Raw genomic sequence first — 56,503 nt, forward strand, 5'->3', positions numbered from 1 at the left:
CGGCTCGTCGTGCTCCGAGGAGACGACCAGCTGCTTGATGTTGAGGATGAGGTCGGTGACGTCCTCCTTGACACCCGGCACGGTGGTGAACTCGTGCAGGACACCGTCGATACGGATGGACGTGACCGCCGCACCCGGGATCGAGGAGAGGAGCGTACGACGCAGCGAGTTGCCGAGGGTGTAGCCGAAGCCCGGCTCCAACGGCTCGATCACGAACCGGGACCGGAACTCGTCCACGACCTCTTCGGTCAACGAGGGACGCTGAGCAATCAACATGGGATGACGCCTCCATAATTCGGCGCCCACCTTGCGACACCTTAGACACCGCAGAGTATCGGCCAGTATTCGCGCAAACCAACACAGAACCGCAGTGCACCCTTGTGCGACATAGGGCCACGGCACCTGCTTCCTACCGGCCGCAGCTGCCGAGTCACCTTCGCCGACCGGACACTGCGCCGCGCCTCGTCGACCGGTCGCCGATGGCGGCGTCGCCAACACGCTTCCGACCGCGCTCGTCACGCAGCATCGCTCCGCCGGTACTCACCAGCAGGTGAAGAGCGCACTGAGCGATCTGCTCTCCTAAAACAGGTGCATCGCCTCGCGCCACGAGGCCCCAGCACCCGGCCACACTCAAGCGGTCAGCAGACGATCTGGCCGGCGAAACAGCATGCCTGACACCCCATCAGATCGAGCGTCAAACGAGCGTCACGAGCGTCATTTCAGCGTCAAGATATCGCCCGTAACACCCACACCGCACATAATGCGCATGGGTAAACCTGCAGGTCAGGAGACCTTAGCGACCGGTTCAAGGATCGCCACACACTCCACATGATGCGTCATAGGAAACAGATCGAACGCCCGCAGCGTCCGCACCCGGTACCCCTGCTCCGCGAAGTACGCCACGTCGCGGGCCAGGGCCGCCGGGTCGCAGGCGACGTAGGCGATGCGGCGGGCGGCGAGGCTCGCGAGGTGCTTGACCGTCTGCTTGCCGGCGCCGGCGCGGGGCGGGTCGAGGACGATGAGGTCGGCCTCGGTGATGCCGGTGCGCGGGAGGGCGGCTTCGACCTTGCCCTGTTCGATGCGGACGCGGTCGAACTCGCGGACGTTGTGTCGGGCGTCCTCGACCGCGCGCTTGCCGGACTCGATGCCGAGGACCGCGCCCTCGTCGCCGACCCGGTCGGCGATCGCGGCGGCGAACAGGCCGACGCCGCAGTACAGATCGAGGGCGGTGTCGCCCTTGCGCGGCAGCAGGCCCTGCATCACCGCGGTGACCAGGGTGTCGGCCGCCTTCGGGTGGACCTGCCAGAAGCCGCCGTTGCCGACGCGGTACGTACGGCCGTCGGCGCGCTCGCGGACGAACGGGCGGCCGTGCACGCGGTGGATGCCACCGTCCTGTTCGGCGACGCGGAGGACGGAGGCCGGGCGGTCGAGTTCGACGAGGGGCAGGCGGGCTCCGGGCCGGGGCTCGAGGATGACCTGGCGGTCCTGGGAACCGGTGGCGGCGATCGCGTCGACGGACGCCATGCCCGACCAGTCGCGCTCCTCGATGCCGAGTTCGCTGACGCCGGGTGCGGCGATGAGGCAGTGCTCGACCGGCTCGACCTCGTGCGAACGGTGGCGGCGCAGCCCCGCGTTGCCGTCCTCGTCGACCGCGTACTGGACACGGGTGCGCCAGGCCGGGACCTCGCCGGCGGGCAGCTTGTCGCCCTCGGCGGGCATCACCGTGCCGTCCCAGCCGACCTGTTCGGGGGTGAGGCCGGCGAGACGCTCGAGCTGTTCGGTGAGGACCTCGCCCTTGAGGCGGCGCTGGGCGCCGGGCTTCGCGTGCTGCCAGTCGCAGCCGCCGCAGCGGCCGGGGCCCGCGTACGGGCAGGGGGCCGCGATGCGGTCCTTGGACGCGTCCAGGATCTCGACCGCGTCGGCCCGCAGGAAGCGGGCGCCCTCCTCGCCGTCCGTGACCCGGGCGACCACGCGCTCGCCGGGCAGGGTGTGCCGTACGAAGAGGACCTGGCCCTCGTCGGTACGCGCGATGCAGTGGCCGCCGTGGGCGACGGGCCCGATCTCCACCTCGTACTCACGGCCGACGAGCGACACCTTCCCGGCGTCCTCCTGCCCCTGCTCCCCCACCGGTGCGTTCTTCTGTTCTGCCTGCATGGCGGGGTGACTCCAGAGCTCAGGGGAAGGGCGTTGCGACAACAGCATTCGAGTCTACGCGTCCGGCGGGCCTGTCCTACGCGTCGTTGCCCGAGCCACCGCCGTCCGCGGCACGGCCCCCTCCCCGGCCGGCCGACTGCTTCGTCTTCTTCTCCACCGGCCCCCGCCGCACCATGCCCGGCGCGCTCCAGTCCGCCCGCCTGCGGGCCCGCTTCCTGGCCGCCTCGGAGGACTCCAGCTGGTACGGCACCGAGGTGACCATCACGCCCGGGGTGAAGAGCAGGCGGCCCTTGAGGCGCAGGGCACTCTGGTTGTGCAGCAGGTGCTCGTACCAGTGGCCGACCACGTACTCGGGGATGATCACGCTGACCGCGTCGCGCGGGCTCTCCCGGCGCAGGCCCTTCACGTACTCGATGATCGGGCGGGTGATCTCGCGGTACGGGGAGTCGAGGACCTTGAGGGGGACGGTGATGCCGCGGCGTTCCCACTCCTCGCGCAGGGCGCGGGTCTCGTCCGGGTCGACGTTGATGCTGACGGCCTCGAGGGTGTCGGACCGCATCAGCTTGGCGTAAGCGAGCGCGCGCAGGGTCGGCTTGTGGACCTTCGAGACCAGGACGATGGAGTGCATCCGGGAGGGGCGCACGGTGTCGTCGGTGGGGCCCTCGGGGGCGGCGATCTCCTCGGCGACCCGGTCGTAGTGGCGGCGGATCGCCGACATCGTCGCGTAGAAGATGACCATGCCGAGCAGGGCCACCCAGGCGCCGTGGGTGAACTTGGTGGCCAGCACTACGACGAGCACCAGGCCGGTGAAGAACGCGCCGAAGGTGTTGATGGCACGGGAGCGGACCATGTGCCGCCGCTTGGCCTGGTCGCGCTCGGTCCGCAGCAGCCGGTTCCAGTGCCGGACCATGCCGGTCTGACTGAGCGTGAAGGAGACGAAGACGCCGACGATGTACAGCTGGATCAGGCGGGTCGAGTCGGCGTCGTAGATCCAGACGAGCAGCGCGGCCGCTCCCGCCAGCAGCACGATGCCGTTGGAGAACGTGAGCCGGTCGCCGCGGGTGTGCAGCTGGCGGGGCAGATACCGGTCCTGGGCCAGAATCGAGCCGAGCAGCGGGAAGCCGTTGTACGCGGTGTTGGCGGCCAGGAAGAGGACCAGCGCGGTGGCCACCGCGAGAATCACGAAGAGGAACGTGCCGTCGCCGAAGACCGCGGCCGCGATCTGTGAGATCACCGGGTGCTGTACGTAGTCGGCACCGACCGGCGAGCCGTCCAGGTACAGATCGTGGGCGGGGCGCTCGGCCATCTTGACGTTCGTCGCCATGGCGAGCGCGATGATGCCGCAGAACATGGTGACGGCGAGCAGGCCCATCATCGCGAGCGTGGTCGCGGCGTTCTTCGACTTGGGGCGGCGGAAGGCCGGTACGCCGTTGCTGATCGCCTCGACGCCGGTGAGTGCCGCGCAGCCGGAGGAGAAGGCGCGCAGGAGCAGGAAGACCAGGGCGAAGCCGGCCAGGCCGCCGTGCTCGGGCTTGATCTCGAAGTCGGCCGTGGGGGCCTTCATGTCGTCGCCCAGGACGAGTCCGCGGAAGGCGCCCCACAGGAGCATCAGGAAGACGCCGCCGACGAAGACGTAGGTGGGGATCGCGAAGAGCTTTCCCGATTCCTTGACGCCCCGCAGGTTCATCAGGGTGAGCAGCACGATGGCGGCGACGGCGCAGAGGAGCTTGTGCTCGACGACGAAAGGGACGGCCGAGCCGAGGTTCTCGATGCCGGCGGAGATCGACACGGCGACGGTGAGGACGTAGTCGACGAGCAGGGCGCTGGCGACGGTGAGGCCCGCGCGGCGTCCGAGGTTGGTGTTGGCCACCTCGTAGTCGCCGCCGCCGCTCGGGTACGCGCGCACGTTCTGCCGGTACGAGGCGACGACGGTGAACATCAGCACGACGACCGCGACCGCGATCCAGGGGCTGAAGTGGTACGCCGAGACCCCGGCGATGGAGAGCACGAGGAGCACTTCGCCGGGTGCGTACGCCACCGAGGAGAGCGGGTCGGAGGCGAAGACAGGTAGTGCGATGCGCTTCGGCAGGAGCGTTTCGCCAAGCCTGTCGCTGCGCAGTGCGCGCCCGATGAGAATGCGTTTGGGCACGTCGGTCAGTTTGGACACGGTCGCGATCGTAAGCGTTCGAATGGGCCTCTCCCAGCCACCACCCCCGGTGGCGGAGGAATCTGAACGATCCCTTGATGCCCGGCGGTCCGTCGGGGGTGTTCGGCGGTCCCCGGCCGGGTGCCCGCGGCCCACCGCGCGTGTGTAGCCTCGGCCGCGGTCTGCCACTCTGTGTGGGGACCGGAACCGCACAGGGCCACGACAACGGCCGACGGAGCGCCGAGCGCGCCGGCCGGGTGTCGTGGACCGACGCGGACAGAGGGAGCGCATGGGCGCTCCACGGGATGAATGCCGGAAGGACGGTCGTGCACATCGTCATCATGGGCTGCGGACGAGTGGGAGCCGCACTTGCCCAGACCTTGGAGCAGCAGGGCCATACGGTCGCGGTGATCGATCAGGACCCCACGGCGTTCCGCCGTCTGGGGGCCGGGTTCGGCGGCCGCCGGGTCACCGGGGTCGGCTTCGACCAGGACACCCTCAGGGACGCCGGCATCGAGGAGGCGGGGGCGTTCGCCGCCGTCAGCAGCGGCGACAACTCGAACATCATCGCGGCCCGGGTGGCCCGGGAGATGTTCGGCATCGACAACGTGGCGGCGCGCATCTACGACCCGCGCCGGGCCGAGGTCTACCAGCGGCTCGGCATCCCCACGGTCGCGACGGTCCGCTGGACCGCGGACCAGATGCTGCGCCGGCTGCTGCCGTCCGGCGCGGAACCGCTGTGGCGGGATCCGACGGGCGGCGTCCAGCTGGCCGAGGTGCACACCTCCACGGACTGGGTGGGGCACCGGATCAGCCGGATGCAGGAGGAGACGGGAGTGCGGGTGGCGTTCCTGACCCGGCTCGGCGAGGCGGTCCTGCCGACCTCGGCGACGGTTCTGCAGGAGGGCGATCTGGTGCACGTGATGATGCGTACGGACGAGATCGCGAAGGTCGAGGCGGCCTTCGCGGAGGGCCCCGAGGAGGGCGGTCACCGATGAGGGTCGCCATTGCCGGAGCGGGTGCGGTGGGACGTTCCATCGCCGGTGAGCTCCTGGAGAACGGGCACGAGGTCCTGCTGGTCGACAAGGCACCGACCGCCATCTCGGTGGAGCGGGTGCCGCAGGCGGAGTGGCTGCTCGCCGACGCCTGCGAGATCACCTCGCTCGACGAGGCGGCGCTGCAGCGGTGCAACGTCGTCATCGCGGCGACCGGCGACGACAAGGTCAACCTGGTCGTCTCGCTGCTGGCGAAGACGGAGTACGGGGTGCCGCGGGTCGTCGCCCGGGTCAACAACCCGAAGAACGAGTGGCTGTTCAACGAGTCCTGGGGCGTCGATGTCGCGGTCTCCACACCGCGCCTGATGTCGGCCCTGGTCGAGGAGGCGGTGAGCGTCGGTGACCTGGTCCGCCTGCTGCGCTTCAGCCACGGCGACGCGAATCTGGTGGAGCTGACGCTGCCCCCGGAGTCCGCCCTGGCCGGCACCCGGATCTCGGACATCCAGTGGCCGCAGGACACGTCCCTGGTGACGATCATCCGCGGTACGCGGGTGATGTCGCCGACCATCGACGACCTGCTCGAGGCGGGCGACGAGCTGCTGTTCGTGGCCGCGCAGGCCCGCGAGGAGCAGCTGGAGGACCTGCTGTCGGTCCGGCGCGAGGACGCGACGGGCTGATCCTTCGCACGGGTACACACGAGGGGCGGTCCCGGAACGTGGTGTTCCGGGACCGCCCCTCGTTCACGGTAGGAGCCCGTTCGTTCACGAGCCCGTTCCTTCACGAGCCCGTTCGTTCACGGTACGAGCCCGTGCGATCCGCGCGGCGGCCGCTACGGCTTACGGTGCCGCGCCCGCCCCGACTCCCGCTCCCCCGCGGTGTCCTGGCCGTCGGCGAGGTCCTGCAGCGCCTCCTCGACCATCGGCTCCACGGTGCGGGCGAAGGGGTCGTCGGTGGCACCGGCCTCGGCGCGCTTCTTCCGCTCCTCCTCGGCCTTCTCCTCCGCCTCCATCTCCGCGAACACATCGATGGGCGGCGGCGCCTTGGCCAGGAAGACCCAGGTCAGCCAGACGGCGAGCAGGAACGGCGGGATCTTCAGAGCGATGGTCACCCAGCCGAACTGGGTGGTGTCCGCCCACCAGTAGAGCGGGAAGAGGATCGCGACCTTGGCCAGCAGGATCAGGCCCCAGGCCCAACTCGCCTTGGTGTACGCCTTCTTGCGGCCGGGATTGCGCGTACGCCAGGAGAGGTTCTCCTTGAAGACCGGGCCGAGGATCAGGCCGATCAGCGGCACACCCGCGGCGGCCGTGATGATGTACGCGAGGGCCAGGCCGAGGGTGTAGAGCATGCCCGGCAGGTAGAAATCCTTGGCGTTCCCGGTCATCATCGCGAAGACCACGCCGAAGCCGACGCCGAAGACGCCGCTGAAGGCGTGCTTGACGGTGTCCTTCATGGCGAGCCGGACGACCACGAGCACGACGGCGACCGCGACGGCCGCGATGGCGGCGGACTTCAGGTCCTTGTTGATCGTGTACATCGTCACGAAGAGCAGGCCCGGAAGGACCGTCTCGATCAGACCCCGCAGACCGCCGAAGGCCTCGAAGAGGGCGGCCTCGGTGACGGCCCTCGTGTCGCCGTCCTCCTCGTCCCCCTGCCGTGTGGTGTGGTCGGTCGGCTTGTCGACTGACGTCACCGGCTACTCCCGTCCGAGCGGTCTGAGTTCGTACTTCGGATTGAACAGCACTCTGCGGCCCCGGCTCATCGAGATCCGGCCGGAGGCGATCAGCTTGCGACCGGGTTCTATCCCGACGATGGCTCGCCTGCCCAGCCACACCACGTCGAGCGCGGCGCTGCCGTCGAAGAGTTCGGCCTCGAGGGCGGGCACTCCGGCGCGTGGCCGCTGAGTGACCGTCCGCAAGGTACCAGTAACGGTCACGACCTCGCGGTCCTGGCAGTCGCCGATACGCAGACAGCCCGCCGTCGCGGAGTCCTCACGGAGCTCCTCCGACTCCAGCTCCTCCTGCGAGGAGGAGAGCCGGTCCAGGATCCGGCGGAACCTGCCGGCCGGCTTGTCGGAACCAGAAACAGCACTCATGAACAAAGCGTACCGGGGGCGGGCCACCCCGGTCCCATGCCGTCGGTCACCGTGCGCGCGCGGGCACGCTCACAGCCCGGATCGCCGCCCTGTTCACGGCTCGAACCGGTACCCCATGCCGGGCTCGGTGATGAAGTGCCGCGGATGCGAGGGATCGGACTCCAGCTTGCGGCGCAACTGGGCCATGTAGACCCGCAGATAGTTCGTCTCGGTGCCGTACGAGGGCCCCCAGACCTCCTGGAGGAGCTGCTTCTGGCTGACCAGGCGCCCGGTGTTGTGGACGAGCACCTCGAGGAGGTGCCACTCGGTGGGGGTCAGGCGTACGTCGCGGCCGTCGCGGTGGACCTTCTTGGCGGCCATGTCGACGGTGAAGTCGGTGGTGTCGACGAGGGCACCCTCCTCCTCGCCGCCGGTCGGCTCCGCCCTGCGTACGGCGGCGCGCAGCCGGGCCAGCAGCTCGTCCATGCCGAACGGCTTGGTGACGTAGTCGTCCGCTCCGGCGTCCAGCGCCTCGACCTTCTCGTCGGAGCTGTGCCGGGCGGACAGGACCAGGATCGGCACCCGGGTCCAGGCGCGCAGGCCCTTGATGACGTCCACGCCGTCCATGTCGGGAAGCCCGAGGTCGAGCACGACGACGTCGGGGTGGCGGTCCGTCGCGGCCCGCAGGGCGGAGGCGCCGTCGGACGCGGAGTCGACGTCGTACTTGCGTGCCTTCAGGTTGATCACGAGGGCGCGCACGATCTGCGGCTCGTCGTCGACCACGAGCACCCGGGTCATGGGGCCTGCCTTTCCGGTGGTGCGCCCACGGTCATGAGATGACCGGGGCGGGGAGGTGGGGCACGGGAGCAGGGCGGTCCACGGCCTGCAGGGTGAGCACCATGGTGAGGCCGCCGCCGGGGGTGTCCTCGGCGTTGAGCGTGCCGCCCATGGACTCGACGAAGCCGCGGGCCACCGCGAGACCGAGCCCCACGCCGGCCCCGCGCGGGGCGTCGCCGTAGCGCTGGAAGGGTTCGAAGATGCGGTCCTTGGCGTCGTCGGGAACGCCGACGCCGCGGTCCACGACGCGGAGTTCCACGCGGTCGCCGAGCGCGCTGGCGGCGACGGTGACGCGGTGCGCGTCGGGACCGTACTTGACGGCGTTCTCGACGATGTTGGCGACGGCCCGCTCGAGGAGGCCCTTGTCGACGCCGACCATCGGCAGCGTCTCGGGTATGTCCAGATCGACGCTGCCGTCGGGGACTCCGCCGAGCGCCATCGGCACCACCTCGTCGAGGTCGATCTCGCGGATCAGCGGGGTGACGGTGCCGGTCTGCAGGCGGGACATGTCGAGCAGGTTGCCGACCAGGTGGTCGAGCCGGTCGGCGCCGTCCTCGATCCCTTCGAGCAGCTCGGCCCGGTCCTCCTCGGACCAGTCGACGTCGTCGGAGCGCAGCGAGCTGACCGCCGCCTTGATCGCCGCGAGCGGGGTACGCAGATCGTGGCTGACGGCGGCGAGGAGGGCGGTCCTGATGCGGTTGCCCTCGGCGAGGGTGCGGGCCTGCTGCGCCTCATCCTGGAGGCGTCTGCGGTCGAGTACGACGGCGGCCTGCGCGGCGAAGGCGGCGAGCACGCGGCGGTCCTCCGCCGGAAGTACGCGCCCGGACAGGGCCAGGGCCATGTGGTCGCCGACCGGCATGTCGACATCGGCGTCCTCGGGCCGGCTCGGCGAGCCCGGTCCGACACTGCCCGCGCACGTCCAGGGATCCACGTCGCCGGCCCGCTCCAGCAACGCCACGGACTCCATTCCGAAGGTCTCGCGCACCCGCTCGAGGAGCGAGTCGAGCGTCATCTCACCGCGCAGCACACTGCCCGCGAGGAACGACAGGATCTCCGACTCGGCACGCAGCCGGGCGGCCTGGTGGGTGCGCCGGGCGGCCAGGTCGACGACCGAGGCGACGGACAGCGCGACGCCGACGAAGACGACGATCGCGACCATGTTCTTCGGGTCGGAGACCGTCATCCGGTGCGTCGGCGACGAGAAGAAGTAGTTGAGGAGCAGCGAGCCGAAGGCGGCCGAGGCGAGCGCGGGCAGCAGCCCGCCGATCAGCGCCGCGGCGACCGTCAACGACAGGAACAGCAGCATGTCGTTGGCGAGGCCGAGATCGATGTCGATGTGCAGCAGCAGGAACGCGAGGAGTGCGGGTCCCACGACGCCGACGGCCCAGCCGGCGATGTTCCTGGACCGCCCGAGCCGCGCGCCCCGGGCGACGGGCAGACCGCGCCCCTTGGCGACTTCCTCGTGCGTGACGATGTGGACGTCGAGGTCGGTCCCCGAGTCCCGGGCGACGGTGGCGCCGACGCCGGGCCCGAACACGTACTGCCAGGTCTTGCGGCGGCTCGAACCGAGCACGATCTGCGTGGCGTTGACGCCGCGGGCGAACTCCAGGAGCGATACGGGTATGTCGTCGCCGATGACGTGGTGGAAGGTGCCGCCGAGGTCCTCGACCAGGGTGCGCTGGACGGCGAGTTCCTTGGGCGAAGCGGCGGTCAGGCCGTCGCTTCGGGCGATGTAGACGGCGAGGATCTCGCTGCCCGAGCCCTTGGCCGCCATCCGCGCGGCCCGGCGGATGAGGGTGCGTCCCTCGGGGCCGCCGGTGAGGCCGACGACGATGCGTTCGCGGGCCTGCCAGGTGGTGCGGATGTTGTGCTCGCCGCGGTACTGCTGCAGGTACTCGTCGACGCGGTCGGCCACCCACAGCAGGGCGAGCTCGCGCAGCGCGGTGAGGTTGCCGGGCCTGAAGTAGTTCGACAGGGCTGCGTCGATGCGGTCGGGCTTGTAGATGTTGCCGTGCGCCATGCGTCGGCGCAGGGCCTGCGGCGCCATGTCGACCAGCTCCAGCTGCTCGGCACGGCGGGCCACCTCGTCGGGGACGGTCTCGCGCTGCCGTACGCCGGTTATGGACTCGACCACGTCGCCGAGTGATTCGAGGTGCTGGATGTTGACCGTGGTGATGACATCGACGCCGGCCGCGAGCAGTTCCTCGACGTCCTGCCAGCGCTTGGCGTTGCGGGAGCCGGGGACGTTGGTGTGGGCGAGCTCGTCGACCAGGGCGACGGCCGGGGCCCGTTCCAGTACGGCGTCGACGTCCATCTCCGGATACCACGTTCCGCGGTACTCGAGGTCCTTGTGCGCCAGGTGCTCGAGGCCGTGCAGCATCTCCTCGGTGCGTGGCCGGTCGTGGTGCGCCACGAAGGCGACCACGCAGTCGGTGCCGCGCTCCACCCGCCGGTGCGCCTCGGCGAGCATGGCGTAGGTCTTGCCCACGCCCGGTGCAGCGCCGAGGTAGATGCGGAGTTTCCCGCGTGTTCCGCGTCCCATGGCCCCATTGTCTTCCGATTGCCGCTGTGCACGCCCCGTGGGCCCCCGTAGACCTTACGGCCGGAAATACCGGCAAATCGGACCGAGTGGTCGTGAGCGACGTGCTTTGACGGGATTCTGATGCGCGGACGAGTCCGGACGCCGGGACCCGGCAGGCCCCGCAGCGGTCAGCCGTGCTCGACGATCCGCCCGTCGTTCAGCTCCAGGACCCGGTCCGCCAGGTCCAGCATGGCCGCGTCGTGGGTGGCTACCAGCGCGGTGACGCCCTCGCTGCGCACGACCGCGCGCAGCAGCTCCATCACCGCGTGCCCGGTCTCCGCGTCGAGCTGACCGGTCGGCTCGTCGGCGATGATCAGGGCGGGCCGGTTGGCGAGGGCGCGCGCGATGGCGACGCGCTGCTGCTGACCGCCGGAGAGTTCGCCCGGGCGCTGACGGGCGTGGTCGGCGAGACCGACCAGACCGAGCAGCAGCTCGACGCGCTCGTCACGCGCGCGTGGGTCCTCCTTGCGCAGCCGCATCGGTACGCCCACGTTCTCCGCGGCGGACAGGATCGGGATCAGGCCGAACGACTGGAAGATGAAGCCGATCCGCTCGCGGCGCAGTTCCAGCAGGCCCTTCTCGCCGAGCGTGCCGAGGTCGAGGCCGTCGACCGTGACACTGCCGCCGTCCGCGGCGTCGAGCCCGCCGACCAGGTTCAGGAGCGTCGTCTTTCCGGATCCGGAGCGGCCCTTGAGGGCGACCAGCTCCCCGCGCGGCACGGTGAACGTCACACCGCGCAGCGCATGCACGGCGGCCGCTCCGACGCCGTACGTCCGGCTCAGGTCCTCGACGCGGACCATCGGTTCCCCGCCGCCGTCCCCCTCGGCCGCACCGGCCACGGCCGTCCCACCGGTCCTGTCGGTCCTGTCGGTCATGTGCCACTCCCCCGTACGCCCCTGAAACGCCGGGCGCCAGTATGGCCGGGGGCCGTTGCGGCGGGCAATGGCCGGAGCCCGCCCTCGCAGCGCGCCCGGACAGGCCGAGGGCCGCACCCCGTCGGGGTACGGCCCTCTCCGTCTCGCCAGGCTTGGCCGGCCGCCGGAATCGGCTGCTCAGCGCACCTCGGTGATCTCGGGCCCGCGCGCCAGCTGACCCATGCCGCCGGCGAACCGGGACTCCTCCTGGGTCTCCTGCTGCACGCCCTCGGGGACCATCTGCGCGTCGTTCGGCAGCTTGAGGACGATCGGGTCGCGCGGGGCCATCGGGCCCTCGCCACGCACCACGACCGCGTCGCGGAAGACCTGCTCGAGCAGCCCCGCGGCCTCGGGCTGTACCGCGCCCTGACCGGAGATCACTCCGCGCAGGAACCAGCGCGGGCCGTCCACGCCGACGAACCGGACCACCTGGAAACCGCCGGTCCCGTCCGGCAGTTGCACCGGAACCTGGGCCCGCAGCTCCCAGCCGAGCGCGCCTTCGATCTCGTCGACGACCCCGCCCTGCTGGGTGATACCGGACGCGATCTCCGCCCGGACCTCGCCCCACAGGCCTTCCTTCTTGGGAGCGGCGAACGCCTGCAGCTGCAGAGCGCTGTCGCTCAGCACCACCGTCGCGGCGACGATGGCGTCACCGGCGACCTCCACGCGCAGCTCCATGCCCTCGACTCCGGGCACGAAGACGCCGCCCAGGTCGACGCGGCCTTCGCCGGGCTCGTGAACCTCTGTGATGTCCCAGGGGCCGTCTGGACGGGGCGCCGGCGGGAGGCTCGCCCGCTGGGGCTTGCCCTCGTCGTCCGCCGGGTCCTGTGCGGACTCGGTGTCCACGTCATCGACGACCTGCTCGGCCTCGCCGGCCGCGTCGTCGGCGGCACCCTTCTTACGACGTCCGAACACGTCACTGTCCTTCCCGGTCGGATACGACCGAAGCGTATCGATTCCCACCCTCGCGGCCGCTCACGGCGGAATGCCCGCCGGTGGACCCGAAGCCCCCCTCGGCCCGCACGGATCCGGGGAGTTCCGCCACCTCTCGGAAGCGGACCTTCTCGACCTGCTGAACGACCAGTTGGGCGATCCGGTCGAAGCGCTCGAACCGTACGGAGTCGCGCGGATCGAGATTCACCACGATCACCTTGATCTCCCCACGGTACCCGGCATCAACCGTCCCTGGGGCATTCACGAGGGCCACACCGCAGCGAGCGGCAAGACCCGAACGAGGGTGCACGAAGGCCGCGTACCCCTCGGGCAGGGCGATCGACACCCCGGTGGGCAGCACGACTCGCTCGCCGGGGGCGAGTTCGGCGGCTTCGGTCGTCCGCAGATCGGCGCCCGCGTCACCGGGCTGCGCGTACTCGGGCAGCGGCACCTCCGGGTCGAGGCGGCGGATCTGTACGTCGAGGGGCAGGCGGCTCACGGGTTCACCTCGAAGGCACGGGCGCGCTTGACCTGGTCGGGGTCCTCCATCGCGGCCTGGATCTCGTCGCTGCGGCCGTTGTCGATGAAGTGGTCGACCTTGACCTCGATGAACAGCGCGTCGGCGCGGACCGCGACGGGCCCCTCGGGGCCGCCGATCCGGCCGGTCGCCTTCGAGTAGATCTTCCGCCCGGCGACCGCGGTGACCTCGGCCTCCAGATGCAGGACGGTGCCCACCGGGACGGGCCGTACGAAGTCGGTCTCGAGCCGGCCGGTGACCGCGATGACCCGCAGCAGCCAGTTCAGCGAGCCGAGCGTCTCGTCGAGCGCGGTGGCAAGGACGCCACCGTGGGCGAGGCCCGGCGCTCCCTGGTGCTCGGGCAGCACGGTGAACTCGGCGGTCAGCGCGACACCTTCGTCGGCAGTCCTGGCCTGCAGGTGCAGCCCGTGCGGCTGGCCGTCGCCACAGCCGAAGCAGTACTCGTAGTGCGCGCCCAGCAGCTCGCCCGGAGCTGGGGCGTCCGCGTGGCGCACCGGCGCCACGGCGTCTTCCGGTGGCGTCAGGGAAGGTGTTCGTCCAGTCACAGGCGCAGACCTTACCCGCGCTCCGTCGACGGCCACGCACCGTGCCAAGCTTGATTCATGCAGCCTTCCGCCCAGAACTACGACGAACGCCTCACCGCGCCCCGCTCATGGTGGGCGATCGCGGTCCTGATCGCGATCGGTTGCGGCGTGATGCTGCTGCCCCTCGGCGCGCTGCCGCTGCTCGGCGGACTGATCGGCGGCGGGGCCCTCGCCGCGGTCGCCGTCAGCGCGTACGGCTCGGCCCGGGTCCGGGTGGTGGCGGGCCTGCTCGTCGCCGGTGACGCGAAGATTCCGGTGGCTGCGCTCGGTGAACCCGAGGCACTCGACGAGGCCGCCGCCCTCGAGTGGCGGATGCACCGGGCCGACCCTCGCGCCTTCATGGTGCTGCGCAGCTACGTGCGTACGGCCGTCCGGATCCCGGTGGAGGACCCCGAGGACCCGACGCCGTACGTGTACCTGTCGACGCGTGAGCCGGAGCGCCTGGTGACGGCGGTGAACGAGGCCCGCGCCGCGCACAGCGGCTCGGAGAGCAGCCGCTAGGCAGAACTTCGGGCGGGCGTGCGGGCTTCCCGTGGCCGCGATCGCGTCGCAGGTTCCAGGGTGGGGGCGCTAGGGCTGTCGCGGTCCCTCGATGGCCCGGAGGGTGTCCGGGTGCAGAGGGCTCTGCGGGGGCCCGAGGGGCGGCAGCTCGCCGAGGTCGTCCCATGACACCTGGTGGGCGCGCAGGTCCTTGCGGACGCGCTCGGCCAGCTTCTTGGTGTCGCGGCGGTTCATCAGGGCGCCGACGGCGGCGCCGACCATGAAGGGCAGCAGGTTCGGCATGTTCCGCACCATGCGCTTCATGATCTGCTGGCGCAGTTCGCGCTTCATCGGGCCGCCGAGTGCCGCGTTCAGCGTCGCGGGCTTGGCCACCTCGATGCCTCGCTCCTGTGTCCAGGAGGTCAGGTAGGCGGTGGAGCGCTGGGTCAGAGGGCCCGGCGGGCGCAGTCCGTAGAGCTCGTGCAGCTCGGCGATCAGCTTCAGCTCGATCGCGGCGACACCGGTGATCTCGGCGGCCAGTTCGGCCGGCATCGCGGGTGGCACCGGGAGCATGGCGGCCGCGCCGACACCTGCGCCGACGGTCGAGGACGCACGGCAGGCGCCGGAGACGAGTTTGTCGGCGATCTGCTCGGGGCCGAGGCCCGGAAAGTGGCGTTGGAGTGTGGCGAGGTCACGCACCGGGACCCGAGGGGCGGTGTCGATGATCCGGTCGGCGATGTAGCCGATCCCTGCCTTGGCCCCGCGGCCGCCCTTGCGGACGCCGTCACGGACGGCGGCCAAACGCCCGGTGGGCGCCGGAGCCGCGGGTACGTCCCCCTCGTCAGCGGGGCGGGCCGCGGTCTCCTGGCCCTCCGCAGCAACGAGCGAGGCCGATCGGCCTCGCTCGACGTCACGTGCTTCTTCAATCGGGGCACCGTCAGCTGCAGCCTTGCGGAAGCGGCGCTTCCGCGGCGGGGTGGAGCCTTTCACGGCGGCCCCTTTCTCAGTCGCAGTCGCGGCAGATCGGCTGGCCGTTCTTCTCGCGGGCCAGCTGACTGCGGTGGTGCACCAGGAAGCAGCTCATGCAAGTGAACTCGTCCTGCTGCTTGGGCAGTACCCGTACGGCCAGCTCCTCGTTCGAGAGGTCCGCTCCGGGCAGTTCCAGGCCTTCGGCGGCCTCGAACTCGTCCACGTCCACATTGGACGTCGACTTGTCGTTCCTCCGCGCCTTCAGTTCTTCGATGCTGTCCTCGTTGAGATCATCATCGGTCTTACGTGGGGTGTCGTAATCCGTTGCCATGTCGCTCTCCCCCTCCGGGTGTCTGCGGTGTCTCAGCGCACGTAACGCGTGAGAGGCCGGACTTGTGCCCGACCTGAGGCGGAGATTTTGCCTCACATCAAGGTCTGTTACTCAATCGACACCCAACCGCACCCCTTAAGAGGTGATCGTCTTGGATGGCGATCGGGACCGTACACGGTCCGAATGTCGCACTACACGGGCGTCACCCCGTGTACTTCCCGTCATCCGGACCCCCGAAAACCCGGATGTTCCGGGCTTTATTCCGTCTCGGCGACCACGGAGTGTAGACGGTGGGAATTCCCGGCTGTGATCGATTCCACAAGGAATCCCCAGTTTCGGGTCCCGAAAATTCCGCTAAAAGCGAACACGAGGCCGGATCGCTGCCCTGCCCTGCGACGCCTTCTACTGAGGCAGAGTGACACGCATCACGAGCCCACCCCCCTCGCGCGGCTCCGCGATGATACGGCCGCCGTGGGCCCTGGCGACGGACCGGGCGATCGAAAGCCCGAGTCCTACGCCCTTGTCACTGCCTGTCCGCTCCGTACGCAGGCGCCGGAACGGCTCAAAAAGATTGTCGATCTCGTACGCCGGCACCATCGGTCCGGTGTTCGTGACCACGAGGACCGCCTGACCGTGCTCCACGGCGGTGGTGACCTCGGTCCAGCCGTCCTCGGCGACGTTGTACCGGACGGCGTTCTGCACGAGGTTCAGGGCGATGCGCTCGAGCAGTACGCCGTTGCCCTGGACGACCGCGGGCTCGCGCTCGCCGCGGATCTCGACGCCCTTCTCGACAGCCTCGATGCGGACCTGGTCGACGGCGCGCGAGGCGACCTCGGCGAGGTCCACGGGCTTGCGCTCCACGATCTGGTTGTCGCTGCGGGCCAGCAGCAGGAGGCCCTCCACCAGCTGCTCACTGCGTTCGTTGGTGGCCAGGAGCGTCTTGCCGAGCTGCTGGAGCTCCGGTGGCGCGCCCGGGTCGGAGAGCTGCACCTCGAGCAGGGTGCGGTTGATCGCGAGCGGCGTACGGAGTTCGTGCGAGGCGTTCGCGACGAAGCGCTGCTGGGTGTTGAAGGCCCGCTCGAGCCGCTCCAGCATCTCGTCGAAGGTGTCCGAGAGCTCCTTCAACTCGTCGTCCGGGCCGTCCAGTTCGATCCGCCGGGACAGATCGGATCCGGCCACCTGGCGGGCGGTACGGGTGATCCGGCCCAGCGGCGACAGGACACGGCCGGCCATCGCGTACCCGAAGGCGAAGGCGATGACGCTCAGGCCCAGAAGCGCGAGGAGGGCGCGGCTGAGGAGGTCGTCGAGGGCCTTCTGGCGCTGGTTGTCCATACAGACGCGCATCGCGTTGTTGAACGCTTCGGGGCTGGTGAACTTGCGTCCGGCCAGCGCCGGGCAGTTGTTGCTCTCGATCGAGAAATCGCCACTGACCGGGTGGATCGGGAGCTCGTTGCCGTCCCGCACCGCCTGGGCCGCCAGCAGATAGATGATCGCGAGCAGCACGATCCCGGCGATCAGGAACATGCCGCCGTACAGCAGCGTGAGCCTTATACGGATGGTCGGGCGCAGCCACGGGAACGGCAGTTCCGTGTGCCTCGGGTCCCAGGTGGGCTTGGGAGGCGCCGTGGGGGGAGGCGGAGTCGCAGCCATGGAGGAATCAGATCCGGTATCCGGAGCCGGGGACAGTGACGATCACGGCCGGCTCGCCGAGCTTGCGGCGCAGGGTCATGACGGTGACCCGGACCACGTTGGTGAACGGGTCCGTGTTCTCGTCCCAGGCCTTCTCGAGGAGCTGCTCGGCGGAGACGACGGCGCCCTCGCTGCGCATCAGCACCTCGAGGACGGCGAACTCCTTGGGGGCGAGCTGAATCTCCGCACCGTCCCGGAACACCTCGCGGCGGTTCGGATCGAGCTTGATGCCGGAGCGCTCGAGGACCGGCGGCAGAGCCACGGTGGTGCGCCGGCCGAGGGCGCGCACGCGCGCGGTGAGCTCGGTGAACGCGAAGGGCTTCGGGAGATAGTCGTCGGCGCCGAGCTCCAGGCCCTCCACACGGTCACTGACGTCCCCGGACGCGGTGAGCATCAGCACGCGCGTGGGCATGCCGAGCTCGACGATCCGGCGGCAGACGTCGTCGCCGTGCACGAGCGGGAGGTCCCGGTCGAGCACCACGACGTCGTAGTCGTTGACCCCGATGCGCTCCAGGGCCGCCGATCCGTCGTACACGACGTCGACGGCCATGGCCTCCCGGCGCAGTCCGGTGGCCACCGCATCGGCGAGCAGCTGCTCGTCCTCGACGACGAGTACGCGCACGTCGCAGTCCTTCCTACGGGCGCCGATGGACGCCGTCCGGTCACGGGGTGTGGGGCTCCATCCTGCCCCTTTCGGCCGTAAACCGGCTGTAAGAGGCACTCCCAGCCAGTCCGGAGCGCTCGGATTCGGTCCCCTGGAACGGGAATTCGGCGATTGCGCCTCGGGTTGAGGTTTCTGCCGGAGACACCATGGGGAGGACGACTGCACACCCGCGCGATCACGCTTTGCATGTGGCACGCCACGAATCGTCCACGCGCCTCACCGCCCCCGTGGTGGAGGTGCCCCCGGAGTCGGGAGTGGATGGTGGGAGCCGTGATCGCCCCTTCCCGAGGCACACCCCCGTGCCGACGACCCACGACCACGACGAGGGGGCGCACCATGGACGCATTCACCGCAGGGCTCCTGCAACGCATAAAGGCCACCGAGTCCGACCTCACCCAGGCCCGTGAGGACGGTGACGACTTCCTCGCCGAAGTCGAGCAGGCCGAGCTGGACGATCTCCACCGCCTCGCCGCCGAGCACGGCGTGCAGGTCGCCTGAGCCGTACGCACGAGAGCCCCGGTCGCCCCCTTCCTGAAGGGGGCGACCGGGGCTCTCGTGCGTGGCGAGCGATGCTCAGTCGTGCCAGGCCCCGAGCGCGTCGAGGCGGCTCTGCAGGTCCTCGAAGAGCACGGGCGGTGCGGCCAGCAGCAGATCGCCGGAGCCGGGCTCGCCGGGGCGCCCGCCGACGAGTGCGCCCGCCTCGCGCGCGATCAGCTCCCCGGCCGCGAGGTCCCAGGGGTTCAGACCGCGCTCGTAGTACGCGTCGAGCCGGCCCGCGGCGACGTCGCACAGGTCGATCGCGGCGGAACCGCCCCGGCGGATGTCGCGCACCTCGGGGATCAGCTGCCGTACGACCTCGGCCTGCCGGAGCCGGCGCTCGGCCAGATATCCGAAGCCGGTGCCGAGCAGGGTCTGCCCGAGGTCCGGGGCCGGGCGCACCCGCAGCTGCCGGTCGCCGAGGTGGGCGCCGCCGCCGAGGACGGCGTGGAAGGTCTCGCGCTGCACCGGGGCGTAGACCACGCCGGCGAGGGTCACGCCGTCCTTGCGGGCCGCGATGGACACGGCCCAGGCAGGTCGGCCGTAGAGGTAGTTGACCGTGCCGTCGATCGGGTCGATGACCCACTCGACGCCGCTGGTGCCCGGCTCGCTCGCGCCCTCCTCGCCGAGGAATCCGTCGTCGGGACGCCGCTCCGCGAGGAAGCCGGTGATCATCTTCTCGGAGGCGAGGTCCATCTCCGTGACGACGTCCACGGCGCTCGTCTTGGTCGCGGCGACGCCGAGGTCCGCGGGGCGCGCATCACGCACGAAGTCGCCTGCCCGGTGGGCGGCCTCCGTCGCGAGCGCCCGGAGTTCGTCCTTCAACTGGTCGGTCACGGTGCGTCCTTACGCGTAGGGGCTGTCGGCGCCCGCGGCGGCGGGACGGGGGCTCCTGGCCGGGCAGCAGCCGACCGGGCACAGGTCGTGGCCGGGCGCGAGCGCGCCGAGTGCGCACCGCTCGGGCGCTGCGCCGCGCTCCGTGGCGGCGCGCTCCACGACCAGGTCGCGGACGGCCCCGGCGAAGCGCGGATCGGCGCCCACCGTGGCCGAGCGGGTCACCGGAAGGCCGAGTTCCGCGGCCTTGGCGGTGGCTTCCGTGTCGAGGTCGTAGAGGACCTCCATGTGGTCCGAGACGAAACCGATCGGCACCATGACGACCGCCGGGACACCGGCCGCGTGCTGCTCCTCGAGGTGATCGCAGATGTCGGGTTCGAGCCACGGGATGTGCGGGGCGCCGGAGCGCGACTGGTAGACGAGGTTCCAGGGGTGGTCGATGCCCGTCTCCGTGCGGACGGTGTCCGCGATCACCCGGGCCACGTCCAGGTGCTGGCGTACGTACGCGCCGCCGTCTCCGTGGTCCTCGACCGGGCCCGAGGTGTCGGCCGCCGCGGTCGGGATGGAGTGGGTGGTGAAGGCGAGGTGCGCTCCCGCGCGGACGTCCTCGGGGAGGGCGTCGAGCGCGTTGAGCACGCCCTCGATCATCGGGGCGATGAATCCCGGGTGGTTGAAGTAGTGCCGCAGCTTGTGGACGCGGGGCAGCTCGATGCCTTCCGCTTCCAGCGTCGCGAGTGCGTCGGCGAGATTCTCCCGGTACTGACGACAGCCTGAGTACGAGGCGTACGCACTGGTGGCGAGGGTGAGGACGCGACGGTGACCGTCGGCAGCGATCTCGCGGAGGGTGTCTGTCAGATACGGCGCCCAGTTCCGGTTGCCCCAGTAGACGGGCAGTTCGAGCCCGTGCTCGACGAAGTCCTTGCGGAGGGCGTCGAGCAGTGCGCGGTTCTGTTCGTTGATCGGGCTCACGCCGCCGAACAGGAAGTAGTGCTGCCCCACCTCCTTGAGCCGCTCCTTGGGGATACCGCGGCCGCGCGTGACGTTCTCCAGGAACGGGACCACGTCGTCGGGCCCTTCCGGTCCTCCGAAGGAGAGCAGCAGCAGGGCGTCGTAAGGGGTGGAATCGAGCACGTCTGGCATGCCTCGATCCTGCCACCCGCTCCGAGCGCACCGAAAACCGGCAGACGCCCACCGCGGGCGCGCGTAAGCTGTATGAGCCGTCCATACGCCTTACCGGAGCCGTACTTGCCCAGCCCCTACCGTGCCGTTTTCGCGGCCCCAGGCACCCGCGCCTTCTCCGCCGCGGGACTCATCGGCCGACTGCCGCTGGCCATGATGGGCATCGGTGTCGTGACGATGGTGTCGCAGCTCACGGGGCGTTACGGCCTCGCGGGTGCGCTCTCCGCGACGCTGGCGCTGTCGGCCGCGCTGTGCGGTCCGCAGATCTCCCGTCTGGTCGACCTGTTCGGACAGCGGCGCGTGCTGCGGCCGGCCATGTCGGTCTCCCTGCTCGGTGCGGCCGGCCTGCTCCTGTCGGCTCGGTACGGACTCGCGGACTGGACCCTGTTCGTCGCCGCCGTCCTGGTCGGCTGCGTGCCCAGCCTCGGCTCGATGATCAGGTCGCGCTGGGCGGCTCTGTACGGAACGCGGCCGCGGCTCCTGCACACCGCGTACTCCTTCGAGTCCGTCGTCGACGAGGTCTGCTTCATCTTCGGCCCGATCATCTCGATCGGACTCTCCACCACCTGGTTCCCGGAGGCCGGGCCGTTGCTCGCCTCGCTGTTCCTGGCGACCGGCGTCTTCTGGCTCACCTCGCAGCGGGCCACCGAGCCGGTGCCGCATCCGCGCGCGCAGCACGCCGGCGGAACAGCGCTGCGCTCCAAGGGACTCCAGGTCCTGGCGCTGGCCTTCGTGGCGACGGGGACGATCTTCGGCTCCATCGACGTGGTGACCGTGGCGTACGCCGCGGAGCAGGGCCACAAGGCGGCGGCCAGCCTGGTGCTCGCCGTGTACGCCCTCGGCTCCTGCACGGCCGCGGTCGTCTTCGGCATGCTGCACCTCAAGGGGGCGCCGGCGAAACGGTGGCTCCTGGGGGTGTGCGCGATGGCCGTGAGTATGATCCCGCTGCAACTGGTCGGGAGCCTTCCTCTCCTGGCCGTGGCGCTCTTCGTCGCGGGTCTGGCCATCGCACCGACGATGGTCACCACCATGGCCCTCGTCGAGCAGCACGTACCACGCGCGAAACTGACCGAGGGCATGACCTGGGTGAGCACCGGGCTCGCCGTCGGCGTCGCGCTCGGCTCATCCGCCGGCGGCATGGTGATCGACGCCGCCGGAGCGGACGCCGGGTACGGGGTACCGGCCGTCGCCGGAGCCGTCGCGGCCGTGGTCGGCTTCCTCGGGTACCACCGGCTGAACCGGCCGGTGCCGCAGCGGGGAGGGGCGCATGAGCACGACAGCACGCGGCACGAAAGCATCGCGGAGCCCATGGCGTAACTGGGCGGGCAACGTCACCTCGCGGCCCGTGCGGGAGGTGTCCCCCGCCTCGGTGGACGAGTTGAGCGCCGCGCTCAGTTCGGCCGCCGCGGACGGCCTGCGGGTGAAGCCGGTCGGCACCGGGCACTCCTTCACCTCCGCGGCCGCGACCGACGGCGTACTGATCCGGCCCGATCTGCTCACCGGCATCCGGTCCCTGGACCGCGAGGCGGGCACGGTCACCGTGGAGGCCGGCACTCCGCTGAAGCGGCTCAACCGGGCGTTGGCCAGAGAGGGCCTGTCGCTGGCCAACATGGGCGACATCATGGAGCAGACGGTGGCCGGCGCCACCAGCACCGGAACGCACGGCACCGGCCGCGAATCCGCTTCCATATCCGCCCAGACAACCGCCCTCGAGCTGGTCACCGCGGACGGCACAGTCCTCACCTGCTCGGCGACCGAGAACCCGGACGTCTTCGCGGCGGCCCGGATCGGACTCGGCGCCCTGGGGGTGATCACGGCCCTGACCTTCGCGGTGGAGCCCGAGTTCCTGCTGTCCGCCCGCGAGGAGCCGATGAGCTTCGAGAGGGTCATGAGCGAGTTCGATCAGCACGTGGCCGAGAACGAGCACTTCGAGTTCTACTGGTTCCCGCACACCGGGAACTGCAACACCAAGCGCAACAACCGCAGCGCGGGGCCCAAGGCCCCGGTGAGCCCGCTCGCCGGCTGGTTCGAGGACGAGTTCCTCTCCAACGGCCTCTTCCAGGCGGTCAATTCCCTGGGCCGTACGGTGCCGGCGACGATCCCGACGCTCGCCAAGATCTCCAGCAGTGCGCTCTCCGCCCGCACCTACACGGACATTCCCTACAAGGTCTTCACAAGTCCGCGCCGGGTCCGCTTCATGGAGATGGAGTACGCCGTTCCGCGGGAGGCCCTGGTGCCGACCCTGCGGGAACTGCGCTCCATGGTCGAGCGGTCAGGGCTACGCGTCAGCTTCCCGGTCGAGGTACGCACCGCGCCCGCGGACGACATCGCGCTGTCCACCGCATCCGGCCGGGAGACCGCGTACATCGCGGTGCACATGTACCGGGGCACGCCGTACCAGTCCTACTTCACCGCGGCAGAGCGCCTGTTCACCGAGGCGGGCGGGCGGCCCCACTGGGGAAAGGTGCACACCCGGGACGCGGAGTACCTGGCCTCGGTCTATCCGCGCTTCGAGGAGTTCACCGCGGTGCGCGACCGTCTCGACCCGGACCGCCGGTTCGCCAACGCATACCTGCGGCGCGTCCTCGGCGACTGATCGCCGGGGACGCGCCGCGGGCTACTCACTCGGCGGCCGGGCTCTCCACACCGCGCTCCCGGAAGTCGCCGTTGCCGTCGCTGTCCTCGTCGGCATCGGCACTCCCGGTGGGCGTGGGGGTCGGCGTCGGGGTGGGCGTGGTGGTGGGCTTCTCGGGTGCCTCGGAGGCGCCGTCGGAGTCCTCGGTCCGGTCGCTGCCGTCCTGGCTCTGTCCGGTACCGGTGTCCGGAGTGGTCTGCGAGACGTCCGGCTCCTGACTGCCGGTCCCGTCGGACTCACTGCTGGACGGGCCCGTGGACGATTCCGGCGTGGGCGTCGGCGCGGGGTCGGAACCGGAGGAACTGCCGCCGGTCAGTTGCCCGATCGTCGGCCGGTCACCCCCGCTGAAGCTCTCCCCCGACACCATCTCGTACGTCGTGATGCCGGCCATCGTGACGCCGAAGACGATGGCCGCACCCAGCAGCGGCCGCTTCCAGCTGCGCACCCGCTTGCCCTGGACTCCGGAGTCCCGGTACTCGGCCGATTCCTCGCCCGGCTTCCCGTGCCCCGCCGAGGGGACGAAGCCACCGGAGCCCCCGGCCCCGCCGGCCGAACGCAGCAGCATCGTCTCCTCGGCGCGCGGCATCATCTGCGTGGCGTCGTCGGGACGCTGCTGCGGGGTGACCGCACGCAGCAGGGTGGTCTCGTCGGCCGCCTCGGGTGCGGTGCCGCGCACCGTCCCGAGCAGCTGCGTCCGGTCCGCCTCGGCGCCCGGCCTCGTGACCTGGGGCAGCACGGTGGTGGCGTCCGGTGCAGCAGCTGAGCGGCCGGCGTGGTGCGCGCCCCCGGCGTCGACGACGGGCAGCATCGCGGTCGCCTCCGCCTCCCCCGCGGCGGCGCCCGACCGGAAGGTCCGCGGCACCAGGCTTCCGTCCTCGGTGAGCGGCACCTGTCGCCCCACGGGCTTCGCGCGCTCGGCCGCCTTCCGTGCCTGCTCACCGGTGCGGGAGAAGAGGTGCTGGAAGACGGGCCCCCCGCAGGTGGCCACCACGCTGATCACACCCGCACCGAGGATCGTGCCGTAGACACCGAAGCTGGAGGCGAGTTTCGCGGCCATCACGGCCGCCACCGCACTGCCTGCCACCTGCGGCAGGCTCAGCTCGATGCGCTTCTTCCTGTGTTCCTCACCGGTCCCCGACTGCTCGGCCATTCCCGTCCCTTGATCGCCAACTCGCCTAGCTGTACACACTTGGGACATTTGGGCGAAGCGATTAGTTCCGTTTCTGCGGATTCTGTGAAGCAGAACACCTTCACCCGCGGGTGATTTGTGATCTTCGAGCGCCAACTCCCTTGCCGGGGGACAAGTTCGGCGGCGCGGCGGCCCACCCGCATGGCCCGAATGGAGTACTGTTGCGAGCCCTGGGTCCGGTCTCCAGCCTGGGTGCCCAAGGGTCAATCGCGGCTCTTCGGGAGGGGGTTCGCTGCACGGAGTGACCAACTGGTCACTCAGAGTTGCGAATAGGTCACCGTGCCATAACGGCGCTCCAGGGCCCGAGCCCGACACGCCGGGCAACTCGGCAAGGTAGTGGCAGGCTGCACCCGGGCAGGCCACACTCGACTAGCGGAAGCAGCGACGCACGTGACGTCGGCAGGCACCACCCGGGAGGTCCCCATGCCCGAACTGCGTGTCGTGGCCGTCAGCAACGACGGCACACGGCTGGTGCTGAAGGCTGCGGACGCGACGGAGTACACGCTTCCGATCGACGAGCGGCTGCGCGCAGCGGTGCGCGGCGATCGTCCACGCCTCGGCCAGATCGAGATCGAGGTGGAGAGCCACCTCCGCCCGCGCGACATTCAGGCCCGTATACGCGCCGGAGCGTCCGCAGAGGAAGTCGCCCAGTTCGCGAACATTCCCGTCGACCGGGTGCGCCGTTTCGAGGGCCCGGTCCTCGCGGAGCGCGCCTTCATGGCCGAGCGGGCCCGCAAGACGCCCGTACGCCGGCCCGGGGAGAACGCAGGTCCGCAGCTCGGCGAGGCGGTCCAGGAGCGCCTGTTGATGCGCGGCGTCGACAAGGAGTCCGTGCAGTGGGACTCGTGGCGGCGCGACGACGGCACCTGGGAGGTGCTGCTCGTCTACCGCGTCGCCGGTGAGCCGCACTCCGCGAGCTGGACGTACGACCCGCCGCGACGGCTCGTACAGGCCGTGGACGACGAGGCGCGGTCGCTGATCGGCGAGTCCGACGACATCGCCGCGACGCCCGAGCCCAGCTTCCCGTTCGTACCGCGGATCGCTCGGCTGCCGCGGGACAGGCCGCTCGACCGCGCTCTGGACCGGCAGTTGGAACGGCCCAGCCTGCCGGCGCCCACCGAGGCGCCGGAGGAGACCACCACGGCGACCGGCTCGTCCGACCAGGGCCGGGACTCGCTCACCAGCCTGCTCGAGGCCGTGCCGAGTTTCCGGGGCGACATGGTGGTGCCCGAGCGTCCGTCCGCGGCGCCGGCCGCGACCGGTTCGGCCACTCCCGCCTCCACCGAGCAGCCTCCGGTGGAGGAGCCCGAGGAGGAGGACGCGGAGGCCGAGGAGCAGACGGCCAGCGCGGCGTCCGCGGGGTCCGCGTACGCGGACGTCCTGATGCCGCGTGCGGTGGCCGGTCACCGGGACCGGCTGGTCGGGACCACCGACCGGCAGGCCGAGGCGGACGGTGTACGGCCCGGGCGGCGGGCCGCGGTGCCGAGCTGGGACGAGATCGTCTTCGGTACGCGGCGCAAGAAGCAGGACTGATACAGGTCGGCCCCGGCTGACCGGACCGATACGGGTCCGGTCGACGGGGCCGAACTGCTTCCCGTACTTCGCGGCGGTCTCCTTCGGGTGATTCCTTGCCGGAGTGCCTAGCCGCGTTCCGGCCCCGTCGCGACCGGGCGGGACTTGTCCGCCGACCATTCCGACCAGGAGCCCGGGTACAGCGCCGCCTCGTAGCCGGCGACCGCCAGGGCGAGGATCTCGTGGGCACCCGAGACGCCCGATCCGCAGTACACCCCGACCGGACCGCCGTCTTCCGCGCCGAGGCCGCGGAAGCGGGACGCCAGGACGTCCGGGGCGAGCAGCAGTCCGTCGGCTGCGACGTTCTCCGTGGTCGGGGCGGAGACGGCGCCGGGGATGTGTCCGCCGACCCGGTCGATCGGCTCGACATCGCCCCGGTACCGCTCGGCGGCACGGGCGTCGAGCAGCAGCCCGTCCCGCGCCAGGGCAGCGGCCCCGTCGGCGTCGACCACCGGCAGTGCCCCGGGACGCGGTACGAAGTCGCCCGTCTCGGGCTGTGTCGCTTCAGTGGACAGCGGTTCCGTCCATGCCGCGATGCCGCCGTCCAGGACCCGTACCGACGCGTGCCCCGTCCAGCGCAGCAGCCACCAGGCGCGCGCGGCCGCCCAGCCCTGGCCGCCGTCGTACACGACCACCGGACGGTCGGCCCGGACTCCGGCCGCGCGCATCGCCGCCCCGAAGGCGTCGACGTCCGGCAGCGGATGCCGGCCTCCCGAGCCGTCGGGTCCCGGCTCGCCGGCCAGCTCGGTCTCCAGGTCGACGAAAATGGCTCCCGGAACGTGTCCCGCGGCGTACTCGGCACGACCGTCGAAGGGGCTCTCACCTGCGGCTTTCGCCACGCTGAGCTGCCAGCGCACGTCGAGGATCAGCGGCGGGTTCGGCCCGGCCGACTCGACCGCGAGTTCGGATGCGGAGATGATGGCATTCATGGGCACATCCTTGCGCAAGGCCTGGCCGCCCGGTCGGGCGGCCACTAATCTGCTGCGCCGGGAGTTCGACTGATCGACACCGGCAGGCAACCGCACCGAAACGGGTGCGAAGCGGCGCACCGGGCATCCTCCGCCGGTACGGGCGGAAGCGCGGCGCCGACGGAGCGCGAGGCGCGACAAGTGGTGCGAGCATCTGGTCTGGCACGCGGGGGCACGGCACACCATGACGGCCCGAGGAGAGAGTGACGATGACCGAGTCGGCAGCTCGGCACACGCCCGGCACACCGTGCTGGGTAAGTCTGATGGTGCATGGACTGACCACCACCCAGGAGTTCTACGGCTCCCTCTTCGGCTGGGAGTTCCAGCCTGGACCGGAGCAGCTGGGGCCCTATGTCCGCGCGCTCCACGACGGGCACGAGGTGGCGGGTATCGGACAACTCCCTCCCGACCGTGATCTGCCTATCGCGTGGACGCCGTATCTGGCCACGGAGGACGCCGGCCTCACCGCCGAGTCGATCCGCAGTTGCGGCGGCACGGTGGGAGTGGGCCCGCTCGACGCGGGCGAGGCAGGGCGGCTGCTCATCGCCCTTGATCCGGCCGGTGCGGTGTTCGGTGTCTGGCAGGCGGCCGAGCATCTGGGCATCGGAAAGGCCGGGGTGCCCGGTACTCCGGTGTGGAACGAGCTCGTCACGCGGGAGACCGCCTCCGTCGCGAAGTTCTACCAGTGCATCTTCGGTTATCAGGAGGACCCGGTCGTCTCGGCCGACTACGACTATCTGACGCTGCGTCTGGACGACGTCCCCGTCGCCTCGGTCCACGGTGTGGGCCAGAGCCTGTCGCGCGAACGCGGCGCGCACTGGATGACGTACTTCGAAGTCGCCGATGTGGACGGGACGGTGGACCAGGTCGTCGAACTCGGCGGGCAGGTGCTGCACCCCGCCAAGGACGGCGGCCACGGGCGGATGGCGACGCTCGCCGATCCGGAGGGGGCGGCGTTCACGGTGGTGCGTAGTACGGAGTGAGGTCGCGGGTGGCGCTCGGGCGAAGGCCCTCACGGACCGGCCGACCCCTGTGCGGCCGGTCCGGGCGCGGGCGCGAGCCGGGTCAGCGGCTGCCGTAGCGGAGTTCCTCCCAGGTGTGCGGGCCGACGATCCCGTCGGAGGCGGCCGCACCGATGTAGGTCCACTGGAACCAGGCCACCGCCGCCTTCGTCGCCGGGCCGAACCGGCCGTCGACGTCGAGGCGTTCGCCGCGGGCGGCCGGGTAGGCGGACGTCTCGTTGATGAGGGCCTGGATCTCCTTGACGTGGGCGCCCTCGCTGCCGAGCCGAGCACTCCTCGTCCCCGTGTGGTGACCGCAGTACAGACCCACGGTGCTGACGCCCCGGCAGGTGTCCGCGGCGGAGGGTGCGGCGAACGCCGGCGCGGGGGCGAGGGCGAGGGTGCAGCCGGCGAGGACCGCGGTGCTCGCGGCCACCATGGCCAGGGCTCTGCGGACGCGGCCGCGTGCGGTCCGGCGTGCATTCATGACGTTCCTGATGGACAAGGCTGCCCCGATTCCGGTGGTTCGGCGCCGCCGTTGCCGTGCCGGCGGCTTCGATCACCGCAGACGCTGCCATGCCGTGGTGCCGGAACCCGTGGACCGTCGACTTCCCGGCGTGCCCGGCAGGCCGGGAAGTCGACGGGGCGTCCGCTCGCAGCGCGGCGCCCGGAGCCGCTGCGTCGTGATGGGCGCGTGGCACCGGAGTGTGCGCGGTGACCCGGCTGTCGGCCGCCTGGGCGGAACTCAGCGGTGGGCGGGGGTGGTTCAGTCGCCGGGGACGTGTTCGACGACTGTGGTGCCGGAGCCGACGGGGCCGACGCGCAGAACCGTGCCCGTGATGTCGTGGGTGGCGGTGACCCGGACTCGGCCGCGGCCTCCGGGTGGCGCGGAACGGACCCGGTAGGCGTCGGGGGCGGTGGCGCCGATCTCCACCTCCACCACACCGCGGGAGTTCGGCGGCAGGGTGACGCGGGTCAGGTGCGAGTTGCCCTTTCGCTGGACGGACACCGAGACGGGCCCGCGTATCGACGGCACGGTCCCCTGCGCGCGGGTCAGGCCGCCGGTTCTCGGACGGATCAGGAACTCGGCCGCGCCCGGCGCGCAGACGCGGACGCCGAGGAGGTGGCGGGCGATCGCGTTGGCCGGGGCTGAGGCCCAGGCGTGCGAGAAGGTCATATTGGGCTTGAGGGCAGGGTCCCAGGCTTCGGTGACGATGGTGGCGTGCAGCCGGTCGAGCATGTGGAGCCAGGAGTTGGTGCCCCGGGACGTCATGAGGTCGACCGCTGCGTCGGCGCGGCCGACGAGGAAGAGGGCGTCGAGGAGGAACTGCGCTCCGTAGACACTCACCTTCATCCCGCCGTCGGCGAGGGTCTCGCCCAGCTTCCTGCGGACCTGGTCGGACAGCTCGGTGTCGACGCCGAGGGCGACCGGGAAGGCGGTGGCGTGCTGGGCGCTGTGGGTGGTGCCGATGCCGTCGAGGAAGCGTCCCGCCGCCCCGTCGAGGAGGGTGCTCCGCATGGCGGAGGCGAGCCGGTCGGCGCGCGAGCGGAACTGCCTGGCGTCCGCCTTCTTGTGCAGGACCTCGGCGCACTGGGCGAGGGCGGTGAACGCCGCGTACTGGAAGGCGTTCACCACGGTGTTGACCTCGGTGAAGACATAGCCGTCGCGGTTCGATTCGGGCCAGTCGACGAGGTCGCCGAGATCCTCGCTGCTCTCGCCGGGGTCCTTGTGCACGAGACCGTCGCCGCCCAGGTGGTCGTCGAGGTTCTTCGTCTTCAACCGTGCGTAGTCCTTGGCGAGTTGACGGTCGTCGCCGGTGGCGAGGTAGTCCTCCCAGGCCGAGAGCACACACATGAGGCGGTACTCGGTGGGCCAGGTTCCCTGTCGCACCAGGTAGTCGTTGGACCATCGGGCCAGGGCGTAGGAGCGCTGTACGCCGTACTCGGAGAGCTGGTTGACCAGGACGTCGCCCTCGTAGGGGCCGCGCTCGCGCGTGGGGGTGTCCACGTAGAGGTCCGCGCGGGTGGCCTCGATGGAGTACCGGCAGAGCTCCTGTACGCGGTCCAGGTCGGGCGAGGAGCTGCTGAAGGACGAGTGCGAGTCGTCCCAGTCCGCCTTCCACGCCCGCCCGCGCACGGTCGCCCGCGACAGATCGAGGGTGGTGCGCAACTCGGCCCAGCGAAAGGCCCGGTAGCCCCAATGCTCGATGTGCTGGACGCCGTCCCGCAGGGTCCAGATCTCGCGGTAGGTGTTGCCGGTCCGCATCTCGTGGCGGACCGTGCCGTCGTCGTTCAACTCCTCGCCCAGGCGCACCTCGACGGTGTCACCCGCACGTCCGCGCAGCTCGAGTCCGAGGCCGCCGACGATCTCGCGGCCGAGGTCCACCAGCCAGCGTCCGGGCGCTGCTTCGGTGACGGATTCGGGGCGTACGTCGTGGAGCCGGACCGGTTCGATCCGGGCCGGGACGAGTCCGTCGATCGGCTCCCTGACGGCGGGGGCTTCCCATGCGCGGTCGTCGAAGCCCGGCCGGGTCCAGCCGGCCGGCTCGTGGCGGAGGTCCCAGTACTCCTGCGGGGCGCGGTAGAAGTTGGTGCCCGCGCTGCCCTTCGCGGGAAGCAGGCCGGCCTGGCGGCGGGCTCGCCAGGAGGTGCCGGTGCCGACCGTCTCGCGGGTTCCGTCGGCGTAGGTGATCTCCAGCTGGGCGAGGAACTTGCGGGAGGCGGTGGAGTGGCAGAGCGCGGACAGCGCGTTGGCCCGGCCGGAGCGGAGCGTGCCGGTGATGTCGAAGACCTGGTAGGCGACGCCGGATCCGGAGCGGACCGAGGCGTGGCCGACCGGTTCGCCGTTGCTCCAGATCTTGGCGACGTACTGACGGCCCGGATCGGGTGAGTCCGCGGCGGCGTAGAGGACTGCGGCGGTGATCTGCTTGCGGCGTGGGCGGTATTCGTGGCGCAGCAGGGACCAGGAGTCGTCCTCGACGTAGGAGGAGAGCGAGGAGGCTCCGGTGGGCAGTTCGAGGACGCCGTCGGCGACCGTGCCGGCCGTGAAGGTTCCCTGGTCGGACGAGAAGTCGTCGTCGACGAGGACCGTGCCGTCCGCGGCGTGGACGGTGAACCGGTCGTAGACCTGCGATTCCGTGGAGCCGTTGCGCAGGCCCACGTTGCCGTCCTCGAGGCGGGAGTCGACAGTGGTGTCGACGACGGTGCCGTTCACGGTGGTGGTGAAGGTGGAACCGTCCATGGCGATGGAGACGTCGGTCCACTCGTCGGTGGGGACCGCGAACGGCAGCTCGGTCTCGTCCAGGACCGTGTACGTACCGCCCCGGCAGATGTGCTTGCGCAGCACGCCGGGGCTTCCGGCGCGTAGTTGCCAGAGGTAGTTGTCGTCGGCGCTGCTCGCGCGGAACCAGAGGCCGGCGGCCGCGGCGGTGATCTTGAGTCGGGTGGCGAGGGTCCCGTCGGTGAGCGTCTCGCCGGCGGGGGCCCAGACGGGGTCCGCCGTCCAGGCGTCCTCCATCGTGGTCGCGAGCAGTACCGGCCGCGACCAGGACGACACCTTCGGGCCCCAGCAGCGCACCCGCCACCAGTAGGCGGTGCGGGGCTCGAGCGGCGGGCCGGTGTACGGGACGGCGCTGGAGTGGGCGGAGTCGTTCCTGCCGGAGTCCCAGACCAGGTCGCGTCGGTCGAACTCGGGTGATCCGGACACCAGTTGGACCTGGTAGGCGCGTTGCACGGTGCCGGCGCCCCCGTCGGGCACCTGCCAGCTGAACCTGAGGTCGCGGCCGGCGCCCACGCCGAGCCCCTGCGGCAGCAGGTCGGCCAGCAGGCCGTCGGGGGCCGACGCTCCGGTGCCGGCCGCAGCACCTGCGGGGTCCGCGGCGGCGGCCGGGCGGGCCAGGGCGACGGCTGCCGCCGCGGCACCGCCCAGCTGCAGAGCGCTTCGACGGGGCAGGTCCTTCGACATGGCACCCTCACAGTAATGAAAGGTTTCAACGCGACGAGCCGAAAGGGTATGACCCGTCGATCGCGAGGGTCAATAAGTTGAACAACTGCGAATCCTGCGCGAATTGAAACGTTCTAGGGACGGGTGGCGGGCAGCGGCGCACGCAGCCGGCCTCCGTCACCTCCCGACCCCGACGGGGCCGCGCGCCCACCCGGCACGAGCCGACCGGCACGCGCCCGGCGCGGTTCAGGAGGGGGACGGGAACAGGCAGAACTCGTTCCCCTCGGGGTCGGCCAACACCCAGTGGTCCTCGTAGCGCGCCAGGATCTCGGCGCCTAGCGCGCCGAGACGGCTCAGCTCGGTGTCCGGGTCCGCCGAACTCAGGTCCAGGTGCACGCGGTTCTTCGCACGCTTGGGCTCCGGCACCAGCTGGCACCAGACCCGGGGCCCGCCACCCCGCGGCTCGATCAGGACGGTCGGGTCATGCTCCGGATCGGCGATCCCCTGCGCCGCGAGACGCGCCAACTCCGCGTCGTCGTACGGAGCGACGGCGTACCCGTCCAACGCGGCAGCCCAGAAGCGAGCCTCGGAGGCCGGATGGGCACAGTCGATGACGATGTCACGGAGTCGGGCCATACCCCCATGATGCCGACCCGGAGCCCCAAGTCATCGGTGGCACGGGCCTGTTGACCCGGACACGGGCGACCACGGCTGCGGTCGTCGGCGCAGCGCAGGGCCGAACATCCGCCGAACGTGATCGCGCGAGTCACCCGTCGGCGTCGTCGAACCGGATCGGGTAGGAGACGGTGGGCCGCGGCCGGGGTGACGGCTTGTCCCAGCCGGGAAACTTCACCGGGTAGACGGCGGTGGTCCGGGGTTTCGGTGTCCTGGCCGTTCCACTGGTGGCTGCCGGGGTGTTGCCGAAGAGAACGACGGCCGCGCAGACGCCCGCGAAGATGGCCGTCTCGCGTCGGGCCCCGCGAGGCCACCGGGAGTGCGCTGTGACCTTGGTGCCGTCGCGCCGGAAATACGCCCTGATCCTCGGCACCGCTCCCCTCCCGAACAACCCTCCTGGCGAGCCCCGCCCCTCAGGATGCCTACCCACGCGGACTCGCCGTCAGTGCGGATCGAGCGAGCCGCACCGGCCGGTCGGCGGACCGTTCCGTGCAAGTCCGGTGCCCCGGCGGGTCCGTGGGGTCGTCCGCCGTCTCGACGATCCCCGCGGCACAGCAGGCCTCATCGCCTCACAGCGGCAGCGTGACGTCGCCCACCGGCACCGCGCAGCACAGCAGGACCGAGTCGTCGGGGGGCGGGAGCATCGGTGCGGTGGTGTAGGCCACCTTCCCGGCGTTCAGGGGCTGTTCGCACTGGAGGCAGGCCCCGCTGCGGCATGCGGACCTGGCCTGGACACCGGCGCTCTCGGCCAGATCGAGCAGCGTGCCGCTGTTCGCATCCCAGACCGCGCTCACCCCGCTCCCGGCGAACGACACCCGGAACGGCCCCGGTTCGGGCGGAGCGGACGTACCGGCGCCGCTGCCCGGCGAGACGAAGACCTCCTGGTGGACGGCGGAGTCCGGCACCCCGCGCCCGGCCAGGCCGGCCCTGGCGTCCCGCATGAACTCCACCGGGCCGCAGAGATACGCCTCCGCCTCACCGAGCCCGCCGGGCAGGTCCAGCGCCGCGAAGTCCGGTCGCCCGGCCCGCGCGCCCCAGCGTTCGCGCTCGCCCAAGGACGCCCGGGTGAGAAACAGTTCGGCCCGTCCGTGCGGCAGCTTGCCGATGAGCTCGTACGCCTCGTGCCACAGGGCGAGCGACTGCGTGTCGCGCGCGGTGTGGCACAACAGCACCTCGCGCGCCGTCTGTTCGGCCGCACAGGCACGCAGCATCGCCAGCGTCTGCGTGATACCGATGCCCGCACTCGCCAGCACCAACGGGCCGGTGGCGCCGGGATCCAGCGTGACGTGCCCGTGCGGTCCGGAGACCAGCAGCTCCTCCCCCACGACCGCCACGTCGTGCAGCAGCCCGGACATCCGCCCGTCCGCCGCGCGCTGGACGCTGATCCGCAGATCGCCGCCGTCCACACCGGAGAGCGTGTAGCACCGCCACACCGGTCCCGAGCCGTCAGCCGCGTGGATCCGCAGGTGCTGTCCGGGGAGGGGCTTCGCGCCCGTGCCGTGCTGAGGGTCGCGGAGCCACAGGCTGGTCACCTCCTCGCTCTCCTCATGCCGCGCCACGATCCGCGCGGGGCGCGGCCACTGCGCCGGATCGGGCCGGGAGGCGCCCTGCTCGGGACCGCTGCCGGCGCCCCGGTGGGCCACCGAGTCCCCGGTACGGACCGTCCCGGCCGTGACCACGCGGGCACGCAGTCCGCAGTAGATGTGGCCGAAGCGGGTGGTGAGTTCGGCCGGTACGTTCGTGTCCACCCGCGAGGTGGACGGGCTGACGCACGTGGCGCGGCAGCGGCTCATGGGGCGCAGGATCTCCAGCTCCGCGCCGCCCACGGATATGCGCTCCCCGACGAGTGCGAACTCGGTCCAGGCCCCCAGGCCGGACAGATAGATGTTGCCCCGGAAGCGCAGCGGGTCGACGGCTTCGCCGGCGGCGGCCGAGAGGGCGTCCACGCTGTCCAGGTTGATCAGGGAGACGGTGCCGTCCCGTTCGTCCCAGTAGGCGTTGTCGGCCTGCACGAGTGCGGCGGACGCGTCGATCTCGCCGGGGAACCACTCCCGTAGCGCCGCGGTGGCCCGCTCCCGCGAGGTGGTGTCGTCGAGCGTGACGGTGACATCGGCCGGACCCGCGCCGGACGTTGCGTCCGCGACGGGAGGCCTGGTGAGGGTCACCGTCCGCGACTGCTCGTCGAGCGCGATGCCGACGCCCAGCAGTCCGCTGTGCGTGGTGAGCCTCGCGAAGGTCTCCGTCGCCGCCCACTGCCCGCCCTGCGGCATGCCGTGCAGCCCGTCGGCGAGGGCGAGCACCCTGTCGTACGGGATACCGCTGCCGGGTCGGATCTCCGCGTCCGCCACGTCCTGGCCCGACATCCCCTTCACGGGGTATCGCACCAGCCGTTCCACTCGGGCGCTGATCGCGCGCGTCATCGCTGCTCCGTCCTCGTCCGCTGGGCATTCCGGGCCACCCTCCCCCACAGCTCCGACAAGGACCAGGCCCGATCGCCCGATTCCACCGCAATCAGGACTTCAGTGTCCGACATGCGGACGGGGCGTACGCCGCGTACGCCGGGCCCCGACAGGCAGGTTGCCCCAGACGCTGCCCCACCCCTGGACCGGACTTGACCTCAACCAAGGTTCACGTCCGACGCTGGCGGCACGGCGTCGAGGACGCAGCCAGGAACGCGACCGGAACCCACCACCTCACCCGAGGAGCCCGACCATGACCGAGAGCAGGACCGAGAGCAGGACCCAGAGCAGGACCGCCGCCGAGCACAGGACCGACACCGCGACCACGCCCGTGACCCGGTGGATCGAGCAGCACGCCCATCGCCTCACCTCTCTCGACCCCGAAGCCCCGCTGACCGATCTCGAGCCGCTGGCCGAGATCGTGCGCGACGCCAAGGTCGTGGCCATGGGCGCCTCGAATCGCCACACCCACGAACTGTCCGCCCTCTCCCACCGGCTTGTGCGGTTCCTGGTCGAGCAGATGGGGTTCCGCACACTCGCGCTGGAGGGGGACGAGGCGGAACGAGTCGGCCTCGACGCGTACGTCAGAACCGGTGACGGGGATCCGCGGGAGCTGCTGGCCGATGCCCGCTCGTTCTGGCAGACCGAGGAGATCCTCGACACCGTCCGCTGGATGCGCGCCTTCAACCGTGGCCGTCCCGACGACCCCGTACGGTTCGCCGGCGCGCACCCCACGCTGCAGGGACCGTCCGCCATCGAGCCCGCAGGACTCGCCGACATCGAGCGCACACTGGCCGAAAGCACGATCAGGTGGCAGGAACGGACCGCGGACAAGATCGTCTACTGGGGCGGGATCGCGCACACCGCCGTCGGCGATCCGCGGACCGTCTCTCCCCCGGTCCCGCCGTTGACGCACCGGAACGCGGGCAGTTACCTCCGCGAGCACTTCGGCGACGCCTTCGTCTCCATCGGCCAGACCTTCCACCACGGCATGGCTCCGGACCAAATCCTCCCGCCACCACCGGAGTTCGCCGACTCGGTCCTGGGCGACACCAACCTGGACACCTACCTGCTCGACCTGCGCGCCCATGCCCCGGAGCCGGTACGGACCTGGCTCGACACCCCGACCAGGACCCGCATGATCGGCCCGCACTACGACCCCGCCCACAACGCGGCCTACTACATGTCCGGCGGATCGCTCACCGACTGGTTCGACGCCGTCCTCCACGTACGCGAGGTGACGGCGGTCCGCTTCCTCTTCTGAGCGGGGAGCGGAGTGGAGACCCGGTGGCCGGTTCGACGCTCCCGCCGCTCAGCCGGCGGGGAACGACGTCCTCGTCAGCTCCTGCGAGGCGTTCCAGATCCGCTGCGCGTCCGCGGCGCTGCGCAGGCGTGAGTACACCTTCTGTTCGGCGGGCGGGCCGCCGAGGTGCCCGAGTCCGCTCGGCCCGTAGAACTGGCCGCCCTCGGCGTCGGGGGACGTGGCGGCGAGCAGTGCGGGAAGCGTCGCGGTTTCGACGGTGCCGAGGATGATGCCGCGGGCGGAGAAGGCCTTGATGAGCTTCCGACCCGCGGTCTCCTTGTCGCGGCCGACCTCGGGGCGCGCGGCGAGCAGGTTCGTGGGGGCCACACCCGGGTGGGAGAGGTTGCTGGTGATGCCCCAGCCGCCCGCACGGCTACGTCGGTCCAGTTCGAGTCCGAAGAGCCCGAACGCGATCTTCGACTGGCTGTAGGCCTTCATGCCGTCGTAGCCGCGCTCCCAGTTCAGGTCCTGCCAGTTGATGCCGTTCTGGTTCGCCGCGACGCTGATCTGCGAGGTCACCCGCGCCCGGCCGGCGCGCAGCAGCGGCAACAACTCGGCCACCAGGGCGAAGTGTCCGAGGTGGTTGGTGCCGAACTGGAGCTCGAGCCCGTCGGCGGTCGCCTGCCGGTCGGGCGGGGTCATCACGCCCGCGTTGTTGATCAGGATGTTGATCGGGCGGCCGTCCTGCCGCAGTTGCTCACCGAGGCCGGAGACGGAGTCCAGTGACGAGAGGTCGAGGGCGTGGAGCGACACGTCGGCTTCGGGAACCTCCTCCCGGATCCTGCCGATCGCCACCTCGCCCTTGCGCTGGTTACGCACGGGCAGCAGCACCTCGGCCCCGGCCGACGAGAGCCGGGTGGCCAACCCGAGACCGATGCCGTCGCTCGCTCCCGTGATCACGGCGCGCTTCCCCGACAGGTCGGGGACGGTGATGTCGACGGGCTTGCGTGACATGGGGACTCCTGGGGGTCGTTTCTGCGTTCCGCCGACGCCGTACCGCCGGTGCACGGAGGGAGCGGGCGACCCTGAGCGGCGGCCCGGACTCGCGGCCGACCGGACGGGAACCGGCCGCCCGTCCAATGTATGCAACGCACACAATGTATGCAACGTCAACAATGTAGGCGGTGCGGACTAGGGTGAGCACATGAAGAAGCGCCCCTACCACCACGGAGACCTCCGCGCCGCGCTGCTCGAACGAGCCGAGCTGACGCTGCGGGAACGGGGTTCAGGCGCGCTGTCCCTGCGGGAACTGGCCCGGGACCTCGGCGTGAGCCCCGGCGCACCCGGCCGCCACTTCAGGACCAAACAGGCACTGCTCGACGCTCTGGCCCTGAGCGGATTCGAGCGACTTGTCGACACTCTCGCCCGCGCGCGGGAAGGCGCGGGCGAGACGTTCCTCGAGCAACTGGCCGCCATGGCCCACTCGTACGTGGACTTCGCCCTGGCCGACCCCGCCCTCCTGGACCTGATGTTCTCGGCCAAGCACAGCCCGGAAGCGTCCCAGGCACTGGGGGAGGCCGCCCACCGGTGGGTCGAGCAGGGCCTCCGGCTGGTCGACGAAGGGCAGCGCCGCGGGGAGGTGCGCGCGGGACCGCCGGAACGCATCGCCCTGACGGTCTTCGCCCCGGTGCACGGATACGTCGGCATGGCGGTGAGCGGCGTCCCGCTGCCCGAGGGGGCCGATCGCGGACTGGACGACGTGATCACGTCCATCGCGCGTGGATGCCTGCCGGAGCGGAACCCGGCCACCTGAGCGGACAGCCGCCGGCTGCGCCAAGTCCGTGTTCACACCGGACATTTCATCGAAATCCAGTAACGGGCGTACGACCCCCGGCCGCGCACGGCGCCCCGACAGGACTCTTGCCAACCGCCCCAGACCCCCGATAAGAACCACGCGTGACCGACCAAGGGAAACTCACGCGTGCCGTCATGGCCCTGTCCGCCGTCGTCGTCGCCTGCTGTGCGGTGACGGTGACCGTCAAAGTGGTCGGCGCGGACACCCAAGCGACCCGCCCGCCAAGGCTGTTGGACCAGGAAGCCGTGGAACGCCAGGCGTCGGCCGCGGCGCGAGGCAGCAAGAACATGTCCAGGGACGGAGTGGCCTGCCCGGCGGCGATGGGCGCCGAGGAGGGCAACAAGTTCGACTGCACCGTCCTGGTCGGCTCGAACCCCAAGACCGTCACCGTCACGGTCCGGGACGACCAAGGCCGGCTCGACACGACGACGCACACCTCCTGAGCGAGATCCCGCGTCATCTCGACCGGTCGAATGCGGGTCGAATACGGGCCGGATATGGGCCATATATGGGCACATACCTGTAGATCCAAGGGCTGATCCACCTACTGGTTCGGATATGCCGGAATAGTGCTATCGTAGCTTGTGAAAGTTTTCACGAGCCCGGAGGTGGCCTCATGGCCCCGGCGACGGAGTCACTCCCCCAGCAGCCCCGCGGCGCTCACGCCGGCCCGTACGCCCCGCCGGCCCGCGAAGGCCGGAGTGCGGCGCCGTCGAACCCCTCCGGTGGCAATCAGTGCGGCCAAGGCCCCCCAGAAGGATGTGTGACCTGCGATGACCACCACTCCCGTCGCCCCGACCACCGACGCCTGGGCCGGCTTCCGCGACGGCTCCTGGCGCGAGGCGATCGACGTCCGCGACTTCGTCCAGCGGAACTACACGCCCTACGAGGGCGACGGTTCCTTCCTGGCCGGTCCGACCGGGCGCACCACCGCCGTGTGGGACAGGCTGCTCTCGATGTTCCCGGCCGAGATCGAGCGCGGCATCCACGACGTGGACACCAGGACCCCGTCCCGTATCGACGCCTTCGGCCCCGGCTACGTCGACGGCGATGCGAAGGACCACCGCGACCTGATCGTCGGCCTGCAGACGGACGCCCCGCTCAAGCGCGCGATCATGCCCAACGGCGGCTGGCGGATGGTCGAGAGCGCCCTGAACGCCTACGGATACGAGGCGGACCCCGACGTCCGCGACGTCTACACCCACCTGCGCAAGACCCACAACGAGGGCGTATTCGACGCGTACACCCCGCAGATCCGCGCCTGCCGCTCCTCCGGCATCATCACCGGCCTGCCCGACGCGTACGGCCGCGGCCGCATCATCGGCGACTACCGCCGCGTCGCCCTCTACGGCGTCGACCGCCTCATAGCCGGCAAGCAGGCCGACAAGGACGCACTCGCCGAACAGTGGCCCACCGAGCACGTGCTGCGCGACCGCGAGGAGACGTCCGAGCAGATCAAGGCGCTCAACGAGCTGAAGAACCTGGCCCTTTCGTACGGGTACGACATCTCGGGACCGGCGACCACCGGTCGTCAGGCCGTGCAGTGGCTGTACTTCGGTTATCTGGCGGCGGTGCGCGAGCAGAACGGCGCGGCCATGTCGATCGGCCGCATCGACAATTTCCTCGACATCTACCTGCAGCGCGACATCGACGCCGGGCTGATCTCCGAGGAGCAGGCGCAGGAGTTCATCGACGACTTCGTCATCAAGCTCCGCATCGTCCGCTTCCTGCGCACACCCGAGTACAACACCCTGTATTCCGGCGACCCGACCTGGGTCACCTGGTCGATGGCCGGCATCGGCGAGGACGGCCGGCCGCTGGTGTCGAGGACCACCTTCCGCGCCCTGCAGACGCTGTACAACCTGGGTCCTGCGCCGGAACCGAACCTCACCGTGTTCTGGTCGCGGCAACTCCCGCGGGGTTTCAAGGAGTTCGCCGCCCAGGTCGCCATCGACACCTCGGCGCTGCAGTTCGAGTCCGACGACCTGATGCGCCCCAAGTACGGCGACGACACCGCCATCGCCTGCTGCGTCTCCGCGATGTCCGTCGGCAAGCAGATGCAGTTCTTCGGCGCCCGGGTCAACGTCGCCAAGGCCCTCCTGTACGCGATCAACGGCGGCCGCGACGAGAAGTCGGGCCGGCTCGTGGTCGAGGGCTTCGAGCCGATCACCGGCGAGTACCTCGACTACGACACGGTCGCCGCGCGGTACGACGCGATGCTCGACTGGCTGGCGAAGACATACGTGCACGCGCTCAACGTCATCCACTACATGCACGACAAGTACGCCTACGAACGCATCGAGATGGCCCTGCACGACAAGGACGTCCTGCGCACCATGGCCTGCGGCATCGCGGGCCTGTCGGTCGCCGCCGACTCGCTCTCGGCGATCAAGCACGCGAAGGTCAGGGTCGTACGGGACGAGACCGGTCTCGCGGTCGACTACGAGATCGAGGGCTCCGGCGACTACCCGGCCTTCGGCAACAACGACGACCGTGCCGACGCCATCGCCCAGCGGATCGTCCACGACTTCATGACGAAGATCCGCAAGCACCCGACGTACCGCGACGCGGTGCACACCCAGTCCGTCCTGACGATCACCTCGAACGTCGTCTACGGCCAGAAGACCGGGAACACTCCGGACGGCCGCCGCGCCGGCACCCCGTTCGCGCCCGGCGCCAACCCGATGAACGGCCGCGACCAGCACGGCTACATCGCCTCCGCGCTCTCCGTCGCCAAGTTGAGTTACGACGACGCCGAGGACGGGATCTCGCTGACCAACACGATCACCCCGGAGGCGCTGGGCCGCACCCCCGCTGAACGCGTCGGCAACCTGGCCGGTGTGCTCGACGGATTCATGGCCAGTGACGGCTTCCACATGAACGTCAACGTCGTCGACAAGGCCATGCTCGAGGACGCCATGGAACACCCGGAGAACTACCCGCAGCTCACCATCCGGGTCTCCGGTTACGCGGTGAACTTCGTCCGCCTCAGCCGCGAGCAGCAACTCGACGTCATCAACCGCACGTTCCACGGCTCGCTGTGATGGCCGCGACTCTGGACGCCGTCACCCCGGCCGGGGTGGTCGCGCGCCGCCCGGTCGCGGGCACCGTCCACTCCTGGGATCTGTCCACCGGCGTCGACGGTCCCGGCAGCCGCTTCGTGACGTTCCTGTCCGGCTGCCCCTTGCAGTGCCTGTACTGCCAGAACCCGGACACCATGCGGATGCGCAACGGGCGCCGGATCGCCGCGGACGAGATCGTCGCCGAGGCCGCCAAGTACGAGCGGTTCATCGGGGCCGCGGGCGGCGGAGCCACCGTCAGCGGTGGTGAGCCGCTGCTCCAGCCGGTCTTCGCCGGTGAGCTCCTGCACCGTTTCAAGCACGAGTTGGGCTATCACACGGCGCTGGACACCTCAGGGTTCCTCGGCGCCCGCGCGGGTGACGCCCTGCTGCGCGACGTCGACCTGGTACTGCTCGACATCAAGTCCTGGGACCGGGACACCTACCGCAGGGTCACCGGCCGCTCGCTGCAGCCGACCCTCGACTTCGCCCACCGGCTCGCCGGACTCGGCAAGGAGGTCTGGGTGCGCTTCGTGCTCGTGCCGGGGCTGACCGACGCTCCCGCGAACATCGAGGGCGTGGCCGACTTCGCCGGCTCGCTCGGCAACGTCTCCCGGGTCGACGTCCTGCCCTTCCACAAGCTCGGCGAGGCCAAGTGGGACGCACTCGGCAAGGACTTCGTCCTCCGCGACACACCTGCGCCCGCACCACAGCAAGTGGCCGCCGCACGGGACGTCTTCACGCAGCGGGGTCTTCACACCGTCTGACGGCCCGACCGCTCACAGCGGGGCGCGGCGGCGGCGCTCCCCCCTGCCCCTCAGCCGCGGTGGCCGCCGACCAGGCCGGCGAATCCGTCGAGGTGGCGGGCCAGAGCGTACTCGAACAACACGTCCAGGTCGGGCGCCGCGTCGTCCGACAGAGTCGCAAGAAGCGGGAACCTGCCGCTGGCGAGGAGCTCGCGGCGGCGGGCCCGCTGAGTCTCGGACCAGCGGTTCAAGGTCATGCCCGTGTTCCTCTCGGCCTGCGCCTCGTCGGCCTTGGACAGTCCGACGGTGACGACGAGGGCATGCAGGGTGAGTGTTTCCTGAAGGCGCACGTCGATGGGGAGGTCGAGTCCGTCCAGGGCACGCAGCGTCCATTCGGTGTGGGCCATCATGTTGGGGACCAGGGCAGGTCGGGTGAACGACACGACCCGAGGCAGCCACAAGTGCCGTCGGCACAGCCGCCATTGCTGACGGGCGACCAGCTCCAGTTTCGGGCGCCACCCCGGCGGGCCGTGTTCGGGCAGGCTGAGATCGCCGAACACGAGGTCGGCCATCTGCACCAGCAGCTCCTCCTTGCCCGTCACGTACCGGTAGAGGGACATCGGCCCGAGGTCGAGCCCGGCCGCGAGCCGGCGCATCGTCAGCGCCTGGAGCCCGTCCGCGTCGGCCAGTTCGACGGCGGTCCGCAGGATGCGCACCCGCAGCCCCTCCTGGTCGGGCGGCTCGGGTTCGCGTCCGGGCGCGGTGGCGCGCTGCGCGGAGGAGGCCCGTTCCCGGCCGGCTGCCGCGCTGACCACCGTGCCGGCGCCGACCTTGGCCTCGACCAGCCCCTCGTCGCGTAGCGCGGCCGTCACCTTGGTCGCGGTCGCGATCGCCACACCCCACCGCTGCGCGATGGCCCGGATGGACGGCACCCGGTCGCCGGGGCGGAGTTCGCCGCTCACGATCCGCGAGCGGATCTCCGCTGCGATCACTCGGTAGGGCGGTTCGGTGTCCTGCACTGACGGCACGCTCTCCTCCGCTGACTCGGTCCCCGCCTCCAGCATGCCAGGCACATTGAACTAGTTCACTACCGCCGATGCACTAGTCCACTATCTCTCCAACATCCCTGTTAACACGCCCAATGCTGTTCGTACGTTGTACGCACCGTGATGCGCGCTACGGCGTATCGGTGAGCGTGAAGGGACGGACGTATGGAGAATCGGGACATCCTCGTGTCAGGAGGCGGCATAGCCGGAGCGACCCTGGCGTACTGGCTGCGCCGCTACGGTTTCCGGCCGACGGTGGTGGAACGCGCCCCCGCCCCGCGCACGGGTGGCCACTCGGTCGACGTCCGCGGCACCGCACGCCAGGTGATCGAGCGCATGGGTCTCGTCGAGCAGGTCCTCGACGCCCGCATCCGCGCCCGTGGGATGGCCTTCATCGACGAGACCGGCAAGCCGGTGGCGCGCCTGGACAACGACGTGTTCGGCCCTTCGGGTGGACCGGCCGCCGAATGGGCGCTCCTGCGCACCGACTTGGCCCGGATCCTGCACGGCGCGATCCGTGGCGACGTCGAGTACGTCTTCGGCGATGCGATCACCGAGGTGCGGCAGGACGAGGACGGGGTCACCGTCGCCTTCGAGAAGGGCGAGTCCAGGCGGTTCGACCTGCTCGTCGGCGCGGACGGCGTGCATTCGGCGGTGCGGCGGCTGACGTTCGGGCCCGAGGAGCGCTACCTGCGCGACCTCGGCTCGTACCTCGCGCTCTTCTCCGTCGATTCCGAAGTCGAGCTGGACGGCTGGCAGTTGATGTACACCATGCCCGGGGGCCCGGGCCGTTCCGGCAGAACGGCGGCGCTGCGTCCGACGGCCGACCCCCGCAAGGCGCTCGCCGGGTTCTTCTTCCGCGCACCCGGACTCACCTTCGACCCGCGTGACGTCACCGCGCAGAAGCGCATCGTCGCGCGCCGTTTCGAGGACGCCGGGTGGGAGGTTCCCGGAGTCCTGGCGCAGATCCGGGACGCTTCGGACTTCTACTTCGACCGGGTCGAGCAAGTGCACCTCGAGTCCTGGTCGACCGGCCGGACCGCACTGCTCGGGGACGCCGCGTACTGCGCTTCCCCCATGTCCGGGATCGGCACCAGCCTCGCCCTGGTCGGCGCGTATCTGCTGGCCGGCGAACTGGCCGGGGCCGACGGCGATCACCGCGTCGCCCACCGCGCGTACGAGAGGGGGATGCGCGAATTCGTCGACCACGCACAGGAGTTCGCCCGCACGTCCGGGGACGGCGGTCTGATGCCGGACTCGCCCAGGCGGATGTGGCTGCGGAATCAGCAGGTGCGGATCCTGCCGCACCTGCCCAGACGCCTCGTCGGCCGGGGCCTGGAGAGGATCGCCGACACCGTCGTCCTCGACGCCTACGCAGGCCTCGCACCGCACCCGACCATCGATTCGTAAGGGGCACCACCATGCATGTCAGCACCTTCCTGTGGCTCGACGGCCAGGCCGAAGCGGTCGCGGCCCACTACACGAACCTGTTCGCCGACTCCGGCATCCGTGACGTCCAGCGGGACCCGGACGGCCGCGTCACCACCGTCGAATTCACGTTGGGCGGACAGCGCTACGTCGCCTACAACGGCGGGGCGCAGTACCCCCTGACTCCCGCGGTCTCCCTGTACGCGGAGTGCGCCACCCAGCAGGAGCTGGACGCACTCTGGGCGGGTCTCGCCGACGGCGGCGAAGAAGGGCCGGGTGGCTCGCTCACCGACCGGTTCGGGGTCACCTGGCAGGTCCTGCCCTCCCAGCTGCGAGAGCTGCTCCGCAGTGCCGATCCCGGGACCGCTCAACGCGTCCTCAGCGCCCTGCACGCCATGACCAGGATCGAGATCCAGGCCTTGGTCGACGCCCACGACCAGCGATGAACTCCGCACGGAAAGCGCCGCCCATGAACTCCAGCCCCGCCACGGCCGGTCACGCCCGACCGAGCCGCCCGCAAACCGGACGCAGCCGGCTGCGCGCCGCGTGGACCCTGGCACTGCTCACGACCTTGTGCGCGGAACTGACGTTCACCGCTGTCGCCGTCCCGTTCGCCTGGCTGCTCCTGCCCCTGCTCCTGGTGATGTACGGCGCCGGCGTCCTGCTCGTTCGCGAGACGGTGGTCCGGGTCGGCGCCGGTTGGCCCGGCCTGGTGGTGCTCGCTGTGGCCTATCAGCTGGCGGAGGACGGGCTCGGTCTGCAGGCGCTGACCAGTCAGGACATGTACGGCGCCGCCGACTGGGGCCTGCGCGCCTTCGGCGCCAACTGGACGTACTGGGAATCCCAGATCGGCGTCCACGTCGTCCTCAGTGTCCTGCTGCCCGTCATGCTCGCCGACCTGATCTTCCCCGCGCTGCGCGGTAAGGCGTATCTGCGCACCGGCGGCCTCGCACTCACCGGAGTCCTGGCACTCGTCGGCGTGTTCGGTCTGCGCGTCGTCATCTCGGCCACCGAGGACCCCGGTTATCGCACGCCGTGGGGATGGACCGTCGTCTACGTCGTGGGCATCGCCCTGCTGGTCTGGACGGCCCTGCGTGTACTGCCGCGACTTCGCCTGCGGGAGGAGGTCCGCCACGATCGGCGGGCACCGCGACCCGGCGCGGTGGGCTTCGTGTCGATGTACCTGACCATGGCCTTCCTGACGACGCTGCTGCCGCTCGGCCTCGGCGAGGACCTGTTGTTCGGTGATGCCATGTCGCCGCAGTTCCGGCTCGTCGCCGCGGCCATGACCGCGATCCCGTTCGGCTGGCTGGTGCTGCGCTGGCGGAGTGCGGGCAACTGGTCGACCAGTCATCGCCTCTGGCTGGCCGGCGGCATCCTCGTGTCCCACACCGCGTTCATGATGCCCGCCTCACTCGTCAGCGCGGCTGTCGGACTGGTCATCGTCTGCCTGGAGGTCGTCCTGCTGCGGGAACTTGGCCGGCGGATCCGCCGGCGCGGGTGACCGCGCGGCCCAGCCGCCGAGCCCCGGACCGCCGTGCAGGCCGGTCCGGGGCTCGCGGGTGGGGGTCGGAGGGCGGCCTCAGCAGCTGAGGTTGTCGCCCGGGGTCGTGCCGAGCAGCGCGACGAAGCTCTGGTAACTGTCGATCCGGCTCTGCACCTGGCCCGGGTTGCCGCCGTCGCACTCGATCGATCCGTTGATCGCGCGGATCGTCTCGCCGAAGCCGGCGCCGTTGACCATGGCGTCGTGCGGGGTCATGGTGCCGGGTCCGGTCTGGGTGTTCCAGTACCAAAGGCCGGTCTTCCACGCGACGGCCGGGTCCTTCTCGACCTGCCACGGGTCGTTCAGGAGGTCGATGCCGAGGGCGTCGCCCGCCGCCTTGTAGTTGAAGTTCCAGCTGAGCTGGACCGGTCCGCGGCCGTAGTACGCGTCCTGGCCGGCGGGGCAGCCGTAGGGCTGCGCACTGTCGCAGTAGTGGGGGTAGTTGTCCTGGTTCTGCTCCACGATGTGGACCAGTCCGCCGGTCTCATGGCTGACGTTGGCGAGGAAGGCGGCGGCCTCGCGCTTCTTCACGGTGTCGTCGCCGGTGTTGGCGAACTCCGGGTAGGCGCTGAGCGCCTCGGTGAGTCCGCTGTAGGTGTAGAAGGAGTTCCGGTTCGGGAACATCTCGTTGAACTGGGCTTCGCTGACTACGAATTCGGCGGCCTTCGCCTTCGCTTTCGCGTCGCCGTCGACCGTCGCCTGCGAGGTCATGGGCATGACAATCAGCAATGCACAGGCCGCCACCATGGCGGTCAGCAGAGCCGCCAGACGCTTCCTCGACATGCGAACCATGCGCGTACTCCTCACTCGTGGGGGTGCCCACAGACAACCCCATTGGTCTGGACCAGGTCAAGGTACGGACCGAAGTTGATGCACAGCGAAGTGCGGGACGCAGCCACGGAGTTGAGCCGCGCACCCGCACCGTGAGAGGGGAATCCGCAGGCTAGGACGCTCGCGGCGGCGCCGTACTGGCACGGACCACGAACTCGACCGGCGGCAGCTCGACGCGCTCGAACTCCCGCCCCTCGGTGAGCGACACCAGGGCCTGCGCGGCGACACGACCCCAGGCCAGCACGTCCTGGCGCACCGTGGTCAGCGGCGGCGCGATGCAGTCGGCCAGCGGGATGTCGTCGAAGCCCACCACCGACAGGTCCTCGGGGACCCGCAGTCCGCGGCTGGTCGCGGCGGTGACCCCGGCGATGGCCATCAGGTCGTTGGCGTACACGATGGCGGTCGGCGGCTGGTCCAGGTCGAGGAGCTGGTGGGTGGCACGGGCACCGGACGCACCGGTGAAGTCCGCCTCGACGGGCGGGATCTCGGGCAGTCCGGCTTCCGCCAGCGCGCCGCGCCAGGCGTCCCGACGGGCCTCGGTGTGCACGTAGCCCTCGGCGCCGCAGACGTGCCCGATCCGCCGGTGGCCGAGCGAGCGCAGATGGCTGACCGCTCGGCGGATCCCGCTGCCGTCGTCCACCCCGATGGCGGGAACCTCGCTGCCGGGCTGCGGCGGGCCGACGATCAGCGCACCGATGTCCAGTTCCGTGACCAGATCGGGCCGTGGATCGTCGACGCGCAGGTCGGTCAGGAAGACTCCGTCGACCCGCCCGTCGCGGGCGAGGCGTTCGTACGCCTGCCGCTCGGTGTCCTCGTCGGGGACGACCTGCAGGACGAGTGCGTATCCGAGCGGGGCGAGGCCGGTCTCGATGCCGGCGACGAACTGCGGGAAGAACGGGTCGGTGCTCAGGAGCTCCGGCTGCCGGCGCATCACCAGGCCGAGGGTCTGGGCCCGCTTGTTGGACAGGGCCCGGGCTCCGGCATTGGGCTGCCATCCCAGGTTCTCCATGGCCTCCCGGACGCGCCGGCGGGCCTGTGGGCTGACCCCGGGACGGTCGTTGACGACGAACGACACGGTCGCCTTGGAGACCTGGGCGAGCGCGGCCACATCACCGATGGTGGGCCGGCCGCTGCCCCGACGGCGAGGCGGGAGTGCCCCCTTCGCGCGGGAGCCGCTCACCGGCCCGCTCGCCTGACCCGGTCCCTGCCCCATACCGCCTCGCCTTCCCGCCGGTTCACGGCGCCGCTCGCACGCCCACCAGTGTGGCTCAGGCGTGTCACCCCGATTACCGAAACGTGTCTTGCGTTCTCTTGACCCTCATATTCTAAACCGGTTTGATGAGCTCGTCACCCCGCGACGATCATTCTGCCGGGTGCAGGCCTGCGGCAACGGGAGGGGAGTTGCTCCGGGCCCACAGCCATCCGCATGGAAGGGAGTTGGGCGCTATGAGGCGTCATCCGCGCGTTACGGTGCTGGCAACCGCCGCGGTGGTTGCCCTGCCATTGTCGGCCTGCGGTTCGAGCGATACCGGCGGCGGCAAGCCGACGGCGGGACCGATCGACATCTGGTACTCGACGAACAAGCAGGAGCAGGCCTGGGCCAAGTCCACAGTGGCCGCCTGGAACGCCGCCCACCCCAAGGAGAAGGTCAACGCCAAGGCGGTGCCGTCGGGCAAGTCCACCGAGGACGTCATCGGTGCCGCGATCACCGCCGGGAACACCCCGTGCCTCGTCTACAACACCGCACCGGCCGCGGTCTCCGCGTTCCAGAAGCAGGGCGGCCTGGTGAATCTCTCCGAGACCTTCGGGGACGCCGAATCATTCGTCGAGAAGCGCTCCGGCGCCGCCGCGGACGGATTCCGCTCTCCGGACGGTTCGCTGTATCAAGTGCCGTGGAAAACAAACCCGTTCATGCTCTATTACAACAAGGACGTCTTCAAGAAGGCCGGCCTCGACGCCGAGAACCCGAAACTGAGCACGTACGACGACGTGCTGGCCGCGGCGAAGGCCATCAAGAGCAGCAAGGCGGCGAAATTCGCCCTGTACCCGCCGGCCACCAGCGACTCCACCAACTCGCTGTTCGACTTCTATCCGCTCTACCTCGCCAACTCCGGTGGCACCCAACTGGTGAAGGACGAGAAGGCCACCTTCACCTCGAAGGCCGGGCAGCAGACCCTCGGCTTCTGGCAGCAGATGTACGCCAAGGGCTACTCGTCCCCGGAGGCGTACAGCGGCGACATGTGGGCGGGACCGTTCGCCGACGGAGTAGCGGCCATGGGTATCGCGGGGCCCTGGGGCAAGGGGCAGTTCGACGACAAGGTGAAGTACGGCGTGGTTCCGCTGCCCACCGCCTCGGGCACGCCCGCCGGCAAGACGTCGACGTTCGCCGACTCCAAGAATGTCGGGCTCTTCACCTCGTGCAAGAACAAGCAGACCGCGTGGAAGTTCACCAAGTTCTCGATGAGCGCGAAGAACGACAGCGCACTGCTCGAGAAGACCGGCCAGTTCCCGACCCGCGGTGATGTGACCGCCGCCTCGGGCGACTTCCTGAAGGACAACCCCTTCTACCAGCCCTTCGCCGACGCCGTACCGCGCTCGGTCGACGTGCCGAACATCCCCGGCTCCACCGACGTGTGGAAGACCTTCCGCACTGGCTGGGACGACGTCGTGCTGCCCGGGAAGGGCAACGTGAAGGCGACCTTCGGCAAGGTGGCGCAGGAGATCGACGACCAGGCCGCGGGCTGACGGAGCACACGATGACATCACTCCGCGACAGTCACGCCGTGGCTCGGTCCGACGCCGGTCCGGGCCGCGGCGAGCGGCCCGGACCCGCGGCAGGGAAGACGCCACCGGACTCCGGATCTGCGGCGCGGCACCCCCGCGCCGCACGTAAGAGGGGGCGCCTCGGCAGGAGTCCGCTCGGTATCGCCCTCACCGCGCCGTACACCGTCTACGTGCTGGTCGTGTTCGTCATCCCGTTCGGGGTCGGCGTCTGGATGGCGTTCCACGACTACTTCTTCACCGCGCCCGGGGTCGCCGTTCCGCACCCGTTCGTCGGCTTCGACAATTTCACCGAGGTCCTCGGCGAGGCGGACACCCGACGCGCCTTCGGCAACCTCGGGTTGTTCATGGCGATCAACATCCCGCTGACCGTGGTCCTCGCCCTCGCCCTCGCGTCGGCGCTCAATGCCGCGACCCGCTGGCGAGGCTTCTTCCGGATGGCGTACTACGTGCCGTACGTGACGGCCTCGGTCGCCACACTCGCGGTCTGGCTGTTCCTGTTCAACGGCTCCGGCGCCGTCAACAACGTCCTCGGATCCTGGGCACCCGACCCGTCCTGGCTGGCCAACAAGCACCTGGTGATGCCGCTCATCGCCGTGTACGTCACCTGGAAGCAGCTCGGTTTCTACATCCTGCTGTACCTCGCCGCGCTGCAGAACGTTCCCAAGGAACTGCACGAGGCGGCGCTGACCGACGGCGCGGGCCCGCTGCAGGCATTCCGTGCCGTCACGCTGCCGGCCGTCCGGCCCGTCACCTCGCTGGTCGTGCTGCTGTCCATCATCACGGCCGGACAGGTCTTCACCGAGCCGTTCCTGCTGACCGGCGGCGGCCCGAGCGGCGCATCCGTCACGCCCGCGCTGCTGGTCTACCAGCGGGGCATCGAGCAGGGCGAGCCGGATGCCGCGGCTGCCATCGGTCTGATCCTCGTGACCGGCGTGCTCATCATCGCGACCATCGCCCGGCGCATCACGGAAAGGGACTGACATGGCCCGCACCCTGCGCATCCTGCGCTACGCCGCGCTCGGACTCGGTGCCGTCGCCGCACTCCTGCCGTTCTACTACATGGTCATCGGCGCCCTGCAGAAGAAGCGTGACACCACCCTGGGCGGTCTGCTCCCGGTCCCGAGCAACCTGACGCTCGACAACCTCACCGGCATCGACGACTCGTTCAGCCTGCTCGGAGCGCTCACCAACTCACTGATCATGACCGCCGGTGTGATGGCCTGCACCCTGGTGCTCGGCCTGCTGGCCGGCTACGCCCTGGCGATCCTGCGCTTCCGCGGCCGCGCCACGGTGTTCGCGCTGGTCCTGCTCGTCCAGGCCATCCCGTTCCAGCTCCTGATGATCCCGCTGTACGTGATGGTGGTGCGGTACTTCGGCCTCGCCGACAGCTACGCCGGAATGATCCTGCCGTTCGCCATCAACTCCGTGGCCGTGCTCATCTTCCGCCAGTACTTCCTGCAGATCCCGCGCGAGATCTTCGACGCGGCGCGCATGGACGGAGCGAGCGAACTGCGCATCCTGCGCTCGGTGGCCGTGCCCCTGGTACGCCCCGCGATCCTCACGGCGATGCTGGTGACCTTCATCGGTCCGTGGAACGAGTTCCTGTGGCCGTTCCTGGTGACCAAGGACCAGGGGATGCAGCCGCTCGCGGTGAGCCTGGCGAACTTCTCGCAGGCCAACTCCACCTTCGAGGCCAACCCCATGGGCGCGGTACTCGCCGGCGCCTGCGTGCTGGCGGTGCCGGCCGTCGTCCTCTTCCTGCTCTTCCAGCGCCACTTCACTTCGGCCAACCTCGGCTCCGCGATCAAAGGCTAGGTATGACCCCGCTCAACACCGATACCGCGCTCCCGTATGCCCTGAACCGGGTCGGCGTGATCATGAGTCCCGACCCCGGCGACCCGCTCGAGGCCGAGGGCGTACTCAATCCGGGCACCGCCTGGGGACCCGACGGCGAGCTCTACCTCTTTCCCCGCATGGTCGCGGCCGGCAACGTCTCGCGCATCGGGCGCGCCCGTGTGGTGATCGAGAACGGCGTACCGGTCGGCGTCGAGCGCCGGGGCGTGGTGCTGTCGCCGGACGAGGGCTTCGAACGGGGCGCGGGGAACGCCGGCGTCGAGGACCCCCGCATCACGTTCCTGCCGGACCTCGGCGTGCACGTCATGACGTACGTCGCCTACGGGCCGCTCGGCCCCCGACCCGCTCTCGCCGTGTCCACGGACACGGTCGCCTGGCGCCGACTGGGCCCGCTGAACTTCACGTACCAGCCGGATCTGGCAACGGACTTGAACTTCTTCCCCAACAAGGACCTGGTGTTCTTCCCGGAGATCGTGCCGGGCCCCGACGGCCGGCCCAGCTTCGCGATGCTGCACCGGCCGATGTGGGATCTGGACTGGCTCCGCCCGGGCGAGGGCGCTCCCGCACCGGCCCGGATCGCGGACGGCCGGCCGTCGATCTGGATCGCCTACGCCGACGCCGAGGCGGTGTCCCGGGATCTCTCGGCGCTCACCTCGATGCGGCACTCCGCTCCGGTCGCCGGCCCCGAGATGCCGTTCGAGGCCGCGAAGATCGGTGCGGGGCCGCCGCCGCTGCGCGTACCGGAGGGCTGGCTGCTGATCCACCACGGGGTCACCGGCCCGGTCGCCAAGGGGTTCGAGCTCAGCCACGGCGCCGTCTACCGGGCCGGCGGCATGCTGCTCGACTCGGACGATCCGGCGCGCGTACTGGCGCGCTCGCCGGAGCCGTGGCTCTCCCCGGAGACCCACGAGGAGACGGTCGGCACGCTGGGCAACGTCGTCTTCCCCACGGCGGTCGAGCGCATCGAGGGGACCGTCTACGTGTTCTACGGCATGGCGGACAGCTCGATCGGGGTGGCTGCCCTGGAGCGGACGGCGGACTGACCGCGCACCGCTCCCTCGGTGACGACAACGGCGTGCTGCCGGCGGAACTCCCGCCGGCAGCACGCCGTTTCGCACTCCCCCGACGTCACGTGAGGGGTTGCGTCACCGTCCTGCCGAGGTCCGCACCGGTGCCGAGCCCGAAGTCGGCCCGGCGGGTGCGCCCGCGGGAGGTGAGGGCGACCGAGACCGTGAGGCCGGCCTCGTCGGGGTTGGCCACGCTCACCACAGGCGCGCGGCCGGACTCGTCGAGCATGACGAGGGCGGGCTGGTCGACCTCCAGTGTGCGGCCCGCTCCCAGGTCGACGGTGGCCGCCTCGTAGCAGGTCACCATCGTCAGCCGGCGCCTCGGGTGGTGGACGGCCTGGGCCTGTTCGTCGTTGCGCAGGATCCTGACGGCCGGCCGAGACGCGTAGAACCGGACCTTGGCGGGCGTCGCTCCGGGCAGCACGATGTACGCGTACTCCGCACGGTCCGGGGCGGTGCCGTGGTCGAAGAACAAGGTGAAGGCGTTCCGCTCGACCGGATCGCGGTCGATCCAACTCCCGCTCTGCGCCTTGTTCGAGACCTTCAGGGGTCCGCCCTGCGGGAAGACGTAGCCGATCTCGTCGTTGTACGCCCATGAGGCGCCGGTGGCGGCGGAATCGGTTCCGGGGCGCACGGCCTTGCCGCCGACGGAGGCGTTGGACCGGGCCGCTCCCTGGTTGACCGTCGTGTGGACGGCGTGTTCCGAGGTGGATGTGATGCCGGCGCCGAGTGCGACCATCTCGTCGTCGAAGTAGAAGTAGCTCTTGCGCCCCGTGGTCGCGTACCGGTCGAGGCTGAAGACGTCGGCGCCGTATCGCCCGTCGGAGACACCGCCGGTGAAGCTGCCCGCGTTGTCCGGGCTCGACTGCTGGGTGACCTTGGCATCCGGCGCGGTCACGCCCGGGTAGTGGGACCAGTCGAAGGCGGGCGCCAGGTCGCCGTACTCGCGGTTGGTGACCTGGATCGAGGTGGCTCCCGACGCGTTCCAGGCGATCTCGTTGCCGACCTCCGGCCGGAAGGTGGAGCGGTACTCGCTGCCCTTCATACGCGGGGAGTTGATCCTGGTGAAGATGCCGTACTTCTCGCGCTGGTGCGAGGAGAACTCCGAGCGCCAGAAGTACTTGTGCCCGGTGACTCCGCTGCCTCGGGTCTTTCCGCGGATGTTGTCGGCGAGCTGTGCGTACTCGGCGGACCTGGCCTGATCTGCGCGCGCCATCCGGTCCAGCGGTTCGAGGAAGTCGGCCGCGTAACTCGTGATGCCGTCAATGGTGTTGGGAGGCCGGTACCCGAGATACATCATCCCGATCTCGCCCCGGATCAACCACCGCGTGCCGTCGAGGATGTAGAAGGCGATCGCGTCGATGTCCTCGGACGAGAAGTCGAAGCTCGTCCCACGCGCGACGTCGGCCCAGGCCGCGACGATGGTGAAGAGGACCATGCCGTAGCCCTCGCTGTAGAGCTGCGCGCCGTGGGCCCAGAAGCTGGAGTCGACCTGCACGGCCTCGTTGATCCCACCGCTGCTGTCCACCGCCACCGTCTCCGACATGGTGACGTAGCCCTGGTGGATGTCGGCGGCCGCGTGCTTGGCGACCGCCTCGTAGAGATAGTTCTCCGTTCGCCAGGAGCCGTTCGCGCCGACCGGGTCGCGGCGGCCGGTGTTGTGGGCGTAGGCCACCTCCCGTGCCTCGGGGCTGAGTTCGTCGCCGACGAAGACCGACACCCGGCCCATGGCCATGGACTTGCCGATCTCGGTCTCCCACCAGTTCTCGCAGGTCGGTTCGACCTTGTCCCAGTGCAGGAGGGAGCTGTTCAGCGCCTCGATCAGCTCCGGCTTCCCGTAGCCGGCGGCATCCGGGTCACGGTAGGCGTGAGCCATCGCGATCATGCGGTACAGCGCGTGGTACGGCGACCAGACCTTGCCGTTCGCGGAACTCGTGGTGTCGGCGTAGTCCACGTTCGGCCACGAGCCGTCGGGGCGCAGCGACTCGGCGTAGGTGAGGGCCTCGGACGTACGGGCGAGGAAGATGCCGTTGGCGAGCCTCACCTCGTCGCCCTGCGCCAGGAAGCGCTGCTGAACGCGCTCGATGATGATCTGGATGTCGTCCGCGGCCGCTCGGCTCCCACCGGCCTCTGCGGCCCGTGCGAGCGACGGCACCGTCAGCGTCAGACTCGCCGCGCCCGCGGCGAGTCCGAGACCACCGAGCAGCACACGGCGTCGGCCGGGCAGGAACGCGGCTCCGTTGTCAGACATGGAACTCCTCAGACGCCTCCGGGTCCTGACAACGGTGCCGGACGGCGCACAGGTATCGGTCGACGAGTCCTCCCGAGCGCGGATTCCGTCACGACTCCGGGGTGGCACACATCGAAACTAAACCGGTTTGAATATGTCCCACAAACAGTTACCGGCTCCCGCCTCACCGCGTCAACAGTCGTGACACGGCGGAACCCGGCCTGATGCACGGCGACTTGCCGGCGGACGGAACCTGCGCCGGTTCAGCCGCCGATCGGCGTGCAGCCGGTGGCGGCGAGCGACACGGTCCACAGCCGGGCGGCCTCGTCGGGATCGACGGCGTAGGCGCGGACTCCGCCGTCGTCCATCGGGGTACCGGGGGCGGATACGTGCGCGACGTCGCAGTCCTCCAGGTAGAGGCCCCCTCGGCCGTCGAGGAGCGGTGAGGTGGCGGCCCACAGTCCGGTGGCAGCCCCTTGGGAAGGTGACTTGAAACCGTCGTCGACGACCTTTCCGTACTCGTCCACCCAACCGCGGTCGATCTGCGCCTGCAGCGTCATCTCCCGCTGCAGCCCGGTGAGAATCTTGCCGGGATGGAGGGCGAACGCCCGGACACCGTCACTCCTCCCTACGGCGTCGAGGTGCACGGCGAACAGGGCGTTGGCGGTCTTGGCCTGCCCGTAAGCCAGCCACTTGTCGTAGCCGGCACGGAAGTGCGGATCGTGCCAGCGGATTCCGGTCAGGGTGTGGCCGGCCGAGCTGTTCACGACGACGCGGGCGCCGTCCGCGGCGGCCAGGAGTGGGTAGAGCTCGCAGGCGAGGGCGAAGTGCCCGAAGTGGTTGGCGGCCAACTGCCCCTCCCAGCCCGGCCCGACGCGCCGTTCCGGGGTGGCCATGACTCCGGCGACAGCCATCAGGAGGTCGAGTCGGCCGAGACGTGCGCGGATCTGCGCTGATGCCGATCGCACGCCGTCGATGTCGGCCAGGTCCATGGGTACGACCTCGCAGCTGCTCACCTCCCGCAGCGCGGCGCGGGCAACATCGGGACGGCGGGCAGGCACGACGACCCGGGCTCCGGCGGCGGTCAGCGCCCGGGTGGTTTCCAGACCGAGCCCGGAGTAGCCCCCGGTCACCACGGCGGTGCTCCCGGAGAGGTCGAGGCCGGCCATGACCTCCTCGGTGGTGGTGGAGGCGGAGAAGAGCGAGGCGAGCGGCTGCTGATCAGAGAGGGTCATGCCGCCGACGCTACGATCTAGAGCAAGGTCTAGATCAAGTGCGGAAGGTGAGCCCGGGAGTGAGCGACACGACGAACACCGATGCCGGAGCACAGGAACTGAGCATCGGCGAAGTGGCCGCACGGACCGGACTGAGCGTGCACGCCCTGCGTTTCTACGAGCGCGAGGGCCTGCTCGTCGGTCCGGTCCGGCGCACCTCGGGCGGACGGCGCCGCTACACATCCGTCGACGTCGAATGGCTCCTGATCTGCGTCAAGCTCCGGGAATCCGGAATGCCGCTGGCCGACCTCGAGCACTTCGCCGAACTGGTGCGCAACGGACCGGGCAACGAGGCGGAACGCCTGGCACTGCTCGACGCCCACCGCCGCCGCGTGGACGCCCAGATCCAGGCGCTGGAGGAGTGCCGGTCGGTCATCACCTGGAAGGTCGGCGTCTACACCGAGCACCTCGCGCGCGGCGAGGCCGACGGGCTGTGGGACCCGACAGCCTGAGGCACTCGGGCACGCCATGGTGCGCGCGCCGGTTGGTGGTCAGCCACCGGACGATTTCGCCGGCATCACTCAACTCCCGTACGAGGAGCGGAAGATGGCGCGGATCGTGGTCGACGGCCTGCCGGGCGAGGGCGGCAGGCAGACGCCGGACGAGCAGCGACTGGAGGCGCGGACCGGCGGGGCGCATGATCCGCGATCGTCCGGGACGCGACC

Annotated in this window: 50 protein-coding genes and 1 pseudogene; 21 read left to right on the plus strand and 30 right to left on the minus strand. The window is 70.4% G+C overall.

Annotation, left to right across the window (positions count from 1 at the left end):
* The 3 genes and pseudogenes from DSC45_RS32915 to DSC45_RS32925 all read right to left on the minus strand — a co-directional run.
* A pseudogene (locus tag DSC45_RS32915) lies at window positions 1-276 on the minus strand (DNA-directed RNA polymerase subunit alpha); the annotation flags it as partial.
* A gap of 507 nt (window positions 277-783) precedes the next feature.
* The gene (locus DSC45_RS32920) at window positions 784-2,154 is read right to left on the minus strand and encodes a class I SAM-dependent RNA methyltransferase (protein WP_119295692.1); all 1,371 of its coding nucleotides are present in this window, start codon (window positions 2,152-2,154) and stop codon (window positions 784-786) included.
* A 76-nt stretch (window positions 2,155-2,230) separates the two neighbouring features.
* Window positions 2,231-4,321 (minus strand): APC family permease, encoded by a 2,091-nt coding sequence (locus tag DSC45_RS32925; RefSeq protein WP_119295693.1) that lies wholly within the window; start codon window positions 4,319-4,321, stop codon window positions 2,231-2,233.
* Window positions 4,322-4,626: 305 nt separating this feature from the next.
* Here DSC45_RS32925 and DSC45_RS32930 point away from each other — a divergent pair, with 305 nt between their 5' ends.
* Together DSC45_RS32930 and DSC45_RS32935 are read left to right on the plus strand one after the other, a co-directional pair.
* Window positions 4,627-5,298, plus strand: a complete 672-nt coding sequence (locus DSC45_RS32930) for a potassium channel family protein (RefSeq protein ID WP_119295750.1) — start codon at window positions 4,627-4,629, stop codon at window positions 5,296-5,298.
* Window positions 5,295-5,972: a potassium channel family protein gene (locus DSC45_RS32935; RefSeq protein ID WP_119295694.1), complete on the plus strand. Its 678-nt coding sequence runs from the start codon at window positions 5,295-5,297 to the stop codon at window positions 5,970-5,972. Before DSC45_RS32930 ends, DSC45_RS32935 begins: the two co-directional genes overlap by 4 nt.
* A gap of 152 nt (window positions 5,973-6,124) precedes the next feature.
* Here DSC45_RS32935 and DSC45_RS32940 read toward each other — a convergent pair whose 3' ends face one another.
* From DSC45_RS32940 to DSC45_RS32975, 8 genes are all read right to left on the minus strand, one after another.
* Window positions 6,125-6,985: a DUF3159 domain-containing protein gene (locus tag DSC45_RS32940; RefSeq protein ID WP_119295695.1), complete on the minus strand. Its 861-nt coding sequence runs from the start codon at window positions 6,983-6,985 to the stop codon at window positions 6,125-6,127.
* Window positions 6,986-6,988: 3 nt separating this feature from the next.
* Window positions 6,989-7,387, minus strand: coding sequence for an OB-fold nucleic acid binding domain-containing protein (locus tag DSC45_RS32945; protein ID WP_119295696.1), 399 nt, complete (start codon window positions 7,385-7,387; stop codon window positions 6,989-6,991).
* 93 nt (window positions 7,388-7,480) lie between these two features.
* Entirely contained in the window at window positions 7,481-8,164 is a 684-nt protein-coding gene (locus DSC45_RS32950) for a response regulator (protein WP_119295697.1), read from the minus strand.
* Between the two features lie 31 nt (window positions 8,165-8,195).
* Window positions 8,196-10,745 carry a sensor histidine kinase gene (locus DSC45_RS32955; RefSeq protein WP_119295698.1) on the minus strand — a complete coding sequence of 850 codons (2,550 nt, stop codon included), beginning with the start codon at window positions 10,743-10,745 and terminating at the stop codon, window positions 8,196-8,198.
* 167 nt (window positions 10,746-10,912) lie between these two features.
* Window positions 10,913-11,659: an ABC transporter ATP-binding protein gene (locus DSC45_RS32960; RefSeq protein ID WP_119295699.1), complete on the minus strand. Its 747-nt coding sequence runs from the start codon at window positions 11,657-11,659 to the stop codon at window positions 10,913-10,915.
* 177 nt (window positions 11,660-11,836) lie between these two features.
* Window positions 11,837-12,613, minus strand: a complete 777-nt coding sequence (locus DSC45_RS32965; protein WP_119295700.1) for a DUF3710 domain-containing protein — start codon at window positions 12,611-12,613, stop codon at window positions 11,837-11,839.
* A 1-nt stretch (window position 12,614) separates the two neighbouring features.
* Window positions 12,615-13,130, minus strand: a complete 516-nt coding sequence (gene dut, locus DSC45_RS32970; RefSeq protein ID WP_205571483.1) for a dUTP diphosphatase — start codon at window positions 13,128-13,130, stop codon at window positions 12,615-12,617.
* Entirely contained in the window at window positions 13,127-13,714 is a 588-nt protein-coding gene (locus tag DSC45_RS32975; RefSeq protein WP_119295701.1) for a PaaI family thioesterase, read from the minus strand. The genes dut and DSC45_RS32975 overlap by 4 nt, the downstream gene beginning before the upstream one ends.
* A gap of 57 nt (window positions 13,715-13,771) precedes the next feature.
* Between DSC45_RS32975 and DSC45_RS32980 the strand changes: the two genes are divergently transcribed.
* Window positions 13,772-14,254 (plus strand): DUF3093 domain-containing protein, encoded by a 483-nt coding sequence (locus DSC45_RS32980; RefSeq protein WP_119295702.1) that lies wholly within the window; start codon window positions 13,772-13,774, stop codon window positions 14,252-14,254.
* Between the two features lie 69 nt (window positions 14,255-14,323).
* Here DSC45_RS32980 and DSC45_RS32985 read toward each other — a convergent pair whose 3' ends face one another.
* The 4 genes from DSC45_RS32985 to DSC45_RS33000 form a co-directional block, all read right to left on the minus strand.
* Complete coding sequence (locus DSC45_RS32985) at window positions 14,324-15,223, minus strand: hypothetical protein (RefSeq protein WP_119295703.1); 900 nt, start codon at window positions 15,221-15,223, stop codon at window positions 14,324-14,326.
* A gap of 13 nt (window positions 15,224-15,236) precedes the next feature.
* Window positions 15,237-15,533, minus strand: coding sequence for a DUF4193 domain-containing protein (locus tag DSC45_RS32990; RefSeq protein ID WP_119295704.1), 297 nt, complete (start codon window positions 15,531-15,533; stop codon window positions 15,237-15,239).
* Window positions 15,534-15,935: 402 nt separating this feature from the next.
* Entirely contained in the window at window positions 15,936-17,183 is a 1,248-nt protein-coding gene (locus DSC45_RS32995; protein WP_119295705.1) for a sensor histidine kinase, read from the minus strand.
* A 7-nt stretch (window positions 17,184-17,190) separates the two neighbouring features.
* Complete coding sequence (locus tag DSC45_RS33000) at window positions 17,191-17,844, minus strand: response regulator transcription factor (RefSeq protein ID WP_119295706.1); 654 nt, start codon at window positions 17,842-17,844, stop codon at window positions 17,191-17,193.
* A gap of 378 nt (window positions 17,845-18,222) precedes the next feature.
* Between DSC45_RS33000 and DSC45_RS35960 the strand changes: the two genes are divergently transcribed.
* On the plus strand, window positions 18,223-18,384 hold the full coding sequence (locus tag DSC45_RS35960; RefSeq protein ID WP_162929413.1) for a hypothetical protein: 162 nt from the start codon (window positions 18,223-18,225) through the stop codon (window positions 18,382-18,384).
* Window positions 18,385-18,459: 75 nt separating this feature from the next.
* Here DSC45_RS35960 and DSC45_RS33005 read toward each other — a convergent pair whose 3' ends face one another.
* Together DSC45_RS33005 and DSC45_RS33010 are read right to left on the minus strand one after the other, a co-directional pair.
* Complete coding sequence (locus DSC45_RS33005) at window positions 18,460-19,260, minus strand: inositol monophosphatase family protein (protein ID WP_119295707.1); 801 nt, start codon at window positions 19,258-19,260, stop codon at window positions 18,460-18,462.
* A gap of 9 nt (window positions 19,261-19,269) precedes the next feature.
* Window positions 19,270-20,397: a ferrochelatase gene (locus DSC45_RS33010; protein WP_119295708.1), complete on the minus strand. Its 1,128-nt coding sequence runs from the start codon at window positions 20,395-20,397 to the stop codon at window positions 19,270-19,272.
* A gap of 105 nt (window positions 20,398-20,502) precedes the next feature.
* Between DSC45_RS33010 and DSC45_RS33015 the strand changes: the two genes are divergently transcribed.
* Together DSC45_RS33015 and DSC45_RS33020 are read left to right on the plus strand one after the other, a co-directional pair.
* Entirely contained in the window at window positions 20,503-21,753 is a 1,251-nt protein-coding gene (locus DSC45_RS33015) for an MFS transporter (RefSeq protein ID WP_119295709.1), read from the plus strand.
* A complete protein-coding gene (locus tag DSC45_RS33020; protein WP_119295710.1) occupies window positions 21,704-23,032 on the plus strand; it encodes a D-arabinono-1,4-lactone oxidase in 1,329 nt (442 codons plus the stop codon). The genes DSC45_RS33015 and DSC45_RS33020 overlap by 50 nt, the downstream gene beginning before the upstream one ends.
* Window positions 23,033-23,057: 25 nt before the next feature.
* On the opposite strand, the gene DSC45_RS33025 is transcribed toward DSC45_RS33020, so the two are convergent.
* The gene (locus DSC45_RS33025) at window positions 23,058-24,221 is read right to left on the minus strand and encodes a hypothetical protein (protein WP_119295711.1); all 1,164 of its coding nucleotides are present in this window, start codon (window positions 24,219-24,221) and stop codon (window positions 23,058-23,060) included.
* A gap of 462 nt (window positions 24,222-24,683) precedes the next feature.
* Here DSC45_RS33025 and sepH point away from each other — a divergent pair, with 462 nt between their 5' ends.
* Complete coding sequence (sepH, locus tag DSC45_RS33030; RefSeq protein WP_119295752.1) at window positions 24,684-25,793, plus strand: septation protein SepH; 1,110 nt, start codon at window positions 24,684-24,686, stop codon at window positions 25,791-25,793.
* A gap of 107 nt (window positions 25,794-25,900) precedes the next feature.
* Here the strand turns inward: sepH and DSC45_RS33035 are convergent, their stop codons facing one another.
* Window positions 25,901-26,761, minus strand: coding sequence for a sulfurtransferase (locus DSC45_RS33035; RefSeq protein ID WP_119295712.1), 861 nt, complete (start codon window positions 26,759-26,761; stop codon window positions 25,901-25,903).
* A gap of 248 nt (window positions 26,762-27,009) precedes the next feature.
* On the opposite strand from DSC45_RS33035, the gene DSC45_RS33040 reads away from it, so the two are divergent.
* Window positions 27,010-27,783: a VOC family protein gene (locus DSC45_RS33040; RefSeq protein WP_119295713.1), complete on the plus strand. Its 774-nt coding sequence runs from the start codon at window positions 27,010-27,012 to the stop codon at window positions 27,781-27,783.
* An 82-nt stretch (window positions 27,784-27,865) separates the two neighbouring features.
* On the opposite strand, the gene DSC45_RS33045 is transcribed toward DSC45_RS33040, so the two are convergent.
* The 5 genes from DSC45_RS33045 to DSC45_RS33065 form a co-directional block, all read right to left on the minus strand.
* Window positions 27,866-28,288 carry a peptidoglycan-binding domain-containing protein gene (locus DSC45_RS33045; RefSeq protein ID WP_119295714.1) on the minus strand — a complete coding sequence of 141 codons (423 nt, stop codon included), beginning with the start codon at window positions 28,286-28,288 and terminating at the stop codon, window positions 27,866-27,868.
* 279 nt (window positions 28,289-28,567) lie between these two features.
* Window positions 28,568-31,765: a family 78 glycoside hydrolase catalytic domain gene (locus DSC45_RS33050; RefSeq protein ID WP_119295715.1), complete on the minus strand. Its 3,198-nt coding sequence runs from the start codon at window positions 31,763-31,765 to the stop codon at window positions 28,568-28,570.
* Window positions 31,766-31,990: 225 nt separating this feature from the next.
* Window positions 31,991-32,380 carry a VOC family protein gene (locus tag DSC45_RS33055; RefSeq protein WP_119295716.1) on the minus strand — a complete coding sequence of 130 codons (390 nt, stop codon included), beginning with the start codon at window positions 32,378-32,380 and terminating at the stop codon, window positions 31,991-31,993.
* A gap of 130 nt (window positions 32,381-32,510) precedes the next feature.
* Window positions 32,511-32,792, minus strand: coding sequence for a hypothetical protein (locus DSC45_RS33060; protein WP_240434985.1), 282 nt, complete (start codon window positions 32,790-32,792; stop codon window positions 32,511-32,513).
* Between the two features lie 196 nt (window positions 32,793-32,988).
* Window positions 32,989-34,839, minus strand: coding sequence for an MOSC domain-containing protein (locus DSC45_RS33065; RefSeq protein ID WP_119295717.1), 1,851 nt, complete (start codon window positions 34,837-34,839; stop codon window positions 32,989-32,991).
* A gap of 292 nt (window positions 34,840-35,131) precedes the next feature.
* On the opposite strand from DSC45_RS33065, the gene DSC45_RS33070 reads away from it, so the two are divergent.
* Complete coding sequence (locus DSC45_RS33070) at window positions 35,132-36,142, plus strand: erythromycin esterase family protein (RefSeq protein WP_119295718.1); 1,011 nt, start codon at window positions 35,132-35,134, stop codon at window positions 36,140-36,142.
* A gap of 48 nt (window positions 36,143-36,190) precedes the next feature.
* On the opposite strand, the gene DSC45_RS33075 is transcribed toward DSC45_RS33070, so the two are convergent.
* Entirely contained in the window at window positions 36,191-37,135 is a 945-nt protein-coding gene (locus DSC45_RS33075) for an SDR family oxidoreductase (RefSeq protein ID WP_119295719.1), read from the minus strand.
* Window positions 37,136-37,325: 190 nt separating this feature from the next.
* Between DSC45_RS33075 and DSC45_RS33080 the strand changes: the two genes are divergently transcribed.
* From DSC45_RS33080 to pflA, 4 genes are all read left to right on the plus strand, one after another.
* Entirely contained in the window at window positions 37,326-37,934 is a 609-nt protein-coding gene (locus tag DSC45_RS33080; RefSeq protein ID WP_119295720.1) for a TetR/AcrR family transcriptional regulator, read from the plus strand.
* Between the two features lie 143 nt (window positions 37,935-38,077).
* On the plus strand, window positions 38,078-38,419 hold the full coding sequence (locus tag DSC45_RS33085) for a DUF4333 domain-containing protein (protein WP_162929414.1): 342 nt from the start codon (window positions 38,078-38,080) through the stop codon (window positions 38,417-38,419).
* A 330-nt stretch (window positions 38,420-38,749) separates the two neighbouring features.
* Complete coding sequence (gene pflB, locus DSC45_RS33090; RefSeq protein ID WP_119295722.1) at window positions 38,750-41,020, plus strand: formate C-acetyltransferase; 2,271 nt, start codon at window positions 38,750-38,752, stop codon at window positions 41,018-41,020.
* Complete coding sequence (gene pflA, locus DSC45_RS33095; RefSeq protein ID WP_119295723.1) at window positions 41,020-41,802, plus strand: pyruvate formate-lyase-activating protein; 783 nt, start codon at window positions 41,020-41,022, stop codon at window positions 41,800-41,802. The genes pflB and pflA overlap by 1 nt, the downstream gene beginning before the upstream one ends.
* A 50-nt stretch (window positions 41,803-41,852) precedes the next feature.
* Here pflA and DSC45_RS33100 read toward each other — a convergent pair whose 3' ends face one another.
* Window positions 41,853-42,809 (minus strand): GntR family transcriptional regulator, encoded by a 957-nt coding sequence (locus DSC45_RS33100; protein ID WP_205571484.1) that lies wholly within the window; start codon window positions 42,807-42,809, stop codon window positions 41,853-41,855.
* Between the two features lie 183 nt (window positions 42,810-42,992).
* Here DSC45_RS33100 and DSC45_RS33105 point away from each other — a divergent pair, with 183 nt between their 5' ends.
* Genes DSC45_RS33105 through DSC45_RS33115 form a run of 3 tightly spaced genes read left to right on the plus strand, consistent with a single transcriptional unit; the run spans window position 42,993 to window position 45,759 of the window.
* Window positions 42,993-44,237 carry an FAD-dependent monooxygenase gene (locus DSC45_RS33105; protein WP_119295725.1) on the plus strand — a complete coding sequence of 415 codons (1,245 nt, stop codon included), beginning with the start codon at window positions 42,993-42,995 and terminating at the stop codon, window positions 44,235-44,237.
* An 11-nt stretch (window positions 44,238-44,248) separates the two neighbouring features.
* Entirely contained in the window at window positions 44,249-44,701 is a 453-nt protein-coding gene (locus DSC45_RS33110; RefSeq protein ID WP_119295726.1) for a VOC family protein, read from the plus strand.
* A 23-nt stretch (window positions 44,702-44,724) separates the two neighbouring features.
* A complete protein-coding gene (locus DSC45_RS33115; protein WP_205571485.1) occupies window positions 44,725-45,759 on the plus strand; it encodes a hypothetical protein in 1,035 nt (344 codons plus the stop codon).
* 78 nt (window positions 45,760-45,837) lie between these two features.
* Here DSC45_RS33115 and DSC45_RS33120 read toward each other — a convergent pair whose 3' ends face one another.
* Together DSC45_RS33120 and DSC45_RS33125 are read right to left on the minus strand one after the other, a co-directional pair.
* Window positions 45,838-46,590 (minus strand): chitinase, encoded by a 753-nt coding sequence (locus DSC45_RS33120; RefSeq protein ID WP_119295727.1) that lies wholly within the window; start codon window positions 46,588-46,590, stop codon window positions 45,838-45,840.
* 151 nt (window positions 46,591-46,741) lie between these two features.
* Entirely contained in the window at window positions 46,742-47,842 is a 1,101-nt protein-coding gene (locus tag DSC45_RS33125) for a LacI family DNA-binding transcriptional regulator (protein WP_119295728.1), read from the minus strand.
* Between the two features lie 275 nt (window positions 47,843-48,117).
* Between DSC45_RS33125 and DSC45_RS33130 the strand changes: the two genes are divergently transcribed.
* From DSC45_RS33130 to DSC45_RS33145, 4 genes are read left to right on the plus strand one after another with little or no spacing between them, the layout of a single operon-like run.
* Window positions 48,118-49,374 (plus strand): ABC transporter substrate-binding protein, encoded by a 1,257-nt coding sequence (locus DSC45_RS33130; protein ID WP_240434986.1) that lies wholly within the window; start codon window positions 48,118-48,120, stop codon window positions 49,372-49,374.
* Window positions 49,375-49,385: 11 nt separating this feature from the next.
* Window positions 49,386-50,393 (plus strand): carbohydrate ABC transporter permease, encoded by a 1,008-nt coding sequence (locus tag DSC45_RS33135; protein ID WP_119295730.1) that lies wholly within the window; start codon window positions 49,386-49,388, stop codon window positions 50,391-50,393.
* Window position 50,394: 1 nt separating this feature from the next.
* The gene (locus DSC45_RS33140) at window positions 50,395-51,228 is read left to right on the plus strand and encodes a carbohydrate ABC transporter permease (protein ID WP_119295731.1); all 834 of its coding nucleotides are present in this window, start codon (window positions 50,395-50,397) and stop codon (window positions 51,226-51,228) included.
* A 2-nt stretch (window positions 51,229-51,230) separates the two neighbouring features.
* On the plus strand, window positions 51,231-52,310 hold the full coding sequence (locus DSC45_RS33145; RefSeq protein WP_119295732.1) for a glycoside hydrolase family 130 protein: 1,080 nt from the start codon (window positions 51,231-51,233) through the stop codon (window positions 52,308-52,310).
* An 85-nt stretch (window positions 52,311-52,395) separates the two neighbouring features.
* Here the strand turns inward: DSC45_RS33145 and DSC45_RS33150 are convergent, their stop codons facing one another.
* Window positions 52,396-54,585 carry a polysaccharide lyase family 8 super-sandwich domain-containing protein gene (locus DSC45_RS33150; protein ID WP_119295733.1) on the minus strand — a complete coding sequence of 730 codons (2,190 nt, stop codon included), beginning with the start codon at window positions 54,583-54,585 and terminating at the stop codon, window positions 52,396-52,398.
* Window positions 54,586-54,827: 242 nt separating this feature from the next.
* Complete coding sequence (locus tag DSC45_RS33155; protein WP_119295734.1) at window positions 54,828-55,799, minus strand: SDR family NAD(P)-dependent oxidoreductase; 972 nt, start codon at window positions 55,797-55,799, stop codon at window positions 54,828-54,830.
* Window positions 55,800-55,858: 59 nt separating this feature from the next.
* Between DSC45_RS33155 and DSC45_RS33160 the strand changes: the two genes are divergently transcribed.
* Window positions 55,859-56,290, plus strand: a complete 432-nt coding sequence (locus DSC45_RS33160; protein ID WP_162929415.1) for a MerR family transcriptional regulator — start codon at window positions 55,859-55,861, stop codon at window positions 56,288-56,290.
* Window positions 56,291-56,503 lie beyond the last annotated feature (213 nt).

The organism is Streptomyces sp. YIM 130001, assembly GCF_003574445.1.
Taxonomy (GTDB): Bacteria; Actinomycetota; Actinomycetes; order Streptomycetales; family Streptomycetaceae; genus Streptomyces.

What these genes read in the sequence shown, in the direction of transcription:
- DSC45_RS32920 (WP_119295692.1), bottom strand. Translation starts at nt 2,154, where the DNA reads ATGCAGGCAGAACAGAAGAACGCACCGGTGGGGGAGCAGGGGCAGGAG.
- DSC45_RS32935 (WP_119295694.1), top strand. Translation starts at nt 5,295, where the DNA reads ATGAGGGTCGCCATTGCCGGAGCGGGTGCGGTGGGACGTTCCATCGCC.
- DSC45_RS32945 (WP_119295696.1), bottom strand. Translation starts at nt 7,387, where the DNA reads ATGAGTGCTGTTTCTGGTTCCGACAAGCCGGCCGGCAGGTTCCGCCGG.
- DSC45_RS32950 (WP_119295697.1), bottom strand. Translation starts at nt 8,164, where the DNA reads ATGACCCGGGTGCTCGTGGTCGACGACGAGCCGCAGATCGTGCGCGCC.
- DSC45_RS32955 (WP_119295698.1), bottom strand. Translation starts at nt 10,745, where the DNA reads ATGGGACGCGGAACACGCGGGAAACTCCGCATCTACCTCGGCGCTGCA.
- DSC45_RS32960 (WP_119295699.1), bottom strand. Translation starts at nt 11,659, where the DNA reads ATGACCGACAGGACCGACAGGACCGGTGGGACGGCCGTGGCCGGTGCG.
- DSC45_RS32980 (WP_119295702.1), top strand. Translation starts at nt 13,772, where the DNA reads ATGCAGCCTTCCGCCCAGAACTACGACGAACGCCTCACCGCGCCCCGC.
- DSC45_RS32990 (WP_119295704.1), bottom strand. Translation starts at nt 15,533, where the DNA reads ATGGCAACGGATTACGACACCCCACGTAAGACCGATGATGATCTCAAC.
- DSC45_RS32995 (WP_119295705.1), bottom strand. Translation starts at nt 17,183, where the DNA reads ATGGCTGCGACTCCGCCTCCCCCCACGGCGCCTCCCAAGCCCACCTGG.
- DSC45_RS35960 (WP_162929413.1), top strand. Translation starts at nt 18,223, where the DNA reads ATGGACGCATTCACCGCAGGGCTCCTGCAACGCATAAAGGCCACCGAG.
- DSC45_RS33010 (WP_119295708.1), bottom strand. Translation starts at nt 20,397, where the DNA reads ATGCCAGACGTGCTCGATTCCACCCCTTACGACGCCCTGCTGCTGCTC.
- DSC45_RS33020 (WP_119295710.1), top strand. Translation starts at nt 21,704, where the DNA reads ATGAGCACGACAGCACGCGGCACGAAAGCATCGCGGAGCCCATGGCGT.
- DSC45_RS33025 (WP_119295711.1), bottom strand. Translation starts at nt 24,221, where the DNA reads ATGGCCGAGCAGTCGGGGACCGGTGAGGAACACAGGAAGAAGCGCATC.
- sepH (WP_119295752.1), top strand. Translation starts at nt 24,684, where the DNA reads ATGCCCGAACTGCGTGTCGTGGCCGTCAGCAACGACGGCACACGGCTG.
- DSC45_RS33035 (WP_119295712.1), bottom strand. Translation starts at nt 26,761, where the DNA reads ATGAATGCCATCATCTCCGCATCCGAACTCGCGGTCGAGTCGGCCGGG.
- DSC45_RS33040 (WP_119295713.1), top strand. Translation starts at nt 27,010, where the DNA reads ATGACCGAGTCGGCAGCTCGGCACACGCCCGGCACACCGTGCTGGGTA.
- DSC45_RS33045 (WP_119295714.1), bottom strand. Translation starts at nt 28,288, where the DNA reads ATGAATGCACGCCGGACCGCACGCGGCCGCGTCCGCAGAGCCCTGGCC.
- DSC45_RS33050 (WP_119295715.1), bottom strand. Translation starts at nt 31,765, where the DNA reads ATGTCGAAGGACCTGCCCCGTCGAAGCGCTCTGCAGCTGGGCGGTGCC.
- DSC45_RS33055 (WP_119295716.1), bottom strand. Translation starts at nt 32,380, where the DNA reads ATGGCCCGACTCCGTGACATCGTCATCGACTGTGCCCATCCGGCCTCC.
- DSC45_RS33065 (WP_119295717.1), bottom strand. Translation starts at nt 34,839, where the DNA reads ATGACGCGCGCGATCAGCGCCCGAGTGGAACGGCTGGTGCGATACCCC.
- DSC45_RS33070 (WP_119295718.1), top strand. Translation starts at nt 35,132, where the DNA reads ATGACCGAGAGCAGGACCGAGAGCAGGACCCAGAGCAGGACCGCCGCC.
- DSC45_RS33075 (WP_119295719.1), bottom strand. Translation starts at nt 37,135, where the DNA reads ATGTCACGCAAGCCCGTCGACATCACCGTCCCCGACCTGTCGGGGAAG.
- DSC45_RS33080 (WP_119295720.1), top strand. Translation starts at nt 37,326, where the DNA reads ATGAAGAAGCGCCCCTACCACCACGGAGACCTCCGCGCCGCGCTGCTC.
- pflB (WP_119295722.1), top strand. Translation starts at nt 38,750, where the DNA reads ATGACCACCACTCCCGTCGCCCCGACCACCGACGCCTGGGCCGGCTTC.
- pflA (WP_119295723.1), top strand. Translation starts at nt 41,020, where the DNA reads ATGGCCGCGACTCTGGACGCCGTCACCCCGGCCGGGGTGGTCGCGCGC.
- DSC45_RS33105 (WP_119295725.1), top strand. Translation starts at nt 42,993, where the DNA reads ATGGAGAATCGGGACATCCTCGTGTCAGGAGGCGGCATAGCCGGAGCG.
- DSC45_RS33110 (WP_119295726.1), top strand. Translation starts at nt 44,249, where the DNA reads ATGCATGTCAGCACCTTCCTGTGGCTCGACGGCCAGGCCGAAGCGGTC.
- DSC45_RS33115 (WP_205571485.1), top strand. Translation starts at nt 44,725, where the DNA reads ATGAACTCCAGCCCCGCCACGGCCGGTCACGCCCGACCGAGCCGCCCG.
- DSC45_RS33120 (WP_119295727.1), bottom strand. Translation starts at nt 46,590, where the DNA reads ATGGTTCGCATGTCGAGGAAGCGTCTGGCGGCTCTGCTGACCGCCATG.
- DSC45_RS33125 (WP_119295728.1), bottom strand. Translation starts at nt 47,842, where the DNA reads ATGGGGCAGGGACCGGGTCAGGCGAGCGGGCCGGTGAGCGGCTCCCGC.
- DSC45_RS33135 (WP_119295730.1), top strand. Translation starts at nt 49,386, where the DNA reads ATGACATCACTCCGCGACAGTCACGCCGTGGCTCGGTCCGACGCCGGT.
- DSC45_RS33140 (WP_119295731.1), top strand. Translation starts at nt 50,395, where the DNA reads ATGGCCCGCACCCTGCGCATCCTGCGCTACGCCGCGCTCGGACTCGGT.
- DSC45_RS33145 (WP_119295732.1), top strand. Translation starts at nt 51,231, where the DNA reads ATGACCCCGCTCAACACCGATACCGCGCTCCCGTATGCCCTGAACCGG.
- DSC45_RS33150 (WP_119295733.1), bottom strand. Translation starts at nt 54,585, where the DNA reads ATGTCTGACAACGGAGCCGCGTTCCTGCCCGGCCGACGCCGTGTGCTG.
- DSC45_RS33155 (WP_119295734.1), bottom strand. Translation starts at nt 55,799, where the DNA reads ATGACCCTCTCTGATCAGCAGCCGCTCGCCTCGCTCTTCTCCGCCTCC.